The 54531-nt window shown below is 67.4% G+C and carries 61 protein-coding genes, 2 tRNA genes and 1 riboswitch (1 of these 64 only partly in view); of the genes, 26 read left to right on the top strand and 37 right to left on the bottom strand.

What is annotated here, in order from left to right; genetic code table 11:
- Together ASE89_RS04360 and ASE89_RS04355 are read right to left on the bottom strand one after the other, a co-directional pair.
- Window positions 1–917: the 5' end (the start) of a putative bifunctional diguanylate cyclase/phosphodiesterase gene (locus ASE89_RS04360; protein WP_056674391.1), read on the bottom strand. The gene continues 919 nt to the left of window position 1, outside the view; only the first 917 of its 1836 coding nucleotides appear in the window; its start codon is at window positions 915–917; its stop codon lies off the left edge, out of view.
- 88 nt (window positions 918–1005) lie between these two features.
- Complete coding sequence (locus tag ASE89_RS04355; protein ID WP_056674388.1) at window positions 1006–1932, bottom strand: ROK family protein; 927 nt, start codon at window positions 1930–1932, stop codon at window positions 1006–1008.
- A gap of 147 nt (window positions 1933–2079) precedes the next feature.
- Between ASE89_RS04355 and ASE89_RS04350 the strand changes: the two genes are divergently transcribed.
- Window positions 2080–3873 carry a putative bifunctional diguanylate cyclase/phosphodiesterase gene (locus tag ASE89_RS04350; protein ID WP_056674385.1) on the top strand — a complete coding sequence of 598 codons (1794 nt, stop codon included), beginning with the start codon at window positions 2080–2082 and terminating at the stop codon, window positions 3871–3873.
- Window positions 3874–3885: 12 nt separating this feature from the next.
- Here ASE89_RS04350 and glmS read toward each other — a convergent pair whose 3' ends face one another.
- Together glmS and glmU are read right to left on the bottom strand one after the other, a co-directional pair.
- Complete coding sequence (glmS, locus tag ASE89_RS04345) at window positions 3886–5709, bottom strand: glutamine--fructose-6-phosphate transaminase (isomerizing) (RefSeq protein WP_056674382.1); 1824 nt, start codon at window positions 5707–5709, stop codon at window positions 3886–3888.
- A gap of 95 nt (window positions 5710–5804) precedes the next feature.
- Window positions 5805–7175, bottom strand: a complete 1371-nt coding sequence (gene glmU, locus ASE89_RS04340) for a bifunctional UDP-N-acetylglucosamine diphosphorylase/glucosamine-1-phosphate N-acetyltransferase GlmU (RefSeq protein ID WP_056674378.1) — start codon at window positions 7173–7175, stop codon at window positions 5805–5807.
- 62 nt (window positions 7176–7237) lie between these two features.
- Between glmU and ASE89_RS04335 the strand changes: the two genes are divergently transcribed.
- Complete coding sequence (locus tag ASE89_RS04335) at window positions 7238–7957, top strand: HAD hydrolase-like protein (protein ID WP_056674375.1); 720 nt, start codon at window positions 7238–7240, stop codon at window positions 7955–7957.
- Entirely contained in the window at window positions 7954–8337 is a 384-nt protein-coding gene (locus ASE89_RS04330; protein ID WP_056674372.1) for a hypothetical protein, read from the top strand. The genes ASE89_RS04335 and ASE89_RS04330 overlap by 4 nt, the downstream gene beginning before the upstream one ends.
- A gap of 16 nt (window positions 8338–8353) precedes the next feature.
- Here the strand turns inward: ASE89_RS04330 and ASE89_RS04325 are convergent, their stop codons facing one another.
- The 4 genes from ASE89_RS04325 to ASE89_RS04310 form a co-directional block, all read right to left on the bottom strand.
- Entirely contained in the window at window positions 8354–9280 is a 927-nt protein-coding gene (locus ASE89_RS04325) for a nucleotidyltransferase domain-containing protein (RefSeq protein WP_236701652.1), read from the bottom strand.
- Between the two features lie 71 nt (window positions 9281–9351).
- Entirely contained in the window at window positions 9352–10212 is an 861-nt protein-coding gene (locus ASE89_RS04320; RefSeq protein WP_056674367.1) for an HprK-related kinase A, read from the bottom strand.
- On the bottom strand, window positions 10209–10496 hold the full coding sequence (locus tag ASE89_RS21110) for an HPr-rel-A system PqqD family peptide chaperone (RefSeq protein ID WP_056674364.1): 288 nt from the start codon (window positions 10494–10496) through the stop codon (window positions 10209–10211). The genes ASE89_RS04320 and ASE89_RS21110 overlap by 4 nt, the downstream gene beginning before the upstream one ends.
- A gap of 4 nt (window positions 10497–10500) precedes the next feature.
- Window positions 10501–10911 (bottom strand): hypothetical protein, encoded by a 411-nt coding sequence (locus tag ASE89_RS04310; protein ID WP_031441639.1) that lies wholly within the window; start codon window positions 10909–10911, stop codon window positions 10501–10503.
- A 142-nt stretch (window positions 10912–11053) separates the two neighbouring features.
- Here ASE89_RS04310 and ASE89_RS04305 point away from each other — a divergent pair, with 142 nt between their 5' ends.
- From ASE89_RS04305 to ASE89_RS04265, 9 genes are all read left to right on the top strand, one after another.
- Window positions 11054–12286, top strand: coding sequence for an ATP-binding protein (locus tag ASE89_RS04305; protein WP_056674361.1), 1233 nt, complete (start codon window positions 11054–11056; stop codon window positions 12284–12286).
- Window positions 12287–12347: 61 nt separating this feature from the next.
- Entirely contained in the window at window positions 12348–13415 is a 1068-nt protein-coding gene (locus ASE89_RS04300; RefSeq protein WP_236701613.1) for a substrate-binding domain-containing protein, read from the top strand.
- Between the two features lie 49 nt (window positions 13416–13464).
- Window positions 13465–14841: a phosphate ABC transporter permease subunit PstC gene (gene pstC, locus ASE89_RS04295; RefSeq protein WP_056674354.1), complete on the top strand. Its 1377-nt coding sequence runs from the start codon at window positions 13465–13467 to the stop codon at window positions 14839–14841.
- A gap of 88 nt (window positions 14842–14929) precedes the next feature.
- Window positions 14930–16144, top strand: a complete 1215-nt coding sequence (gene pstA, locus ASE89_RS04290; protein ID WP_192003113.1) for a phosphate ABC transporter permease PstA — start codon at window positions 14930–14932, stop codon at window positions 16142–16144.
- Entirely contained in the window at window positions 16144–16905 is a 762-nt protein-coding gene (gene pstB / locus ASE89_RS04285; RefSeq protein ID WP_031395855.1) for a phosphate ABC transporter ATP-binding protein PstB, read from the top strand. Before pstA ends, pstB begins: the two co-directional genes overlap by 1 nt.
- A gap of 14 nt (window positions 16906–16919) precedes the next feature.
- Complete coding sequence (gene phoU, locus ASE89_RS04280) at window positions 16920–17603, top strand: phosphate signaling complex protein PhoU (RefSeq protein ID WP_031395854.1); 684 nt, start codon at window positions 16920–16922, stop codon at window positions 17601–17603.
- A gap of 5 nt (window positions 17604–17608) precedes the next feature.
- A complete protein-coding gene (gene phoB, locus ASE89_RS04275; protein ID WP_031395853.1) occupies window positions 17609–18301 on the top strand; it encodes a phosphate regulon transcriptional regulator PhoB in 693 nt (230 codons plus the stop codon).
- 156 nt (window positions 18302–18457) lie between these two features.
- Window positions 18458–18835, top strand: coding sequence for a hypothetical protein (locus tag ASE89_RS04270; protein WP_056674348.1), 378 nt, complete (start codon window positions 18458–18460; stop codon window positions 18833–18835).
- A gap of 102 nt (window positions 18836–18937) precedes the next feature.
- Window positions 18938–19852 (top strand): SDR family NAD(P)-dependent oxidoreductase, encoded by a 915-nt coding sequence (locus ASE89_RS04265; protein WP_056674346.1) that lies wholly within the window; start codon window positions 18938–18940, stop codon window positions 19850–19852.
- A 17-nt stretch (window positions 19853–19869) separates the two neighbouring features.
- Here the strand turns inward: ASE89_RS04265 and ASE89_RS04260 are convergent, their stop codons facing one another.
- Both ASE89_RS04260 and epsC read right to left on the bottom strand, forming a co-directional pair.
- A complete protein-coding gene (locus ASE89_RS04260) occupies window positions 19870–20214 on the bottom strand; it encodes a DUF2794 domain-containing protein (protein ID WP_031395850.1) in 345 nt (114 codons plus the stop codon).
- A gap of 9 nt (window positions 20215–20223) precedes the next feature.
- Window positions 20224–20955 carry a serine O-acetyltransferase EpsC gene (epsC, locus tag ASE89_RS04255; protein WP_037527486.1) on the bottom strand — a complete coding sequence of 244 codons (732 nt, stop codon included), beginning with the start codon at window positions 20953–20955 and terminating at the stop codon, window positions 20224–20226.
- A gap of 151 nt (window positions 20956–21106) precedes the next feature.
- On the opposite strand from epsC, the gene ASE89_RS04250 reads away from it, so the two are divergent.
- From ASE89_RS04250 to ASE89_RS04240, 3 genes are all read left to right on the top strand, one after another.
- A complete protein-coding gene (locus ASE89_RS04250) occupies window positions 21107–22024 on the top strand; it encodes a LysR substrate-binding domain-containing protein (protein ID WP_031395848.1) in 918 nt (305 codons plus the stop codon).
- Window positions 22025–22110: 86 nt separating this feature from the next.
- Complete coding sequence (locus ASE89_RS04245) at window positions 22111–22758, top strand: fasciclin domain-containing protein (protein ID WP_031395847.1); 648 nt, start codon at window positions 22111–22113, stop codon at window positions 22756–22758.
- Between the two features lie 146 nt (window positions 22759–22904).
- Window positions 22905–23573: a fasciclin domain-containing protein gene (locus tag ASE89_RS04240; RefSeq protein WP_056674343.1), complete on the top strand. Its 669-nt coding sequence runs from the start codon at window positions 22905–22907 to the stop codon at window positions 23571–23573.
- A 6-nt stretch (window positions 23574–23579) separates the two neighbouring features.
- Here the strand turns inward: ASE89_RS04240 and ASE89_RS04235 are convergent, their stop codons facing one another.
- Genes ASE89_RS04235 through pgsA form a run of 3 tightly spaced genes read right to left on the bottom strand, consistent with a single transcriptional unit; the run spans window position 23580 to window position 24839 of the window.
- Window positions 23580–24029 (bottom strand): molybdenum cofactor biosynthesis protein MoaE, encoded by a 450-nt coding sequence (locus tag ASE89_RS04235; protein WP_056674341.1) that lies wholly within the window; start codon window positions 24027–24029, stop codon window positions 23580–23582.
- A complete protein-coding gene (gene moaD, locus ASE89_RS04230; RefSeq protein ID WP_056674338.1) occupies window positions 24026–24283 on the bottom strand; it encodes a molybdopterin converting factor subunit 1 in 258 nt (85 codons plus the stop codon). Before moaD ends, ASE89_RS04235 begins: the two co-directional genes overlap by 4 nt.
- Window positions 24284–24287: 4 nt before the next feature.
- Window positions 24288–24839 carry a CDP-diacylglycerol--glycerol-3-phosphate 3-phosphatidyltransferase gene (gene pgsA, locus ASE89_RS04225; RefSeq protein ID WP_031395843.1) on the bottom strand — a complete coding sequence of 184 codons (552 nt, stop codon included), beginning with the start codon at window positions 24837–24839 and terminating at the stop codon, window positions 24288–24290.
- A 223-nt stretch (window positions 24840–25062) separates the two neighbouring features.
- On the opposite strand from pgsA, the gene ASE89_RS04220 reads away from it, so the two are divergent.
- Window positions 25063–26394, top strand: coding sequence for an MFS transporter (locus ASE89_RS04220; protein WP_052148897.1), 1332 nt, complete (start codon window positions 25063–25065; stop codon window positions 26392–26394).
- Here ASE89_RS04220 and ASE89_RS20735 read toward each other — a convergent pair.
- Window positions 26384–26551: a hypothetical protein gene (locus ASE89_RS20735; RefSeq protein WP_168427553.1), complete on the bottom strand. Its 168-nt coding sequence runs from the start codon at window positions 26549–26551 to the stop codon at window positions 26384–26386. The two genes, ASE89_RS04220 and ASE89_RS20735, sit on opposite strands and share 11 nt — an antisense overlap.
- A 96-nt stretch (window positions 26552–26647) precedes the next feature.
- Here ASE89_RS20735 and ASE89_RS04215 point away from each other — a divergent pair, with 96 nt between their 5' ends.
- Together ASE89_RS04215 and ASE89_RS21505 are read left to right on the top strand one after the other, a co-directional pair.
- On the top strand, window positions 26648–27331 hold the full coding sequence (locus ASE89_RS04215) for a peptidylprolyl isomerase (protein ID WP_056674335.1): 684 nt from the start codon (window positions 26648–26650) through the stop codon (window positions 27329–27331).
- A gap of 139 nt (window positions 27332–27470) precedes the next feature.
- A complete protein-coding gene (locus tag ASE89_RS21505; RefSeq protein WP_056674332.1) occupies window positions 27471–28685 on the top strand; it encodes a methyl-accepting chemotaxis protein in 1215 nt (404 codons plus the stop codon).
- Between the two features lie 88 nt (window positions 28686–28773).
- Here ASE89_RS21505 and ASE89_RS04205 read toward each other — a convergent pair.
- Both ASE89_RS04205 and ASE89_RS04200 read right to left on the bottom strand, forming a co-directional pair.
- Window positions 28774–28849, bottom strand: a tRNA-Ala gene (locus ASE89_RS04205).
- 82 nt (window positions 28850–28931) lie between these two features.
- On the bottom strand, window positions 28932–29258 hold the full coding sequence (locus ASE89_RS04200; RefSeq protein WP_031395784.1) for a TIGR02300 family protein: 327 nt from the start codon (window positions 29256–29258) through the stop codon (window positions 28932–28934).
- A gap of 98 nt (window positions 29259–29356) precedes the next feature.
- On the opposite strand from ASE89_RS04200, the gene aroA reads away from it, so the two are divergent.
- Window positions 29357–30703, top strand: a complete 1347-nt coding sequence (aroA, locus tag ASE89_RS04195; RefSeq protein ID WP_056674330.1) for a 3-phosphoshikimate 1-carboxyvinyltransferase — start codon at window positions 29357–29359, stop codon at window positions 30701–30703.
- A gap of 1 nt (window position 30704) precedes the next feature.
- Window positions 30705–31340, top strand: coding sequence for a (d)CMP kinase (gene cmk, locus ASE89_RS04190; RefSeq protein ID WP_056674327.1), 636 nt, complete (start codon window positions 30705–30707; stop codon window positions 31338–31340).
- A gap of 242 nt (window positions 31341–31582) precedes the next feature.
- Here cmk and ASE89_RS04185 read toward each other — a convergent pair whose 3' ends face one another.
- Window positions 31583–31840 carry a SemiSWEET family transporter gene (locus ASE89_RS04185; protein WP_031441625.1) on the bottom strand — a complete coding sequence of 86 codons (258 nt, stop codon included), beginning with the start codon at window positions 31838–31840 and terminating at the stop codon, window positions 31583–31585.
- 275 nt (window positions 31841–32115) lie between these two features.
- Between ASE89_RS04185 and rpsA the strand changes: the two genes are divergently transcribed.
- The 5 genes from rpsA (at window position 32116) to ASE89_RS04160 (ending at window position 36280) form a co-directional block, all read left to right on the top strand.
- Window positions 32116–33834, top strand: a complete 1719-nt coding sequence (gene rpsA / locus ASE89_RS04180; protein WP_031393081.1) for a 30S ribosomal protein S1 — start codon at window positions 32116–32118, stop codon at window positions 33832–33834.
- 128 nt (window positions 33835–33962) lie between these two features.
- Window positions 33963–34244, top strand: a complete 282-nt coding sequence (locus ASE89_RS04175; protein ID WP_031393082.1) for an integration host factor subunit beta — start codon at window positions 33963–33965, stop codon at window positions 34242–34244.
- A 64-nt stretch (window positions 34245–34308) separates the two neighbouring features.
- Window positions 34309–34392 (top strand) — tRNA-Leu (locus ASE89_RS04170).
- Between the two features lie 95 nt (window positions 34393–34487).
- Entirely contained in the window at window positions 34488–35846 is a 1359-nt protein-coding gene (locus ASE89_RS04165; RefSeq protein WP_236701612.1) for an ABC transporter substrate-binding protein, read from the top strand.
- A 5-nt stretch (window positions 35847–35851) separates the two neighbouring features.
- Window positions 35852–36280, top strand: a complete 429-nt coding sequence (locus ASE89_RS04160; protein ID WP_056674326.1) for a DUF4112 domain-containing protein — start codon at window positions 35852–35854, stop codon at window positions 36278–36280.
- 7 nt (window positions 36281–36287) lie between these two features.
- Here the strand turns inward: ASE89_RS04160 and ASE89_RS04155 are convergent, their stop codons facing one another.
- The 11 genes from ASE89_RS04155 to ASE89_RS04105 all read right to left on the bottom strand — a co-directional run bounded on the left by ASE89_RS04155 (window position 36288) and on the right by ASE89_RS04105 (window position 44321).
- Window positions 36288–37007, bottom strand: a complete 720-nt coding sequence (locus ASE89_RS04155; protein ID WP_056675329.1) for a ribonuclease T2 family protein — start codon at window positions 37005–37007, stop codon at window positions 36288–36290.
- A 5-nt stretch (window positions 37008–37012) separates the two neighbouring features.
- Window positions 37013–37435 (bottom strand): hypothetical protein, encoded by a 423-nt coding sequence (locus ASE89_RS04150; RefSeq protein ID WP_156363268.1) that lies wholly within the window; start codon window positions 37433–37435, stop codon window positions 37013–37015.
- A gap of 66 nt (window positions 37436–37501) precedes the next feature.
- Window positions 37502–38347, bottom strand: coding sequence for a carboxylating nicotinate-nucleotide diphosphorylase (gene nadC / locus ASE89_RS04145; protein ID WP_056674322.1), 846 nt, complete (start codon window positions 38345–38347; stop codon window positions 37502–37504).
- Window positions 38344–39348, bottom strand: coding sequence for a quinolinate synthase NadA (nadA, locus tag ASE89_RS04140; RefSeq protein WP_056674320.1), 1005 nt, complete (start codon window positions 39346–39348; stop codon window positions 38344–38346). Before nadA ends, nadC begins: the two co-directional genes overlap by 4 nt.
- 14 nt (window positions 39349–39362) lie before the next feature.
- Window positions 39363–40103 carry a DUF4230 domain-containing protein gene (locus ASE89_RS04135; protein WP_056674317.1) on the bottom strand — a complete coding sequence of 247 codons (741 nt, stop codon included), beginning with the start codon at window positions 40101–40103 and terminating at the stop codon, window positions 39363–39365.
- On the bottom strand, window positions 40088–40939 hold the full coding sequence (locus ASE89_RS04130; protein ID WP_056675325.1) for an MBL fold metallo-hydrolase: 852 nt from the start codon (window positions 40937–40939) through the stop codon (window positions 40088–40090). Before ASE89_RS04130 ends, ASE89_RS04135 begins: the two co-directional genes overlap by 16 nt.
- 147 nt (window positions 40940–41086) lie before the next feature.
- Window positions 41087–42709, bottom strand: coding sequence for a M56 family metallopeptidase (locus tag ASE89_RS04125; RefSeq protein ID WP_056674314.1), 1623 nt, complete (start codon window positions 42707–42709; stop codon window positions 41087–41089).
- Window positions 42706–43074, bottom strand: coding sequence for a BlaI/MecI/CopY family transcriptional regulator (locus ASE89_RS04120; protein ID WP_056674311.1), 369 nt, complete (start codon window positions 43072–43074; stop codon window positions 42706–42708). The genes ASE89_RS04125 and ASE89_RS04120 overlap by 4 nt, the downstream gene beginning before the upstream one ends.
- Before the next feature lie 351 nt (window positions 43075–43425).
- Complete coding sequence (gene grxD, locus ASE89_RS04115) at window positions 43426–43752, bottom strand: Grx4 family monothiol glutaredoxin (RefSeq protein ID WP_031395260.1); 327 nt, start codon at window positions 43750–43752, stop codon at window positions 43426–43428.
- A gap of 10 nt (window positions 43753–43762) precedes the next feature.
- Complete coding sequence (locus tag ASE89_RS04110; protein ID WP_031395261.1) at window positions 43763–43993, bottom strand: BolA family protein; 231 nt, start codon at window positions 43991–43993, stop codon at window positions 43763–43765.
- Between the two features lie 4 nt (window positions 43994–43997).
- Window positions 43998–44321 carry a DUF1476 domain-containing protein gene (locus ASE89_RS04105; RefSeq protein WP_031395262.1) on the bottom strand — a complete coding sequence of 108 codons (324 nt, stop codon included), beginning with the start codon at window positions 44319–44321 and terminating at the stop codon, window positions 43998–44000.
- A gap of 150 nt (window positions 44322–44471) precedes the next feature.
- On the opposite strand from ASE89_RS04105, the gene ASE89_RS04100 reads away from it, so the two are divergent.
- Complete coding sequence (locus ASE89_RS04100) at window positions 44472–44669, top strand: hypothetical protein (protein ID WP_056674308.1); 198 nt, start codon at window positions 44472–44474, stop codon at window positions 44667–44669.
- Between the two features lie 24 nt (window positions 44670–44693).
- Here ASE89_RS04100 and ASE89_RS04095 read toward each other — a convergent pair whose 3' ends face one another.
- From ASE89_RS04095 to ASE89_RS04060, 9 genes are all read right to left on the bottom strand, one after another.
- Window positions 44694–45692, bottom strand: coding sequence for an NADPH:quinone oxidoreductase family protein (locus ASE89_RS04095; protein WP_192003052.1), 999 nt, complete (start codon window positions 45690–45692; stop codon window positions 44694–44696).
- On the bottom strand, window positions 45655–46284 hold the full coding sequence (gene leuD / locus ASE89_RS04090; RefSeq protein WP_056406022.1) for a 3-isopropylmalate dehydratase small subunit: 630 nt from the start codon (window positions 46282–46284) through the stop codon (window positions 45655–45657). Before leuD ends, ASE89_RS04095 begins: the two co-directional genes overlap by 38 nt.
- On the bottom strand, window positions 46281–46406 hold the full coding sequence (locus ASE89_RS21430; RefSeq protein WP_261362615.1) for a hypothetical protein: 126 nt from the start codon (window positions 46404–46406) through the stop codon (window positions 46281–46283). The genes leuD and ASE89_RS21430 overlap by 4 nt, the downstream gene beginning before the upstream one ends.
- Window positions 46403–47842, bottom strand: a complete 1440-nt coding sequence (gene leuC / locus ASE89_RS04085; protein ID WP_056674305.1) for a 3-isopropylmalate dehydratase large subunit — start codon at window positions 47840–47842, stop codon at window positions 46403–46405. The genes ASE89_RS21430 and leuC overlap by 4 nt, the downstream gene beginning before the upstream one ends.
- 126 nt (window positions 47843–47968) lie before the next feature.
- Window positions 47969–48901 carry an NAD(P)/FAD-dependent oxidoreductase gene (locus tag ASE89_RS04080; protein WP_056674304.1) on the bottom strand — a complete coding sequence of 311 codons (933 nt, stop codon included), beginning with the start codon at window positions 48899–48901 and terminating at the stop codon, window positions 47969–47971.
- 109 nt (window positions 48902–49010) lie between these two features.
- A complete protein-coding gene (locus ASE89_RS04075; RefSeq protein WP_056674299.1) occupies window positions 49011–51323 on the bottom strand; it encodes a glycoside hydrolase family 127 protein in 2313 nt (770 codons plus the stop codon).
- A 141-nt stretch (window positions 51324–51464) separates the two neighbouring features.
- Window positions 51465–51674 (bottom strand): hypothetical protein, encoded by a 210-nt coding sequence (locus ASE89_RS04070; protein WP_037527415.1) that lies wholly within the window; start codon window positions 51672–51674, stop codon window positions 51465–51467.
- A gap of 95 nt (window positions 51675–51769) precedes the next feature.
- Window positions 51770–52342, bottom strand: a complete 573-nt coding sequence (locus tag ASE89_RS04065; RefSeq protein ID WP_056675318.1) for an ankyrin repeat domain-containing protein — start codon at window positions 52340–52342, stop codon at window positions 51770–51772.
- 70 nt (window positions 52343–52412) lie between these two features.
- Window positions 52413–54113, bottom strand: coding sequence for a catalase (locus tag ASE89_RS04060; RefSeq protein WP_056674297.1), 1701 nt, complete (start codon window positions 54111–54113; stop codon window positions 52413–52415).
- A gap of 218 nt (window positions 54114–54331) precedes the next feature.
- Window positions 54332–54524, top strand: a riboswitch (cobalamin riboswitch).
- Window positions 54525–54531 lie beyond the last annotated feature (7 nt).

Genomic DNA, 54531 nt, shown 5'->3' with positions numbered 1-54531 from the left:
CTGCCCTGCCCGCCATGCGTCACGACCAGCCCGGCCGAGGCGCCGCCCTGGACGGAACTGCCAAAGACCTGGAGGCTGACCGAACAGGCCGCGATCATCCGTTCGCAGGCGAGCAGGGCGCTGGTCTCGTCCGCAGTGCTGAACAACACGCCGAATTCGTCGCCGCCGAGCCGCGCGACCAGCGCGCCGTCGGGCGAGGACCGGCCGAGGATCGCGCAGATCTCGCGGATCAGCGCGTCGCCGGCAAGATGCCCCAGCGTGTCGTTGACCAGCTTGAACCGGTCGAGATCGATCATCACCGTCGCGAACCACCCGTCCGCGCGGGTGCGTTCGGCAAGCGCGCGAAGGAACGCCAGCCGATTGGGCGCGTCCGTCAGCGAGTCGTGCGTCGCCAGATGGATCGCACGGCTTTCATTGGCCGCCAGCTCGGCAGCCCGGACCTCGAGCTGCGCCACCTGCCGGACGAGCGCTGCACGCACCGCGTTGCAGTCATGGTCGAACTGCCAGCGCTGCGTCAGTGCCAGCGCGGTCTGGCGCAGCTCGGCGCCGGCGAACGGCTTGGCGATATGGAAGACCTTGTCGACCGGCCCGGCCAGCTTGGCGATCCCGGCGAGCGAGGCACCGTCGAGCGCGGTGACGATCACGAAATTGATGTCGGGGTCCAGTTCACGGATCCGGCGCGCCGTCTCGCAGACGTCGAGCCCCGACGCCATCTGCAGATCGAGGAAGGCGACCGCGAACGGCGCGGTCTCGGCGATGGCGGATTCGACCGCGGCGATCGCGTCGATGCCGGTCCCGACGGAGGTTATCGAAAATGCGTCGGCCTGCGGGTCAGCCGCCGCCGGTTCCGTCCCGAGTATCGCACGGGCGTAGTCGTCATGAACTCCGGGTTCGTCGTCGACAATCAGAATACGCATCGGACACCGTTCCTCGCGATACCTGACCCCGCCCGTGTAAGCGGTTTTCCAGGCCCTATCGCGCGGCCCGGTGGGTAGGCATCTGTAATTAATATGACATGAAGGCCGAGCCGCTCGACCCTCCGACCGAGTCACCAAGCGCTTGGCCACCAAGGATAATCGCGCCGAGCGGGCCGGCATTGCCGCCGAGTGCCGGCGGTACGACGAACGTATCGACCAGCGTCGGCTCGGGCAATGCGATATACCCCCCGAGACTGCGCGTCAGCGCGGCACGGACCCGCGGAAACAGATGGCCGGCGCCCATCACGCCGCCACCGATGACGATCCTGCGCGGAATGCCGGTGAGCACGAGCGTGTGGCACAACTGGCCAAGCGCCTCCGCAACGCCCGTCCAGACCGGATGATCGGCGGGGGCCTCATCGGCGGGATGGCCGAGCCGCGCGGCGATCGCCGGGCCCGACACGAGCCCCTCGAGGCAGGCGCCGTGAAACGGGCAACTGCCGATCCAGTCGTCGCCCGGCATTCGGACCGGCCGGATATGCCCGAGTTCCGAATGCATCAGGCCGTCGACCGGTCGATGCCCCGCGATCAGCCCCGCGCCGACCCCGGTGCCGACGGTCACATAGGCGATGTCCGCCAGGCCCTGCGCCGCACCCCAGCGCGCCTCGGCCAGCGCCGCGCCGACGACGTCGGTATGGAAGCCGGTCGGCACCGCATAGCGACGCTGCAGGCGCCCGGCGACGTCGGTCCCCGCCCAACCGGGCTTGGGCGTCGAGGTGATATGGCCGTAATCCCCGCCGCGCCGATCGATCCCGACCGGGCCGAAGCTCGCAATTCCGATCGCGACGAATCCGCTCCAGCGGTCGAGCACGGCTTCGATCGCGGCGAGCGTCTCGTCGGGGCGAGTTGTCGGAATTCGTACGATTTCCTCGATCGCATCGGGCCCTCGCGCCAGGATACAGATGCACTTGGTCCCGCCAAGTTCGATCCCGGCCACCAATGGTATTTCGCTCATCCCTGTCCCCAAACCAATACTTTGGCTGCAGCAATTCGTCCGGCGGGACAGATCCGTCAAGTTGCTGTAATTTACTCCATGTTAACAACATAAGTCTATCGCGCAAGTGGACTCGTTGCGCATAATGCTGGCGACTGGAGCATAGAAATGCGGGCGTATGAAGAGGCGGCACGGCTTGATGCATTGCGCCAATTGCGCCTGCTCGACACCAGCGCCAGCGAAAGCTTCGATCGCATCACCCGGATGGCGGGCCAGATCTTTGGGTTGCCGATCGCCGCAATCTCGCTGACCGATACCGACCGGCAATGGTTCAAGTCGCGCGTCGGGATCACGCACGACCACATCGCGCGGGCCAAGGCCCCGTGCGCGGAGGTCGCCGAGACGACGCAGGGTCTGGTGATACCCGACCTCGCCGCCGACGGCTTCTATGCCAACAGCCCGCTCGCGCAGTCCGGCATCCGTTTCTATGCGGGTGCGCCGCTGATCACGCGGGAGGGCCATGGGCTCGGGTCGCTCTGCGTGCTGGGTGCCGAACCCCGAACCGCCTCTCCCGAGGAGCTTGCCGCGCTGACCGACCTTGCGGCGATGGTCATGGCACAGATCGACCTCCAGCATGCGGTCGGGCGGGTCGATCCGGTCAGCGCACTGCCCAACCGCTTCCGGTTTCTGGAGGATCTCGACGATCTCGCGCGTGACACGCCCGGCGAGCAGCGCTTCGTCGTGCTGCTCGACCTCGCGCGCGCCGACCAGCTGAATGCGCTGATCCGGGTGATGGGCGCCGGCTATATCGAAACGCTGGTCAAGGAATCAGCGCGTACCTTGCGCGAGCAACTGGGGTCTGCGCGCACGCTCTATCACGTTGCCGCGACCCAGTTTGCGTTCCTGTCGTTACCCGGCGCAACGATGCCCGGCTATCTCGACGTGGTGAGCGCCGGGCTCGCGGTCAGTGCCGCGGGCTCGATCGCGCGGTTCGTGACGACGATGGCGGCCGGGATCGTCCCCGTGACGCTGGGCGCGATCCGGTCGCAGGAAATCCTGCGCGCTGCCCACAGCGCCGCACAGGATGCGCAGGCCAAGGACAGCCTGATCAGCGTCTATGCGACGTCGAACGATTCCGAATACCGGCGCAATATCGTGTTGCTCAGCGCGTTCGGCACCGCGCTGGAGGACGGCGCGTCGCTCCGCCTGGTCTATCAGCCGCGGATCGACCTTGGATCACGTCGCTGCGTCGGGGCGGAAGCGTTGCTGCGCTGGAACGACCCGACGCTGGGCGACGTATCGCCCGCCGAGTTCATCCCGATCGTCGAGCGGACCACGCTCGCCAAGCCGACCACCGCATTCGTCCTCGACACCGCCCTGCGTCAGCTGGCGGCGTGGCAGGCGTGTGGCGTCTCGCTGCCTCTGTCGATCAACATCTCGGCGACCAATCTCGACGAGGACGGACTCGTCGCGGCAATCGCCGCGGCGCTCGACACGCACAATGTCGCGCCCGACATGCTTGAGGTCGAGGTGACCGAAAGCGCGATGATGGAGAATTCGGCGCAGTCGCTCGCCAGGCTCGAGGCGCTGGCGGCGACCGGAGTCCGCGTCGCGATCGACGATTTCGGGACCGGCCACAGCAGCCTGGCCTATCTCCAGACGCTGCCCGCGAGCGTGGTCAAGATCGACAAGTCGTTCGTCGACCCGCTCGACACCGACGACGCCCGCAGCCGGACGGTGATCGCGACGATGATCTCACTGTCGAAAAAGCTCGGCTTCCGCGTGGTGGCCGAGGGCGTGGAGTCCGTCGGCGCCGTCGACACGCTGACGCGGATGGCGTGCGACGAGGCACAGGGCTATGTCTTCGCCCGCCCGCTCGAAGCGCAGGACGTCCTGCCCTGGATCGCGCGGTTCAACGGCGACGACCAGATGCCGCCATTGCCCCACCGCGAGGCGGCCTGAGCCCCGGCGCCGTTATTCGACGGTGACCGACTTCGCCAGGTTGCGCGGCTGATCGACGTCGGTCCCCTTGAGCACCGCGACGTGATAGGCGAGCAGCTGGACCGGCACCGCATAGACCAGAGGCGCGATCAACGGGTGGACCTTGGGCATGGTGATCGTCGCCATGCAGCCCTCGCCCGCCGCCTGAATGCCGTCATAGTCGCTGATCAGCACGACCTTGCCGCCGCGCGCCATCACTTCCTGCATGTTGCTGACGGTCTTGTCGAACAACGGCCCCGAGGGCGCGATGACGATGACGGGGACATGCTCGTCGATCAGCGCGATCGGCCCGTGCTTCATCTCGCCCGCAGCATAGCCCTCCGCATGGATATAGCTGATTTCCTTCAGCTTCAGCGCCCCCTCGAGCGCGAGCGGGTAATCCGTCCCGCGCCCCAGATACAGCACGTCGCGCGCGCCCGCGACGGTGTGCGCCATCGCCTCGATCGCCTCGTCATACGCCAGCGCGCCGTTGAGCGCGGCTGGCGCCTCTGCGAGGTGACGGACGATCTCGCGCTCCTGCTCGCGGGTCAGCAGGCCCTTCGCGCGCGCCAGATTGGCTGCAAGCGCGGCAAGCACCGCAAGCTGGCAGGTGAACGCCTTGGTCGAGGCGACGCCGATCTCCGGGCCGGCATGCGTCGGCAGCAACAGATCCGCCTCGCGCGCCATGCTGCTGGTCGGCACGTTGACGACGACCGCGATCTTCTGCCCTTCGGCCTTGGCATGGCGCAGCGCGGCCAGCGTGTCCGCGGTCTCGCCCGACTGCGAGATGAACAGCGCGAGGCCACCCTCTTCCATCACCGGCGCGCGGTAGCGGAACTCGGACGCGACATCGAGGTCGACGGGGACGCGCGCAAACTGCTCGAACCAGTATTTGGCGACCATGCCCGCATAGAAGCTCGTCCCGCACGCGACGATCGTGACGCGCTTGATGGTCGACAGGTCGAATTCGGGGATCGGCAGCGAGACCTCGCCCTCCATCCGCTTCAGATACGAACGCAGCGTCTGCGCGACGACGATCGGCTGCTCGTAGATCTCCTTGAGCATGTAATGCTTGTGGTTGCCCTTCGAGATCACCTCGCCGGTGATCCCCGACAGCGTGATCGCGCGCTCGACGGGCGCGTTGTCACGGTCATAGACCTGCGCGCCGTCGCGCGTCAGCACGACCCAGTCGCCCTCGTCGAGATAGGCGATACGCTGAGTCAACGGCGCGAGCGCGAGCGCGTCCGACCCGAGGAACATCTCGCCATCGCCGTGGCCGACGACCAGCGGCGAGCCGAGCCGCGCGCCGATCAGCAGATCGGGATGCTGGCGAAACAGGATCGCTAACGCGAACGCGCCGTGCAGCCGCGGCAGGATTTCGCGCACCGCCGAGATCGGATCACTGCCGGCCTCGACCTTCTCGCTGATCAGATGCGCGACGACTTCGGTGTCGGTCTCGCTGGTGAAGGTCCGGCCACGCGCGATCAGTTCGTCGCGCAGCGGTTTGAAATTCTCGATGATGCCGTTGTGGACGACCGCGACCTCGCCGGTCGCGTGCGGATGCGCGTTGTTGGTGGTCGGTCCGCCATGCGTCGCCCAGCGCGTGTGCGCGATCCCGGTCTTGCCCGGCAGCGGATGCGCGGCGAGCTCGTTCGCCAGGTTGACCAGCTTGCCCGATGCGCGCCGGCGCTCGATCGCGCCGTCATGATCGGTCGCGATGCCGGCCGAATCATAGCCGCGATATTCGAGCCGCTTGAGACCGTCGAGCAACCGCTCGGCAACCGCGTCATTGCTCAGGATTCCCACGATGCCACACATGCTATCTATCCATTCGTCTTGTCGAGCGAGGCGTGCGACACGCTCCGCATGATCTGGTCAGGTCGGGAACCGCGTGCGATCGGCCGCGCGGGGTGTCACCGACGAGCGGCTTTGCGGGCCACCATCATTTCGCGGAACCGCGCCGCCCAGCCGGGCTTGTCGACCTGGGGCGGACGGACGAGCGCGAGTGCGTCGGCGTCGACGTCGCGCGTGAGCACCGACCCCGCCGCGACGATCGCGCCGCGGCCGACGGTCACGGGCGCGACCAGTGCTGAGTTCGAGCCGATGAACGCGTCCTCGCCGACGACGGTACGATATTTGAAATAGCCGTCGTAGTTGCAGGTGATCGTGCCCGCGCCGATGTTCGCGCGCGCGCCGATCTCGGCATCGCCGATATAGCTCAGATGATTGACCTTCGCGCCGACGCCAATCGTCGCCTTCTTTACTTCGACGAAATTGCCGACGCGTGATCCGGCACCGAGATCCGCACCGGGCCGCAGGCGCGCGAACGGGCCGACATCCGCCTTCTCGCCGATCTTCGCGCCCTCGACATGGCTGAAGGCATGGATGACGGCGCCATCCGCGACGCGAACGCCGGGGCCGAAGACGACGTTCGGCTCGATCGTCACGTCGCGTCCGAGCAGCGTGTCGTGCGCGAACCAGACCGTGTCGGGCGCGATCAGCGTCGCGCCGTCCGCCATTGCGGTGGCACGGCGCGTCGCCTGCCAGGCCGCCTCGACCGCGGCGAGTTCACCACGGCTGTTGACGCCCGCCACCTCGCCTTCGCCCGTCTCGATCACCGCCGAGGCCCGGCCGTCGGCGGCGGCGAGCATGACGATGTCGGGCAAATAATATTCGCCCGCCGCATTGTCGTTGCCGACGCGCGCGAGCAACGCGAACAGGTCGCGCGAATGGACCGCCATCAGCCCCGAATTGCACAATGTCTCGGCGCGTTCGGCGTCGGAGGCGTCCTTATATTCGACCATCCGGTCGATCCGCCCGGCGGCATCGGCGATGACGCGGCCATAGGCGCCGGGATCGGCGGGACGGAAGCCGAGCACGACCGCCGCGGGCGCATCGTCGCCGTGCAGCCGGTCGATCATCCGCTGCATCGTCGCGGCAGTGACGAGTGGCACGTCGCCATAGAGGATCAGCACATTGCCCTCGAACCCGGCCAGCGCGTCCCGCGCCTGCGCCACGGCATGGCCGGTGCCGAGCTGTTCGGCCTGAAGCGCCGTCGCGATCCCCAGCGGGGCGACCGCGCGCTCGACCTGCTCGCGCCCCGCACCCGTCACCACGACGGTGCGCGCCGGGTGCAGCGTCGCCGCGCTCGCGACCAGATGGTGCAGCATCGGCCGCCCCGCGATCGGGTGCAGCACCTTGTGCAGGTCGGACTTCATCCGGGTGCCCTTGCCGGCCGCCAGGATGATCACCGCGATGGACTGGTCGTGCTTATGCGTCGTCATGGAAGGACCGCTGCCACGAAAGCCTTGCCAATTCCATAGCCGCGCTGGCAGGCATCACGGCGATGACGCATTTTTCATTCGATATCGTCGGGTTCGACCTTGACGGCACCCTGCTCGACACAAGCGGCGACCTGACCGCGGCGGTCAATCATGCACTCGCGCTTGCGGACCGGCCGGCGCTGAGCGTCGAACAGGTCAAGCCGATGATCGGCGGCGGCGCGCGGCACATGCTGAAACAAGGGCTGACCGCGACCGGCGGCTATGACGAGGCGATGCTCGACCGGCTGCACGCCGCGCTGCTCGCCTATTACGAGGCGCATATCTGTGTGCTGACACGGCCCTATCCCGGGGTGATCGAGGCGCTCGACGCGCTGGCGGCGCGCGGCGTCACGATCGGGATCGTCACCAACAAGATCGAACGATTCGCGCGCACCGTGCTCGACGAACTCGGCCTGACCGACCGGTTCGCCTGCATCCTCGGCAGCGACACCATGGCGGAGGGCAAGCCGTCGCCGATGCCGATCCACGAAATGGTGCGCCAGTGCGCCGTGGTGGCGGACGCGAAGCGCGCCGGGGCGCAAGGTGACGCCCCCCGCGCGGCGTTCGTCGGCGATTCGATCTTCGATATCCAGGCGGGACAGGCGGCAGGGTTGCCGACGATCGCGTGCAGCTTCGGCTTTCTGATGCAGCCGGTCGACGAGCTTGGGGCAGAGGCGGTGATCGACGGATTCGATGCGCTGATCCCCGCGCTCGACGACCTCGCCCGGCGCACCGCGGCGTGAACGGCCGCGACCGCAACCTGACCGGGTTCTTCAAGATCGCGCTGGCGCTGGCGATCGTCTGCGCCGTGACGATGGCACTGCTCCCCAAGCCGCCGCATCTGCCGATCGACCAGTTCGGCGACAAGTTCCAGCACATGCTCGCCTTCGCGACGCTCGCCGCGCTGGCGTCGTTCGCCTATCCGGCGGCGCGCGGACGCAAGGTGCTCGAACGCCTGTCGTTCCTCGGCGCGATGGTCGAGGTGGCGCAGTCGATCCCGTCGCTGCACCGCGACTGCGACATTCGCGACTGGATCGCCGACACGATCGCGATCGCCGTCGTCGTCGCGATCATCGCGATGGTGCGGCGGACACGGCCGCCGCGGCTGCGCACGCTGCACTGATCCTCCGCGCGGGCGCTCAGGCCTTGCGCCACTTCGTCCACAGATGGCGCGCGAGCATCGCCGGCGGCATCCGCAGCGCGTGCGACCGGACGTAGAAGGCCAGCCGCGTGACCGGGCGGGTCGGCCGCCCCCAGCCGTCGCGCGCGGTCAGCCGCCGCACATAGAGGCGGTCGCTGCCCGCCAGCCGGCCCCCGGCGAACAGCCCATCGACGAGGCGCAGCGCGCGCGCGACGGGGAGGAGCAAGCCATGCCGCGCCGCCTCCTCTGCAAGCCCCTCGGTGCCGAACTCCTCGACCAGACAGCGAATGTCCCACAAATTGCGCAGGCCGCCCGCCAGGTCGCCGTCCGCGAATAGATGCGCCGCGGCATGGACGATCATGCCGTTGGGCGACAGCGTGCGCAGTCCGTTGCCGAGCGGCACGCTGTCCGCGATCAGCCGCGCGGGATCGGGCTTGACCCGCGCGGTAAGCGGCAGGATCGTGTGGTGGATGTCGATCATCCGGTCGCGCTCGCGGTGGATCAGCGGCGGCAGCTCGTGCATCCAGCGCCGGTAATAAGCGTCGTCATACGGGTCGGGCTTCACCCATTCCCACCCCGCGCCGAGCACCGCCGCCTCGACCCGGTCGAGCGCCGCCCGCGGCACGAGGATGTCGAGATCGCCGATCGACCGGCCCTGCCCTGCGAGCAGCCCCGCCGCGGCATAGGCCGTCCCCTTGAGGAGCACGAGCGGGCAGCCGAGCGGTGCGAGCGCGCGCCGCGCCATCTCCGCCTCCCACAGCGCCGCGCGGCGGCCCTGTTCCGCGGCGGCGTGTGCATCGCCGAGGATCGCCTCGACCGCGCGCGGCAGCGGCAGGCCGTCGAGACGCAGCGCCAGCGTCCCGATCAGCTGTTCGGCCCGGGCGATCGTCAGCAGGCTGGTCCAGCCTTCCGCGTCGAGCGCCATGACGCGTCCCGGATCGGCGAGCGCGCGGGCGAGCAGGCGTGCGTCCGCCGCCACGGTATGCGGGAGGTCTGTCACAGCGCCGCGCATAACGCCTCGACCTGCGCGACCCCGCTGGCGCCGTCGGGATAATCGATCGCAACCGCGGGGACATCCGCGATCAGGCGGGTCATCGCGGTGAACCCCGGCTCGCCGAGCGCGACATAATTGGTCGAGGCCTGCGTCATGCGCACGAACGCCTCGGCAGGCGGCACCGGCCGGACCGCCGCCGCATCGCCGTAGCGGGGAAACAGCAGCAAGGCGGGGGTCGCCGGCTGGTCCATCGCGGCGATCGCACGCGCATCAGGGACCATGTGGCGGATATCGCCCTTCGGAGTCGCCGCCATCAGCGGCCCCATCCGCGCGTCTGGCCAGGCGGCCTCGGCCGCCGGGATTGCCGCATTCTTCAGGCTGATCAACCGCGGAAAGGCGTGGAGCAGCCCTGTCGCGGGGTGGAGCAGCGCGAACTCGTCGCCCATGAACCGCCAGCCCCGCGCCGCAAGCAGCGTCGCCAGCGTCGATTTGCCCGCACCTGAGACCCCGGTCATCAGCACCGCCCGGCCATCGCGTTCGACCGCAGAGGCATGGAGCAACAGGTGGCGGCGTGCGCCGAGCGCCATCTGGAGGTTCATCGCCATTTCGGCGGCGAGCAGCCCGTGCCGCAGCGGAAGCGGCGCGGCCTCTGGCAGCATGTAATCGCCGCCGATCTCGACCGACGGGCGGAGCCACCGCCGCCAGGGTCGCCGCGCGAAGAGCCGGACGGTATAATCCGCCACCCCGTCCTGCGGCGCGGGATAGTCGCTATAGAGGCTGCGGAGCTGATCGATCGGCGCGCGCCAGTCCGATCCGATCCGGAACCCGATCGGACCGATCCGTAGCGCGAAGGCGTGTCTCACGACGCTGCGACAAGCCCGGCGGCGAGCAGCTCGTCGAGCCGCGCCGCCAGCGCCGAAGCTGTGGCGTCGGCGAGATCATAGTCCTCCGCCAGCCGGTCGAGCAGCGCGTCGAGCGACAGCCCGGCGTCGCCCAGGATCGCCAGGATCTGCGGCGCGGGTTCGGTCAGCAGGTGGGTCATGCCCGAGCGACGATGATAGACCGCGGTGAACGCGTCGAGCGGCGCGAGCACCAGCCCGCCCGGCGGGTCGGCGCGGTAGATCGGCCCCGGTGCGGCGTCGTCCACGGCCTCAGCCGCGCGGCATCTGCAACGAGGCGAAGCAGGTGAAGCCGCCCTGGCCGCGCTGCAACCGGCGGATATAGTTCACATAGGCGCGGCTGCGTTCGGAATCGGTGCCGGGCAGCTGGCCGCCGCTGTTGAGCACGCGCCGGACCTCCTCGCCCTTGAACGGCCGGCTGGCGCCCGCAAACGCGCCCTTGGTCCCCGATGGCACGATCTTGCCCTGCGCATCGATGAAGCTGCCCGCACGACCCGCATCGGGCACCGGAATGTCGCAATTGAGCACCGATCCCGCGGTCTGCGCCAGCGCTGGACGGATCGACACGACCGCAGCGGCACCGACCGCGCCGAGCGTCAGGACGCGGCGCCGCGACGGCGTCGTCTCGATCGGATCGGTGTCGGGGCGCGTGTCGTCGCTCATCGGGTCTCCGCTAGCATCATGCCCTTTCACAATCATGAACCTCGCGCAAGCAACCGGGCTTTGCAGGGGGCGATGGGGCCGGCGCTGTGCCGCTGCGGGACGGGCTGGCGCGCGGGGCAGCGAATGGCCTAGACACGCGCGCATGTTGACCGGATTTGGACTGCGCACCTTTTGGGCGATCATTGTGGCCGGCGGTGCCGCAATCGCGGTATTCGCGATCGGCACGTCGATCCAGGCGGGGCTGGTCGCGCTGGTCGGCGGGATCGCCGCCGCACTGGTCGCCGCCGGGACCGGGGACGAGCCGCCCGCCGCCGCCGATCCCGCGCCCGTCAATCCGGCGATCCTCGACGAGACGCTCGACCTGATCGTTGAGCCCGTGCTGCTGGTCCGCGACGGCCGCGTTGTGCTCGCCAATCGCGCCGCGCGTGCGCTGCTCGGCGAACACATCATCGGCGACGATGCGCGCGTGGCGATCCGCCACCCCGCCGCGGCCGAAGCGCTGTCGTCCCCCGCCGCGCTGGGCGAGACTCCGCCGATCGAGCTGGTCGGCCTTGGCACCCGCGACCAGCGCTGGGAAATGCGCGTCGGCGAATTGTCCGACGGCCAGCGCATCGTCCATCTGATTGACCAGACCGGCAATTATGCCGCCGAACGGATGCGCGTCGATTTCGTCGCCAATGCGAGCCACGAACTGCGCACGCCGCTCGCCTCGATCCTCGGCTTCATCGAGACGCTGAGCGAGGAAGCGGGCGAGGATCCGGCGATCCGCGCGCGCTTCCTCAAGGTGATGGACGACGAGGCCAAGCGGATGCTGCGGCTGATCGAGGATCTAATCTCGCTCAGCCGGATCGAGGCGGAGAAATACCGCGTCCCCGACACGCCGATCGACCTGGCGATTCTGGTCGGCGACGTGCGGGCCGAACTGGCCGACGGCGCGGGCAACCGCGGCCTTGATCTGTTCGCGACGATCGAGCCCGCCGTCCCCCCGGTGTCGGGCGACCGCGTCCAGCTGTCACAGATGCTGCACAATCTGGTCGGCAACGCGATGAAATATGGCCGTGCGGGGACGCCGGTGACGATCACCCTGGCGCGCGACGTGACCGGCATGGTCCGGCTGGCGGTGCGCGACGAGGGCGACGGCATCGCCGCGGTGCACATCCCGCGGCTGACCGAACGGTTCTACCGCGCCGATGCCGGGCGCAGCCGGTCGCTCGGCGGCACCGGACTGGGGCTGGCGATCGTCAAGCATATCGTCGAGCGGCATCGCGGGCGCCTCGATATCGCGAGCCAGGTCGGGGTCGGCACGACGGTCGCGGTGATCCTGCCGCCGGCCGGTGCCGGCCCCGCCAATTCGTCGCGTGTCATCAAACGGTAACGCGACTGTCACACAGGATCCGGTCTAGCCGCGCTATCGGGCAGGCATGACGGGAATTGACGTGCAGCGTTTCGGGGCGATTTCAGGACTGGCGGTCACGGCACTGGCGGGCGCAACGCTGGTCGGCGGATGCGTCGATCAGGCGAATGGCGGCGGCGCAGGCTCGCGCGATCAGATCACCGCGGTCGGATCGTCGACGGTCTACCCCTTCACGACGATGATCGCCGAACAGCTCGTCGCCAACGATCCCGATGCCAAGGCACCGGTGATCGAATCGACCGGCACCGGCGCGGGGATGAAGCTGTTCTGCGCCGGCATCGGCGCCGGCCATCCCGATATCGAGGATGCGTCGCGGCGGATGAAGGCGAGCGAGTATAAGGATTGCGCCGCCAACGGCGCCGGCCAAATCCTGGAAATCCAGGTCGGGATCGACGGCATCGCCTTTGCCGAGGCCAAGAACGGCCCGAAGATGCAGCTGACCCCGACCGACCTGTACAAGGCGCTCGCCGCCAGTCCCGGCGGCCGGCCCAACACCGCGCGCGTGTGGCGCGACGTGAACCCCGCGCTGCCGCCGGTGCCGATCCAAGTCTATGGCCCGCCCGCGACCAGCGGCACGCGCGACGCGCTCGCCGAGCTGATCCTGACCAAGGGCTGCGAGGCCAGCGACCCCAGCGCCAAGCCGCTCGCCAAGTCCGATCCCGATGCGCACAAGGCGCTCTGCACGCGCGTCCGCGAGGACGGGATGTATGTCGATGCGGGCGAGAACGACAATCTGATCGTCCAGAAGCTCCAGTCCAACCCCAATGCGATCGGCGTGTTCGGCTACAGCTATCTCGAAGAGAACAAGAACGACGTGAACGGCGTCGCGATTTCCGGCGTCGAGCCGACCTATGCAACGATCGCCGACAATCGCTATCCGGGGTCGCGCCCGCTCTACATCTATGTGAAGAAGGCGCATCTCAGCGCGATCCCGGGCCTGCGGACGTTCCTGAAGCTCTATGCCGCCAACTGGGGCGCGACCGGACCGCTGGTGAAGCGCGGCCTGATCGCCGCGCCACCCGCGGTCCAGGCCCGGTCGGCGGCGATCATCGCCAACGAGACGATCCTCGACCCGACGGTGCTGTCGTGATGCACTACTGGAACACGATCCCCGCCCCGAAACCGGCGGAGGCGGCCTGATGTCGGCACTCGCCCTCTTCTTCCTCGTTCTCGGGCTCGGCCTGATCGCATGGCTGAGCGCACGGATGCGCGCCGCGCGGTTCCGGGTCGGCAACACGGCGCGGTTCAGCTCGCTGCCCGCGCATCACGGCTGGTATGTCGCGCTGTGGACCGCGATCCCGCCGCTGCTGTTCTTGATCGGCTGGTCGATGGTCGCGCCCGCGCTCGTCACCGATACCGTGCTGGCCAGCCCAGCCGCGGTGCAGCTGCCCCCGCCCGGCTTCGACCGTGCCTCGATCCTGTCCGAGGCGCGCAGCCTGGCGGAGGGACGAAGCTTCGGCGCGTTCCACGAGCTCGCGCGCGTCCTGTCGCCGGTCTATGCCGCCGCGCAGTCGCGCTACGACTGGATCGCGACCGCGCTCGCGCTGTTGCTCACCTTTGCCGGCGGCGCGTTCGCGTTCCTGCGCGTGCGGCCGGGCTTCGGCGCGCGGACGCGGGTCGAGCGGATCATGATGATCCTGCTGCTCGGCGCGTCGCTGATCGCGATCCTGACCACGGTCGGCATCGTCGCCTCGCTGCTTTACGAATCCGCGCGCTTCTTCTCGGTCGTGCCGATCTCCGACTTCCTGTTCGGCACGCACTGGAGCCCGCAGGTCGTCGACGCGCGCGATCCGGGCGCGTCGCTCGGCGCGGTGCCGCTGTTCTGGGGGACGTTCTTCATTGGCGCGGTGATCGCGATGATCGTCGCGATCCCGTTCGGGCTGATGAGCGCGATCTATCTCACGCAATATGCCGCCCCGACCACGCGCAAGTGGATGAAGCCGATCCTAGAGGTGCTGGCGGGCGTGCCGACCGTCGTCTATGGCTATTTCGCCGCGCTGACGGTGGCGCCGGCGGTGCGCGATTTCGCGGTGTGGATCGGGATCAGCTGGGCCTCGTCGGAGAGCGCGCTCGCCGCCGGGCTCGTGATGGGGATCATGATCATCCCGTTCGTGTCGTCGATGGCCGATGATTCGATCGCCGCGGTCCCCTCGTCGATGCGCGACGGCAGTCTCGCGATGGGTGCGACCTCATCCGAGACGATCCGCCGCGTGCTGCTTCCCGCCGCACTGCCGGGCGTGGTCGGCGGCGTCCTCCTCGCGGTCAGCCGCGCGATCGGCGAGACGATGATCGTCGTGATGGCCGCCAGCGGTGTCGCGACGCTGACGCTCAACCCGTTTGCCAGCACGACGACGGTGACCAAGCAGATCGTTGATCTGCTGACCGGCGAGGCCGAATTCGACAGCGCCAAGACCCTCGCCGCCTTCGCGCTGGGGCTGACCCTGTTCGTCGTCACCCTGCTCCTCAACATCGTCGCGCTGACGGTCGTGAAACGGTACCGCGAAGCCTATGAATAGCGTCACCCCCTTCATCGGTACGCCAGACGCTACAGCCTCGGCGAAGCCCGCCACGGCGCGCGTGCCGACCGACTGGACCACCAAGGCGATGCAGAGCCGCATCCGCCGCCGCTATGCTGCCGAGCGCCGCTTCCGCCTCGCCGGGCTGGCCGCGGTCTGGCTCTCCGCGGGCTTCCTCGCCTTCCTGCTGTCCTCGATGCTGTGGCAGGGCGCGAGCGGGTTCGTCGAGACGCGCGTCGCGCTGCCGATCGATTTCGCCGCCGCCGCACTGCCGATCGAACCCGCGCGGCTGGCAAGCCGCGGCGCCGATCTTGCGCTCGCCAGCGCCGGTCTCGAGGGTGCGGTCGACAGCGCGGCGACGCGCGCGTTCGGCAAGGACGGCGAAGGCCTGTTGTCGGACGGCGCGTGGGTGACGGTACGCGATGCGCTCAAGGCGGATCCCGGTCTGCTTTCGCGCAAGACGGTGATCGCGGTGCCCGTCGCCAGCCCGGTCGACATGGCCGCCAAGGGTGACGGCCCGCCCGAGGCGGAGGCGGTCGTCGCCCGGCTCAAGGCGCGCGGCGTGCTGACGCGCGGGCTGAGCATGACGTTCCTCACCACCGCCGATTCGACCGACGCGACGCGCGTCGGCATCTGGGGGGCGTTCAAGGGCTCGCTGCTGACGATGATCGTCACGCTGCTGCTCGCCTTCCCGATCGGCGTGCTGTCCGCGCTCTATCTCGAGGAATATGCCCCGAAGAACCGCTGGACCGACCTGATCGAGGTGTCGATCAACAACCTTGCCGCGGTGCCCTCGATCATCTTCGGGCTGCTCGGGCTCGCGGTGTTCCTCGGCACCTTCGGCATGCCGCGATCGGCGCCGCTGGTCGGCGGGCTGACGCTCGCGCTGATGACGATGCCGGTGATCGTGATCGCCGGGCGCAACGCGATCAAGGCGGTGCCGCCCTCGATCCGCGACGCAGCGCTCGGGATCGGCGCGTCGCCGGTGCAGGTCGTGTTCCACCATGTCCTGCCGCTCGCGCTGCCCGGCATCCTGACCGGCACGATCATCGGCATGGCACGTGCGCTCGGCGAGACCGCGCCGCTGCTGATGATCGGCATGCGCGCGTTCATCGCCGCGCCGCCATCGGGACTGCGCGATCCCGCGACAGTACTGCCCGTCCAGATCTTCCTATGGTCCGACCAGGTCAGCCGCGGCTTCATCGAGAAGACCTCGGCCGCGATCATCGTCCTGCTCGTCTTCCTGCTCGCGATGAACGGCGTCGCGATCTACCTCCGCAACAAATTCGAGACCCGCTGGTGATGACCAACCACAAGATGACCGCGCGCGACGTCAGCGTCTATTACGGGCAGAAGCGCGCGATCGACAATGTGTCGATCGACGTCGACATGGACAATGTCACCGCGTTCATTGGCCCGTCGGGCTGCGGCAAGTCGACCTTCCTGCGCACGCTCAACCGCATGAACGACACCGTCGCCAGCGCGCGGGTCGAGGGGAAGATCGAGCTCGACGGGCACGACATCTATTCGCCCGACATGGACGTGGTCCAGCTGCGCGCCCGCGTCGGCATGGTGTTCCAGAAGCCGAACCCCTTCCCCAAGTCGATCTACGAGAACGTCGCCTACGGCCCGCGCATCCACGGGCTTGCCGGCGCCAAGAGCGACCTCGACCAGATCGTCGAGAAGTCGCTGCGCCGCGCCGGCCTCTGGGACGAGGTGAAGGATCGCCTGACCGACAGCGGTACCGCGTTGTCGGGTGGGCAGCAGCAGCGGCTGTGCATCGCGCGCGCGATCGCGGTCGATCCCGAGGTGATCCTGATGGACGAGCCGTGCAGCGCGCTCGACCCGATCGCGACTGCCAAGATCGAGGAGCTGATCCACGAGCTGCGCGGCCGGTACGCGATTGTGATCGTCACGCACAACATGCAGCAGGCGGCCCGCGTCAGCCAGCGCACCGCATTCTTCCACCTCGGCACGCTGGTCGAATATGGCGACACCTCCGCCATCTTCACCAACCCGCGCGAGGAACGCACCAAGGATTACATCACCGGCCGCTACGGCTGATGGGGACGGGACCGATGAACACGCATACCGTAAAGGTCTTCGACGACGAGATCGGCCGCCTGCGCGGCCTCATCTCGCAGATGGGTGGCCTCGCCGAGGACGCGATCGCCAATGCGATGAAGGCGCTCCAGCGCAACGACGTCGCGCTCGCACGCGAGGTCCGCGCGGCGGACAAGCAGATCGACGCAATCGAGGCGGAGGTCGAGCGGCTGGCGGTGCAGATCATCGCACTGCGCGCGCCAATGGCGATCGACCTGCGCGAGGTCGTCGCCGCGCTGAAGATCGCGGGCGTGGTCGAGCGGATCGGCGATTATGCCAAGAACATCGCCAAGCGCGTGCCGATGATCGAAAGCGAGCACCGGATCGATCCGATCTCGATCCTGCCCGCCATGGGCCGGATGGCGAGCGAGATGGTGCATGACGTGCTCGACGCCTTTGCCGCGCGTGATTTCGAGGCGGCGATGCTCGTCGTCGAAAGCGACGCCGCGCTCGACGATTTCTACGACAGCATCTTTCGCACGCTGGTGACCTACATGGTCGAAAATCCCAAAACGATCAGCCAGGTCGCGCACCTGCTGTTCGTCGCGAAGAATCTCGAACGGATCGGCGACCACGCGACCAACGTCGCCGAGATGGTCTATTTTGCCGCGACCGGCACCCAGATGGCCGACCGCGATCGCGGCGGCATACAGGAGTAATCGACATGGCCCGTGCAAGGATGCTGCTGGTCGAGGACGACGCGGCGCTCGCCGAACTGCTGGTCTGGCATTTCAAGCGCGAGGATTTCGAGATCGCGCACACCCCCGATGGCGAAGAGGCGCTGCTGCTCGCGCGTGAGAAGGTGCCCGATATCGTCCTGCTCGACTGGATGGTCGAAGGCCTGTCGGGGATCGAGGTGTGTCGCCGCCTGCGTCGCGCGCCCGAGACGCAGAACGTGCCGATCATCATGCTGACCGCGCGTGGGGAAGAGGAAGACCGTGTCCGCGGGCTCGAGACCGGTGCCGATGATTACGTCACCAAGCCCTTCTCGCCGCGCGAGCTGGTCGCGCGCGTCGGCGCGGTGCTGCGCCGCGTCCGCCCCGCGCTTGCCGGCGAAGCGCTGAGCTATGCCGACATCGAGATGGACACCGTCGGCCACAAGGTCCGCCGCTCGGGCGAGGTCGTCGCGCTCGGGCCGACCGAGTTCCGGCTGCTCAAGCATTTCCTCGAACATCCCGGCTGGGTGTTTTCGCGCGAACGGCTGCTCGATGCGGTGTGGGGGCATGATTCGGACATCGAATCACGCACCGTCGACGTACATATCCGGCGGCTGCGGAAAGCGATCAACACCGGCGAACGCCCCGACATCATCCGCACGGTGCGCTCGGCTGGCTATTCGCTTGATACTGGCGGGTGAATTTCGAAGTGCTGCAAGCGCTCGCCGACCGCTTCAATAGTGCAGCATTAAGACCAGCCGGTTGGAATCGGATGCGAAACGAAGGACCCAAGCGCGCTTTAGTGCGTTCAACCGTGGCGCTAACGAATTTGCGCTCCAAGTATTCAGGAGATTCGCATGAAGTCCATTCTTCTCGCCGCTGCAGCGTTGCTCGCCTCGCCCGTGCTCGCCCAGACCGCGCCGCAGACGATGCCGCCAGCAGACCCGGCCGCACAGACCGCGCCCGCTGATCCGGCAATGGCACCGCCAGCCGCCGATCCGGCAGCCCCCGCCGATCCGGCGATGGCACCGCCAGCAGCAGATCCGGCAGCCCCGGCCGATCCGGCAATGGCACCGCCGCCGCCTGCAGCACCGATGGCGCCGATGGCAGCACCCGGTGGTGCGAACATCGTCTTCGGTCAGCCGACGGTGACGCCGCCGACCCCGGCGCCTGCCGAGTATCCAACCTGCTCGCGCACCGTCAAGGATGGCTGCAAGAACCGCGGCGGTAAGTAAGCGATCCGCAGTGGTGCGGGCCGTGGCTAACGCCGCGGCTTGCGCCGACTGCTTTACGTTCTAGGAAAGGCGCTCCACGATAAGAGAGGGGCGCCTTTTTCCATGTCCGACAGCTTTGGATCCTTCGGTTTTGCTGGCCGCGTTGCGATCGTCACCGGCGCAGGCGGCGGGCTCGGCCGCGAATATGCGCTCGAGCTGGCCCGGCGCGGCGCGAAGGTTGTCGTCAATGATCTGGGCGCCTCGCGCGACGGTACGGGACAGTCTGACGCAGCGCTGAAGGTCGTCGAGGAGATCGAGGCCGCGGGCGGCGAGGCAATCGCCAATGGGGGTAGCGTCACCGACTATGACCAGATGGTCGAGATGGTGGCGCGTGCGTCCGAAAAATGGGGCGGCGTCCATATCCTCATCAACAATGCCGGCGTGCTGCGCGACAAGAGCTTCGCGAAGATGGCGCCCGCCGATTTCAACTTCGTCGTCGACGTCCATCTGAACGGCTCGGCCAACGCGACCAAGGCGGTCTGGGACGGGATGCGCGCGCAGAATTATGGCCGCATCCTGATGACCGCGTCGTCGACCGGGCTGTACGGCAATTTCGGCCAGGCCAATTACGGCGCCGCCAAGCTCGGCCTCGCCGGCCTGACCAAGACGCTCGCGATCGAAGGGGCGAAGAACAACATCCGCGTCAACACGATCGCGCCGACCGCAGGCACGCGGATGACGCAGGACATCTTTCCCGAAGAGGCGTTCAAGGCCTTCTCCCCCGACAAGGTCGCGCCGGGCGCGGTCTTCTTGGTGTCGGAGGATGCCCCGACCAACATGATCCTCGGCGCCGGCGCTGGCGTGTTCCAGGCCGCCTATGTCACGCTGACGCCGGGCGCGTTGCTGTCGGGCGAGGACCTGTCGGTCGAAGGGGTGGCGGCGCACTGGGCGGCGATTACCGACCGCAACGGCGAGATCGTCCCGCAATCGGGCGCGGACCAGGCGATGACTATATTAACGAAGCTCCAGCGCGGCTGACCGCCGCGCCGGCGGGTTCAGCTTTCGACAAGCTTCATCAGCCGTCTCTCGACCGGGGCCAGGATCGGGCCGAGGTCATGGCCCCGCTTGATCACCGCCCCGCCTTCGCCGACCAGGGCCCACATGCCCTGACGGTTGCGAAGCGCGGGGCGTTTTTCGATCCGGAATTCGGGGCGCTCGGCCGCGCGGCGGAAACAGGCGAACACCGCCGCCTCGCGGCCGAGATCGATCGCATAGTCCCGCCAATGTCCCGCCGCGACCATGCGTCCGTAGAGGTCGAGGATCCGCATCAGTTCGAGCCGATCGAAGCCGATCTGGGTGGGGGCGGTATTGCGGGTCGGAAAGGGCGTGACGTTGTTCATCAGGACGGATCAGGCCCGATCGCGCAGATCCTGTTCGACCGGGCCGCGACGGAGCCCGTCGCGATCGGTCGACAGGTCCTGATCGGCGAGCAGCGAGTCCAGACGCTTGCGCATCATCTCCAGCTCACAGCGCATGATCTCCATCTTCTGCGTCGCCGGGTCGAAAGCCTCGGTGCACGGCGTGCCATAGGGCACGAAGCGCGGGGCCTCCGGTGCGGCGCCGCCCTCTACCGTCGTCGCGCGCGCCGGGATGCCGACGACGGTCGTGCCCTCGGGGACGTCGCGCGTCACGACCGCATTCGCACCGACTCGCGAGCGGCGGCCGAGCGTGATCGGCCCGAGCACCTGCGCGCCCGATCCGATGATCGCACCGTCCGAGATAGTCGGGTGACGCTTGCCCGCAACGCCATTGTCGGGGCTCGTCCCGCCCAGCGTCACGCATTGGTAGATCGTCACGTCGTCGCCGATCAGCGAAGTCTCGCCGATCACGACAAAGCCGTGGTCGATGAAGAAGTTGCGACCGATCGTCGCGCCGGGATGGATGTCGATCGCGGTCAGGAAGCGCGACAGATGATTGACGCACCGCGCGAGGAAGAAATTCTGACCGCTATACAGCCGGTGTGCGATGCGGTGCATCCCCAGCGCCCAGACGCCGGGGTAGAGCATGATCTCCGCGCGAGAATGCGGCGCCGGGTCACGCGCCCGGATCGAGTCGAGATAAGCCCCTAGCCGGCTGAACATGCGTATTCCCCTTGGCGGTCCGCTCATTTAGGCGTTCACAGGGGCGATTTCCAGCGGGCGGGGGCAACGCCGCGGCGGACGCCCCGCGCTGACGGCCTCATTATCGACCCGGCATGGACAAAAGGGGGTGTACGATCGATATGGGCGATCAATGGCTGCAACCTATCTCCCCACGCTCAAGCAACTGCAATATCTCGTCGCGCTGAAGGACCATGGCCATTTCGGTCGTGCTGCCGAGGCCTGTTTCGTGACCCAGTCGACGCTGTCGGCAGGCCTGCGCGAGCTCGAGACGCTGATCGGCGTGGTACTCGTCGAGCGCACGCGCCGCGTCGTCCGCTTCACCCCGCTGGGGGATCGGATCGCGGACAAGGCGCGCCGCGTGCTGCGCGAGGCGGAGGAACTTGGCGATATGGCGCGCGCTGCCGGCCGGCCGCTGTCGGGCGACATGCGGATGAGCGTGATCCCGACGATCGCGCCGTTCATGCTCCCGCGCATCCTGCCGCGGCTGCGACGCGACTACCCGGACCTCAAGCTGTTCCTGCGCGAGGAGCCGAGCGGCGCGGCGTGCGAGGGGCTGCACAACGGCCGCACCGACTGTGTGCTGCTCGCCCTGCCCTATGCCTGCGGCGAAGTCGCGTTCGAGCCCCTGTTCGACGACCGGCTGTTCGTCGCCTTCCCGACCGAGGATGTGCCCGCGGACCGGACCTCGATCCCCGCCTCCGCCATTCCCGCCTCGGCGATCGACGAGACCCGGCTGTTGCTGCTCGAGGACGGGCATTGCCTGAAGGATCATGCGCTCGCCGCGTGCAACCGGCCGGAGATCCGTGCCGAGGCGACGATGATGGGCACGTCGCTGCACACGATCGTGCAGATGGTCGACAATGGCCTGGGCATCACGATGCTGCCTGAGATGGCGCTGAACGCCGGGATCCTCGAAAATACCGGGATCACCGCGCTGCCGCTCGATGCCGAGAACGCGTTTCGCCGGATCGCGCTGGTATGGCGCAAGGCCTCGCCGCGCGAGAAGGATTTCCAGTTGCTCGCCAAGGCGCTTGCCGAGGCCCGCTGACCGGCTGCGCTGGCCTGCACTGCAACAAATTCCGGGCTCAACCGTAGTTGCGGTTCGCAAGCGCCCGTTTGAGGAGATAGATTTCGATGTCGAACATGCGCCCCCTGTATATTGGGCTGGGCACCACGGGTCTTGTCGCGCTCGCGCTCGCCGCGTGCAGCAGCGGTAACAGCGACCTCGGCACGCCGACCGCGCCGCCCCCCGCCAACCCTGCACTGTCGACGCCCAACGGGCCGATCGCCGTCGCCAACCCGACCGTCGGCGGCGTGCCGATGATCGCGACGCGGACGATCGTCGACAATGCCTCCGCCGCACCCAATCTCGCAACGCTGGTCACCGCGCTGAAGGCTGCGGACCTGACCGCGACGCTGTCCGGGACCGGGCCGTTCACCGTTTTCGCACCGACCGACGCCGCGTTCGGCCGGCTCGCGCCCGGCATGGTCCAGACGTTGCTCAAGCCGGAGAACAAGGCGTCGCTGGCGAAAGTGCTGACCTATCACGTCGTGCCCGGCGACATCACCGCTGCCGACCTGAAGGCGCGTGTCGCGGCGGGTGGCGGCACTGCCGCACTGACGACGGTCGAAGGTGATGCAATCACGGTGACCCTCGTCGGAGATATCATTGCACTCACCGACGTCAACGGTAACAAAAGTTATATCGAGACCGCTGATGTGCGTCAGTCGAACGGCATTGTTCATGTCGTCAACGGGGTAATCGTACCCCGCTTGTCTTGAGTGAGGCGTGGTAGCTCGCCAACACTTCGTCGCGTCAACGGCGCATTTGGTCCTGTTGGCGCGACCGTAACTTGGCAAACCGCCGCGTGACTCCATACGTTCTATCGCAGAATTTATTTCACGATTGTTTCATCCAGGAGAAATCCATGATCACCAAGACCCCTCTCGTCCTTGCCGCAACGCTTTTCGCGGCTGCACCGGCGATCGCGCAGACTGCGCCGAGCGGCACGACGCCCGCACAGACCGCGCCAACGGGCACGGCGCCCGCACAGACCCCGATGCAGACCCCTGCACAGGCCGGTACCGCCGCGCCGATGACCGGCGCACCTGCGGCACCCGCCGCAGCACAGCCTGCCGCGACCGCGACGATCGCGGCGGCACTGCCGACGCTCCCAAATCGCGCGACGCTCGCCAAGCTGGTGACTGCGGCCGGCCTCGGCACGACGCTTGCGGGCCCCGGCCCCTTTACCGTTTTCGCACCGAGCGATGAGGCGTTCACGCGGCTTCCCGCCGGCGCACTCGACACGCTGATGAAGCCGGAGGCGAAGCCCACGCTGGCGACGATCCTGAAGTATCACGTCGTCGCAGGCGCCGTGACGTCGGATCAGCTGAAGGCGCAGATCACGTCGGGTGGCGGCAAGGCCGTCCTCACGACGCTGGCCGGCCAGCCGCTGACGGCATCGGTGGGTCCGAACGGCAATATCGAACTGACGGACGTTGCCGGCAGCAAGGCCTATGTCGACACGGCAGATGTTAAGGCGACCAACGGTGTCGTCCATCTCACCAATGGCATGAGCGTTCCCAAGATCGGCTAACGCCGTCTAGGAGGTCCAGCGCGCGGCGGCGTCCTTGTCGGCGTCGCGCGCTTCGACCCAGCTGGCCTGTGTGCCGCGGGTCTCGCGTTTCCAGAACGGCGCATCGGTCTTCAACCTATCGATAAGATAGGCACAGGCCTCGAGCGACGCAGCGCGGTGTGCGGACGCCGCCGCCACGAAGACGATCCGTTCGCCCGGATGCATCGGCCCGACCCGGTGGACGATCGTCACCGCACTTAGCCCCCAGCGCTCGACGGCACCCGTCGCCACCTTGGTGAGCGCAGCCTCGGTCGCACCGGGATAATGTTCCAGTTCAAGCGTCTCGACACCGTCATCCGCCCGCACGAGGCCGGTGAAGGTCGCCACCGCGCCCGCGCCGCGTTCGCCGGCGGTTTCGGCCCGCGTGATCTCTGTCAACAGGTCGATCGGCGCCGTCTGGACGATGATCCGGATCATCCGCCCGTCACCGGGGGGAAGAGTGCGATCTCGCGCGCGCCGGCGATCGGGGTATCGATCGGCACGAATGCCTGATCGAGGGCGGCGCGCAGGCGGGCGGGATCGGCAAAGGCGGCGGCATGGCCCGGGCTGGACAGCGCCAGCCAGTCGACCATTTCGGCGATCGTGGTCACCGATGCGGGCGGATCGACACGTTCCTCGCCCGTCCCGATCCGTTCGCGGACCCACGCAAAATACACCATCGTCACCGTCATGCGCTCAATCCATATGCTTCAGGCCGACGCGCAGATAATCCCAGCCCGTCACCAGCGTCAGGACCGCAGCCCCCCAGAGCGCGGCGAGCCCGACGCCATGCACCCACGGCATATCGGGCAGCGCGCCAGCGAGGATCAGTCCGCCCAGCGCGACCAGCTGCAACGTCGTCTTCCATTTCGCGAGCTGCGAGACGGGCACGGACACCTGCACCTGCGCCAGGAATTCGCGCAAGCCCGACACTGCGATCTCGCGGAGTAAGATGACGAGCGCGGCGATCACATGGACGCCCGCAATATCGCGCGTTCCGACCAGGATTAGGATGACCGCGGCAACCATGATCTTGTCCGCGATCGGATCGAGGAAGATCCCGAGGCGTGAGACCGCACCGTTCGACCGCGCGAGATAGCCGTCGAAATAATCGGTGATGCCCATCAGGCAGTAGAGCGCGAAGGCGATGCCGTAGCCGGCCGCCCAGCCGGGCCACCACAGAAAGCCGACGAGAAGGGGTACCGCGACAATGCGCGACAGCGTCAGAAGGTTGGGCAGGGTCCACACCCCGCCTTCCCTACTCCGGTCATGCCCTTGGCGAAACCGGGTTTTACCGATCGGTGCCGACTAATGTGCGGCCAGGCCGAACGCCGGGCCGCGTCGCGGGGCCTCGTCCGGATCCCGTACGCGGACACCCGGCCGACGCGGGCGGCGCTAAACCATTGGCCTACCGCCCCCGCTGGGCTAAGGCCGCGGCAGTCTTATTGCCACGATCAGGGCCTTTTCTCGCATGCGCAACGCACTCGGGTTGCTGAAGCAACGACGCTTCCTGCCCCTGTTCACGACACAGTTTCTGGGCGCCTTCAACGACAATCTGTTCAAGACGTCGATGGTGTTGTTCGCGACCTATGCGATCTTCAACGATCCGCGGATGGAGGCGAATTTCAACGCACTCGCCACCGGAATTGCGATCATCCCCTTCTTCCTACTCTCGGCACTCGCCGGGCAGCTTGCGGACAGCCATGACAAGGCGCGGATCATCCGGCTCGTGAAGAGCGCGGAGATCGGCATCATGGCGCTGGGCGCGGCGGGGCTGATGGTGGCGCGCAGCGGCCATTCGACGATCGGCCTCGGCCTGATGCTCGGGGCGGTGCTCTGCCTGGGGGTGCATTCGACGTTCTTCGGGCCGATCAAATACGCGATCCTGCCGCAGCATCTGCCGCCATGCGACGTGCTCGGCGGCACCGGGCTGGTCGAGGCCGGTACCTATCTGGCAATCCTGATGGGGACGATCACCGCCGGGTTCATGACCGATCATATCGAGCGCGCGGCGATCGCGGTGCTGGCTATCGCGGTGATCGGCTGGTTCGCGGGTCGCCAGGTGCCGCCGGCACCGCGCGAGGGCCCGCCGCTGGTGCTCAACTACAACCCGTTCACCGCGTCGTGGCGGCTGATCAGCGCGACGATGCATATCCCGCGGCTGTTCCTGGCGATCTGCGCGATCAGCTTCTTCTGGACGATCGGCGCGGTGCTGATCGTGATCTTCCCGCCCTTGGTCAAGAACGTGCTGACCGCGGACGAGCGGGTCGCGAGCTTCGTGATCGCGGTGTTCTCGATCGGCGTCGCGATCGGTTCGGTGGTGATCAACACGATGCTCAAAGGCCGGATCTCGGCGCGCTACGCACCCGCCTCGGTGATCGCGATGGGCGTATTCGTCCTTATCTTCTCGGTCCTGGTACGCACCTGGACGCCGGCGGCGCCCGGCCATTTCTACGACTGGGCCGGGTTCCTCGCACAGCCGCGCGCCTGGCCGGTGCTCGGCACGCTGATGATGATCGCGATCACCGGCGGCATGTTCGTGGTCCCGCTCTACGCGTTCCTCACCACGACCGTCGAAAAGGATCAGACCGCGCGGACGGTGGCCGCGAACAACGTCGTCAATTCGGGCGCGATGACGATCGGGTCGATCGCGGTCATCGGCATCACGATGGCGGGCGTCACACCCGAGGACCTGCTGTTCCTGGTCGCCGGCATGTGCCTGGTATCCGCCTGGATCGCCCAGAAACTGCACCGCGCCTGTGACGACGATGCAGAAACCTGCCTGCCCGTGATCAGAAAATGAAGCTGTAGAAACAGGTGAAGAAGGCCGCGAAGCTCAACACGAACAGCTTGACGTCCTGATCGTCGCGCCCGCCCGGCGCTGCGATCACGGGCGGGGGCAGCGTCCGTCGAAACGGGTGGCGCGCGGCTTCGTTGGTCAGGACTAGGCGTCGGGTCATGGCGACCGGTTAACGCGGTGTTTACCTTTTCGACCAGCGACAAAATCGTCCCGTTTTAACCCGTCCGCGAATGGGACAGAATTCAGGAGTTTCGACATGCTGCGATACGCCGTCCTCGCCACCCTGATGGCAAGCGCCCCGCTCGCCGCGCAGGGCATGCCACCGGTGCCAGCCCCTGCCACCGCGCCCGTCCCCGTGCCGCTCGATGCGTCGTCAGCAATGCCCGCTGCGACTCCGCGCCCCGCGACCATCGGCGTGACGCTGACCACCAGCCTCGGCCCGATCGTCCTCGAACTCGAGAAAGAGCGCGCGCCGATCACCACCGCAAATTTCCTGCGCTATGTCGACGCGCGCAAGCTCGACGGCACGACCTTCTATCGCGCGCTGCGGCTGGGGCCGGATACGGGACTGATCCAGGGCGGGATCGAGGGCGATCCCAAGCGGGCCTTCCCGCCGATCGCGCACGAGCCGACCAGCAAGACCGGCGTGCTCCACACCGACGGCACGATTTCGCTCGCACGGCTGGCGCCGGGGACCGGGCGCGCCGATGTCTTCATTACCGTTGGCGCCATCCCCTTCCTCGACGCGCATCCCGAGAAGCCGGGCGACAATACGGGCTTTGCCGCGTTCGGGCACGTCGTCCAGGGCATGGACATCGTCCGCGGCATCCTTGCCGCGCCTACCTCGCCGACCAAGGGCGAAGGCGTGATGAAGGGCCAGATGATCGCCGCGCCGATCCGCATCCTGACCGCCCGGCGGACCTCGCCCGCGACACGGTGACGCCCGTCGCAAAGGGCAACTGATCGGGGTTAAGTAACGGATTTAGAACCATTTGGGCTAGTCCGCGGTGATGCAGACGCGACATGCCGTAATCCCCCGCCCCTTGCCAGCGGTGGAAGCCGCGCCAGGCACCGGATCGATGCCCCCCGACGTCTTGCTGGCGATTGCGATGACCGCGGTCGCCGACGGCGTCGTGGTCTTCGACGCGGCGGAGCGGATCGCGCTGGTCAATCCGCGCGTGGCGGCGCTGTTCCGCTTCGACCCGGACCGCGTCATGATCGGCATGGACATGGCGAGCTTTCTCAGCGTCGTCGGCACCGCCGTCGGCTGGTCCGCGGCACGGATCGCGACGGTGGTCGACAATCATCGTCGCTGGCAGGCCCGGCAGGAAAGCGTCGATATCGATCATCATTTCGGCGACGGGACGATTCTGCATATCAACTTCGCCCCGCTGCCCGGGCACTGCGCGGTGATCACCTACCGCGACGTCACGGTCGAGCGACGGCTAACCGACGTCGTCGCGGCGCAAGCCGCGCAGGCGGAACGGTTCCGCGAGGAGATCGCGACCGTCGTCACCGAAGCCGATGCCGCGGCGGCGGAGAGCCAGGCGATGGGCCGCGCGGGCGAAGCCGAACTCGAACTGATCGTCCGCGATTTGGGCGACGTCGTCGTCGCCGCGCAGCAGTCCACCGCCGCAATGCAGGATGCCGCACAGACCTCGGCGATGATGGCGGGCATGATCGACACGGTCGTCGACCAGGTCCGCCACACCAGCAGCGCCGCCAGCGGTGCGATGGCGCATGCGCACGAGACGGTCGCCCTGTCGCAAGGGCTGTCGGACCGTGCCGGATCGATCGGCTCGATCCTCGACATCATCCGCGCGGTCGCCCGGCAGACCGGTCTGGTCGCGCTCAACGCCGCGATCGAGGCGGCGCGCAGCGGAGAGGCCGGGCGCGGCTTCGCGGTGGTCGCAGCCGAGGTGAAGACGCTTGCCACGCAGACGTCCGATGCGGTCGCGCGGATCGAGCCGCAGATCTCGGCGATGCAGATCGCGACGCGCGACGTCGTCGCGGCGAATCGTGCGATCGTGCACGACATCGCCGATATCCAGGCCCGCGCGGTCATCGTGACCGACACGGCACATAGTCAGAACGAGCGCATTCTCGCGATCACCGCCGCGATCGACGAAACCGCGCTCACCGCACGCGCGATGACAGAAAGCGTCGAGCATCTGGAAATCCGCAACCAGCGCTTCATCAGCCTGGCCCGGCGGATCGGCCAGCAGCTCGAGTCCGTCCACGCCCTGACCCATGGTCTCAGCGTCGCCACCGAGACCTTCCAGGCGACCTATTGAGCCTCGTGATGGGTTGGCAGCGGTAAGACCCGCTGCGGGGTATCCATCACAAATAAGGGGCCGCGACCGCGTCGCGTATCAACGAGAATGGTGGAGCCGAGGGGGATCGAACCCCTGACCTTTCGCATGCCATGCGAACGCTCTCCCAGCTGAGCTACGGCCCCATTCCCGTTGGGAGGCGGCTCACTAACCGGAGCCGCCCGGGTTGGCAAGCGGCGTAAACGCCGCCTGCCAAATTTCTTTATCTCAACGCTCGTGCTCGTCCTGCGGCGTCTCGACGCCGAGGTCGTCGTCGCCGCCCAGATCGACTTCGTCGTCCGCGGACGGCTCTTCGTCCTCGCCGGTGATCGAGGCGATATCTTCTTCCTCGTCACCCTCGAGATCCGCGTCGGGCTTCTTGGTGTCGGGCTTGGCGACCTCGAACGGCAGCGGCTGCTTCGACTTCAGGATCGGCTCGGGCTCCCACGCATACCCGCATTCGATGCAGGTGACGGGGTCGGCCTTTTCGAGGTCGTAGAAACGCGTCGCGCATTTCGGACACGAACGCTTCGTGCCCCATTCCGGCTTGATCATGCCGATAGAACCTTTCGAATGGATAGATTGTGGGGGATGCCCCCGCAAAGTGGGCGCGCCTTGCCATAGCGCAAGGCCACTGTCAAAAGCCCGGCCCCATGACACACCCCCTCCCCCAACCGCTGGACGTTGTCGCGCGCGGTCCGCTGACCGGTTCGATCGCGGTTCCCGGCGACAAGTCGATCAGCCACCGCGCGCTGATGTTCGCGAGCCTCGCGGTCGGTACCAGCCGGATCACCGGCCTGCTCGAGGGCGAGGACGTGCTTGCCACCGCGGCGGCTATGCGCGCGATGGGCGCGACGATCGAGCGGCAGGACGACGGCATCTGGGTCGTCAACGGCGTCGGTGTCGGCGGGCTGCTCCAGCCCGAGACCGCGCTCGAAATGGGCAATTCGGGCACCTCGACGCGTCTGCTGATGGGGCTGGTGTCGAGCCACCCGATTACCTGCACCTTCACCGGCGACGCCTCGTTGTCGGGCCGGCCAATGGGCCGCGTGATCGAGCCGCTGTCGCAGATGGGCGCGGACATCACCGCGTCGCCCGGCGGCAAGCTGCCGCTGATGGTGCGCGGAATCTGCCCCGCGGTGCCGATCAGCTACACGCTGCCGGTCGCGTCGGCGCAAGTGAAGTCGGCGATCCTGCTGGCGGGGCTCAACACCCCCGGCATCACCACGGTGATCGAGCCGGTCGCGACGCGCGATCACAGCGAGCGGATGCTGACCGGGTTCGGCGCCAAGCTGACCGTCGAGGAGACCGAGGCGGGCCGCGTGATCGCGATCACCGGCGAGGCGGAACTGACCCCGCAGGATATCGTCGTGCCGGGCGATCCGTCGTCCTCGGCCTTCTGGCTCGTCGCGGCGTCGATCGTGCCGGGGTCGGACATCGTCGTGCGGAATGTCGGGCTGAACCCGACGCGGATCGGCATCGTCACGGCGCTGCGCATGATGGGCGCGGACATCACCGAGCTCGATCCGCGGACCGTCGGCGGCGAGCCCGTCGCCGATCTGCGCGTCCGCCATGCCGCACTGACCGCGATCGAGGTGCCGGCCGATCTCGCGCCGAGCATGATCGACGAATATCCGGTGCTGTTCGTAGCCGCGGCGTTCGCGACCGGCACGACCGTCGCCAGGGGCGCGCACGAGCTGCGGGTGAAGGAATCGGACCGCATCACGACGATGCGGATCGCGCTCGAGGCGTGCGGCGTGGTGTGCGAGGAATTCGAAGACGGCATGGCGATCACCGGTTCGGGCGGGGCGGCGATTCGCGGGGGCGCTCGGGTCGCCTCGAAACTCGATCATCGCATCGCAATGAGCATGGTGGTGGCTGGACTTGGCGCCCGCGAGCCGATCACGATCGACGACATATCGCCGGTGGCGACGAGCTATCCCGTGTTCTTCCGGTCGCTCGACGAATTAACGGGTCGGGCGACCGGCCAGGGGAATTAAGATGATCATCGCAGTCGACGGTCCGGCGGCATCGGGCAAGGGCACGATCGCGCGCGCCCTGGCGAAGCATTACGGCCTCCCCTATCTCGATACCGGCCTGCTTTACCGTGCGGTCGCGCTGAACGTGGCGCGGATGGGGCTGGATCCCGAGCAGGAGGCCGATGCGGTCGCCGCATGCGACTTCGACGATGCGGTGATGTCGGACCCGGCGCTGCGCGACGACGATGTCGGAGCGATGGCCTCGATCGTGTCCGCACACCCGCTGGTCCGTGCAGCGCTGATGCAGCGACAGAAGCGGTTTGCCGCGCAGGCGGGTGGCGCAATTCTCGACGGGCGCGATATCGGCACGGTGATCGCGCCGGATGCGGATGCCAAGCTGTTTGTGAAGGCGACCCCCAATATCCGCGCGCAGCGGCGCCATGCCGAGCTGCAGGCGCGCGGCGGGACGGCGAGCAAGGACCGCGTGCTGGCGGACATTCGCGCGCGCGATGCCCGCGACACCGGCCGTTCGACCGCCCCGCTGGTGATGGCGGCGGACGCGGCGTTGCTCGATACGAGCTTCCTGTCGATCGAAGCGTCGGTGCAGCGCGCGGTGGCGCTGGTCGAGGCGCAGCGGGCGAAGAAGGCTGCGGGTTAGGCCCCTCGCTCACCAAGAGGGGAAAACCACCCCGGCGGAGGCCGGGGCCCAGTTGGAAAGGTCGCAGTAACGGAGCGCTGCCCTCGGTTAGCGACGTCCCCCAACTGGGCCCCGGCCTTCGCCGGGGTGGTGGCGGTTGGGGTCGGGGTTTTATGTACCAACAGTGTTTTCCCGCGAAGGCGGAGACCCAGACTGGACTCCCGCCTTCGCGGGAGAACAAGGGTGCGCGGAGACGAGGCCCCTTACAAAGCCGTCGCCAGCGTAATCGCGCCGAGCACCACCCCCGGGAAGTTCGCCACCGCGATCGGCCAGTCGCGCTTCGGCTTCAGCACGCCATACGCCACCCACAGCCCGCAATTGACCATCGTCGCGAACGGCTGGACCACCGAACCCTTCTGCCCGGCCAGGTTCAGCATGATCTGGTCGATATAGGACAGGTACATCACGATCGCCGTCGCCGTGGCGATCCAGCCCAGCACGAGAATGCCGCGTTCGCTCAAATCTTCGCTCCTGTTGTGAGCCGCCCCTAACGCTGCAGCGGCGAACTTGCTCCGAGACGGGGTTTCCGCTACACAGGAGCGTCCGGCGAGCGATGCTCGTGGAGGAAGGCGCGGAGACCTATGAGTCTCACGCGCCGTTTTCGCATTCAGCGTCTATGTCCTCTGCGCCTCGTGCCGTCCGGATGCCGCGCCGGCGTTCGGTCGTCGCGGCAACGAAGGCCAAGACCAGCGGATCCAACCGCTTGGCCGGAAACAGACTAGGATTACTGAATTCTATGGCAACCCAGGTAATGCCGTCGCGCGACGATTTCGCCGCGATGCTGAACGAGACGCTCGGCGACGCCGACAGCTTCGAGGGCCGCGTGGTGCATGGCACCGTGACCGGTATCGAGAACGACATGGCCGTCATCGACGTCGGTCTGAAGTCGGAAGGCCGCGTGCCGCTTCGCGAATTCGCAGCGCCGGGCCAAAAGGCTGACCTGAAGGTCGGTGACGAAGTCGAAGTCTATGTCGACCGCGTCGAGAACGTCCACGGCGAAGCGATGCTCAGCCGCGACCGTGCGCGCCGCGAAGCCGCATGGGACAAGCTGGAAACCGAATTCTCGAAGACGACCCGCGTCGAGGGCGTGATCTTCGGCCGCGTGAAGGGTGGCTTCACCGTCGACCTGAACGGCGCCGTCGCGTTCCTGCCGGGCTCGCAGGTCGATATCCGCCCCGTGCGCGACGTCACCCCGCTGATGGACATCCCCCAGCCCTTCCAGATCCTGAAGATGGACCGCAAGCGCGGCAACATCGTCGTGTCGCGTCGCGCCGTTCTCGAAGAGACGCGCGCAGAGCAGCGTTCGGGCCTGATCCTGAGCCTTGCCGAGGGCCAGATCATCGACGGCGTCGTCAAGAACATCACCGATTATGGTGCGTTCGTTGACCTCGGCGGCATCGATGGCCTGCTGCACGTCACCGATCTCAGCTACAAGCGCGTCGGCCACCCGAGCGAAGTCCTGAACATCGGCGACACCGTCAAGGTGCAGATCATCCGCATCAACAAGGACACCCAGCGCATCAGCCTCGGCATGAAGCAGCTGGAGAGCGATCCCTGGGATGGCGCGATGGTCAAGTATCCGGTCGGCGCAAAGCTCACCGGCCGCGTCACGAACATCACCGAATATGGTGCGTTCGTCGAGCTGGAAGCGGGCATCGAAGGCCTCGTTCACGTGTCGGAAATGTCCTGGACCAAGAAGAACGTCCATCCGGGCAAGATCGTGTCGACCTCGCAGGAAGTCGACGTCATGGTCCTCGAAGTCGATTCCGAGAAGCGCCGCATCTCGCTCGGCCTCAAGCAGGCTCAGGCCAATCCTTGGGAGGCCTTCGCTGCCGCGCATCCGATCGGCTCGACCGTTGAGGGCGAAGTCAAGAACGCGACCGAATTCGGTCTGTTCATCGGCCTCGACAACGATGTCGACGGCATGGTCCACATGTCCGACATCGCCTGGGGCGTTTCGGGCGAGGACGCGCTCAACCTGCATCGCAAGGGTGAGACCGTCGAGGCCGTCGTGCTCGACATCGACGCTGAGAAGGAGCGTATCTCGCTTGGCATGAAGCAGCTCGAGCGCGGCGGGCCTTCGGCCGGCGGCATCGCAGCAGCAGGCGACAAGCTGAACAAGAACGCGATCGTCACGGTCACCGTTCTCGAAGTCCGCGACGCGGGCCTCGAAGTTCAGCAGGGCGACGATGGCGCGACCGGCTTCATCAAGCGCACGGATCTGGGTCGCGATCGCGACGAGCAGCGTCCAGAGCGTTTCCAGGTCGGCCAGAAGTTCGACGCGATGGTGACGGGCTTCGATCGTTCGAAGAAGCCGACCTTCTCGATCAAGGCGATGCAGATCTCCGAAGAGAAGCAGGCCGTCGCTCAGTATGGTTCGTCGGATTCCGGCGCGACCCTCGGCAACATTCTGGGCGAGGCTCTCAAGGCCCGCACGGAAGCCGAAAAGAAGTAAGCGAATTGGGACCGGGATGCTCGATGCATTTCGGTCCCTTTTGCTTTTGGCTTGAAACTCATTTGGTGCTATCGCCCCAATTACTGACCTAAATCAGTATTATCACATATGGGCGGGGGCTCGTTACCATGATCAGATCTGAGCTTGTTCAAAAACTGACCGATGCGCATCCGGACCTGGAGCCGCGCGAGGTCGAATTGATCGTCTCGTGTTTCTTCGACGAGATCTCGAAGCGGCTGGCCGCCGACGGCCGAGTCGAACTGCGCGGCTTCGGCGCATTTTCCACGCGCGCGCGCGATGCGCGGACCGGGCGCAATCCCCGGACCGGCGAAGTCGTTGCCGTCGACGCCAAGCGCGTCCCCTATTTCAAGCCCGGCAAGGAAATGCGCTCGCGTCTTAACGTCGATTGAGCGGCGCCTGCGGGTCCAACATGGGTTGACCCTGCGCTCGACCTCGTCTTTCTGACTCCCGTGTGCGGACGTGGCGAAACCGGTAGACGCAGGAGACTTAAAATCTCCCTCCCCTGGAGTGCGGGTTCGAGTCCCGCCGTCCGCACCATCACGCTTGCCTGTGCCGCCGCGCTACTCTTCGCACCGGCGGCCTGCAACCGGCGCCGCGACTCGGGCGCGGTCGTCGTCAGCGCGATCGGCGGGGTGCCCGCTGCCGCGGATGCCCGCCGGGGCCCGATCGACCTCCCCTCGCGCCTGCTGATCGATTCGACGGCGCAGGGGTTGGTCCGGTTCGATGCCGCAGGCCAGATCGAGCCCGGCCTGGCCGAACGCTGGATCGTCATCGATGATGGCATGAGCTATATTTTCCGCCTGCGCGAAGCCACGTGGAGCGACGGTAGCCGCATCACCGCGGACCAGATCGTCGCGATGCTCAAACGCCAGATCGTGCCGGCATCGCGCAATCCGCTCGCCCCCTTTCTCAGCGCGGTCGACGAGATCGTCGTGATGACGCCGCAGGTGATCGAGGTCCGGCTGTCGCGGCCGCGTCCCGACCTGCTCAAGCTGTTCGCACAGCCCGAACTCGCGCTGCTGCGTCTGCGCCCGCCCGGCGGCAGCGGCCCATTCCGCATCGCCCAGCCCGGCGCCGCGCCGTTGCTGCGCCCGGTCTATGATCTCAACCGCGCCGACCCCGAAGACCAGCTCGAGATGCAGCCCGAACGTGACGTCCGCCTGATCGGCGAGCGCGCCGCGCGGGCGATCGCGCGGTTTGCGCATCGCGACTCGGACCTGGTCAGCGGCGGCAGCTTCGCCGACTGGCCACTTCTCGCGACGGCTGATATCGCCCCCGCCGCGATCCGGGTCGACCCCGCGGTCGGGTTGTTCGGGCTCGCGATCGTCTCGCGGACGGGCTTCCTTGCCGAGGCAGCGAACCGCGCGGCAATCTCGCAGGCGATCGATCGCAGCGCGCTGACCGCGGCGATCGCCCCGAATTGGGAGGCGGCGGACCGCATCCTCGCCGAACCGCTCGACTCCGCCGGGCTCCCGCAGGTGCCGTCATGGACGCTGCTGAACCAGGACGAGCGCCGCGCGGGTGCCCGGTTACGGGTCGCGACGTGGCGCGAGCAGGCGCAGAGCGGGCCGATCGCGATGCGGATCGCGCTGCCCGCCGGATCCGGCGCGACGATCCTCTACGCGCATGTCGCAGCCGCCCTGCTCCGGATCGGTATCCTGCCCGAGCGCGTCGCGATCGACGCCCCCGCCGATCTGCGGCTGATCGATCTGGTGGCGCCCTATGACAGCGCGCGCTGGTATCTGGCGAACGCCTGCATCGTCTGCAGCGCCCCCGCGCAGGCGGCACTCGACGCCGCGCGTGCGGCACCGACGCTTACCGAACGCAGCCAGCGGATTGCGGCGGCCGATGCCGCGCTGAACGAGGATGTGCCCTTCATTCCGCTCGCACGGCCGCTCCGCTGGTCGCTGGTCGCGACGCGGCTGCAACAATGGCAGCCGAACAGCCGCGCGTGGCACCCGTTGAACAGGCTTCGCCCCGACACCAAGTGAGTCGCATGACCAACAATGCCACCCGCTTCGATCCCGCCACGCTGGCCAGCAGCAGCTTCGCGATCGGTCAGGATCCGGCCTCGGTCCGCGCCCGGGTCGAGGCGCTGGAGCGGGTCCTCGAACGCGCGTTCATGGTTCCCGGGATCAACCGCCCGATCGGGCTCGACGCGATCGTCGGGCTCATTCCCGTCGTCGGCGACCTGATCGGTGCGCTGATGGGGAGCTGGCTCGTCTGGGAAGCGCGCAACCTCGGCATGTCGAAGTTCCAGCTCGCCCGGATGATGGGCAATGTCGGGTTCGACGCAGCGCTCGGGCTGGTGCCGTTCGTAGGCGACGCCGCGGATTTCATGTTCCGATCGAACACGCGCAACCTGCGGATCATCAAGCGTCACCTCGACAAGCACCACCCCTCGACCGTCACGCTGGCCGGCTGAGTGCCGGTCAGCCCTCGCCGCGCCAGATCCTGATGGGCGTGCCCTGCGTGACCCCGCCTGCGTGCGCGGGGCAGCGCTTGTAGCGGAAGGCGGTGTCGAGACAGATCCAGAGTTCGTCGAGCCAGCCCTGCTTGGTCGTCGTGACCCGCATCATCGCCGCGTCAAGGCTGGGATTGGCCTTCGCCATCGCCCTAGCGAACTGCCCGGCGGTCAGCGGGCTTCGCGACAGGGTGTCCATGTCGGGATAGCGCAGCTTGGCGTAGAGGCTGCTCGACTGGCGGAAATAGCGTGCGGGCTGATAGCCCGGCATGCAGGTCCCGTGCTTAGCCCATTCATGCTGGATCAGCTGCGCCGACGGCGTCGTGCAGAGCTGGCGCTTGATCACCGCCTGCGGGACGATCGCGGTCGCGTGACAATATTGCGGCCAGGTCTTGCCCGCGCCGTCGGGCCACAGGCCGTGGAGCGTAAAGCCGAACCGGTTGCCCGCCCCGCACTGAAACCGGGCGCTCGGCTGGTCGCCTTTCTCGCGGCAATATTGCGGGGCCCAGGTGACGGCGAGCGTATAGCTCGCGATCGGCAGGATTCGCGCGGGCTCCCGCGCGGACGGCAGGTCGGGGCGGACGCGGTCGATGCCGCCCATGGGCGCCGAACAGCTATAGGCCTGCGCCGCGGCGATACCCGGTGCCGACAGCCCGGCGACGATCATCATGCCCGCGAGTCGGTTCATCCGCGTCATGCCTCGATCTCCTCTTCGGCATCGTCGTCGATGCGGCGGTCCGCAACCTCGTCAAACCAGGCTCGCGCGCGGGGTCGGAACAGCAGGACGATCGGCAGGATCGTCAGCACGAGCTGCGCGATCGTCAGCATCCCGATCAGCCCCGTCGCGAGCACCCCCGTCGCGACCTGCAGCATCACCCCAGCGGCGCCGAGCACCGTCAGCGCGACGAGCAGCCACAGGGCAACCCGGCTGCCCCTGCGCGTCGTCAGGATCAGCAGCAGCAGCGACAGCCCGACGCCGAACGCCGTCACCCCTGCCGCCAGTGCGAAGCCGCCCTGCGCAACCGCGGCATCCCAGGTCAGCACGCTGACCGCGATCAGCAAGCCGATCGAGGCGAGATACAGCCATTCGGCCAATACAACGGATTTGGGACGCATCTTCACCCTGTTCACTTCGCGATCATGTCGTGGCGGCACGATACCGCGTCTCTACCCGCGCGCCAGTTAAAGCGTCGCGAAATCGAGCCCGATATCGGCGGCGGGCGCGGACTGGGTCAGCCGTCCGACCGAGACATAGGTGACCCCGCTCTCGGCGATCGCGCGGATCGTGTCGAGCGACACGCCGCCCGATGCTTCGGTCGGCACGCGGCCATCGACGAGCGCGACCGCACCGCGGAGAATCTCGGGCGGCATGTTGTCGAGCAGCAGGTGCGTCGCCCCCGCCGCCAGCGCGGGCTCGATCTGGTCGACACGGTCGACCTCGACGATGATCTGCGCGATGCCCGCATCCCTCGCCCGGCGCACCGCTTCGCCAACGTCGCCGGCGACCGCGACATGATTGTCCTTGATCATCGCCGCATCCCACAGCCCCATGCGGTGGTTCTGCGCACCGCCCATGCGGGTCGCGTATTTTTCGAGCACGCGCAGCCCAGGTATCGTCTTGCGCGTGTCGAGCAGGATGGCGCCGGTGCCCTGCATCCGATCAACATAGGCCCGCGTCATCGTCGCCACACCCGACAGGTGCTGGACGGTGTTCAGCGCAGACCGCTCGGCGGTCAGCATCGCACGCGCGCGGCCCTCGATCCGCATCAGCTCGGTACCCGCGGCGACCGCCTGACCGTCCTCAACGAGATGCTCGATCCGGACCTCGGGATCGAGCGCGCGGAAGAATGCATCGGCGAGGGCGAGACCGGCGACGGTGATCGCGTCGCGGCTGTCCATCACCCCGGCAAAGCGCGCCTCGGCGGGGATCACCGCCGCAGAGGTGATGTCGCCGATCGTCCCCAGATCCTCGGCCAGCGTCGCAGCGACGAACCTATCAATGTCGAAGCCCGCCAGCGCTGCGCTCACGAACGCAGCCCGCTCGTCTGCGCCGGGCCGAGATCGCCCATCCCGACCGTGCCCGAGGCCATCGCCAGCATCGCATCGAGGCTCTTCTTCGCCTGGAGCCGCAGCCCCTCCTCGATCTCGATCCGCGGCGACAGATCGCGCAGCGCAACGTACAGCTTCTCCATCGTGTTGAGCGCCATGTACGGGCAGATATTGCAGTTACAGTTACCGTCGGCGCCGGGCGCACCGATGAAGCGCTTGTTCGGCAACGCCTTTTCCATCTGGTGGATGATATGCGGCTCGGTCGCGACGATCAGCGTGTCGCCCGGCATCGCGATCGCATAGTCGAGGATGCCGCGCGTCGACCCGATATAATCCGCATGGTCGAGGATGATCGGCGGGCATTCGGGATGCGCGACGATCGGCGCGCCCGGATTGGCGGCCTTGAGCTTGAGCAGCTCGCTTTCGCTGAACGCCTCGTGGACGATGCAGACGCCCGGCCACAACAGCATCTCGCGCCCGGTCTTGCGGACCAGATAGCCGCCGAGATTGCGGTCGGGGCCGAAGATGATCTTCTGGTCGGCGGGCAGCTGCGACAGGATCTTCTCCGCCGACGACGACGTCACGATGATGTCGGACAGCGCCTTCACCTCGGTCGAGCAGTTGATGTACGTCAGCGCGATGTGATCGGGATGCTTGGCGCGAAACGCGGCGAACTGTTCGGGGGGGCAGCTGTCCTCGAGGCTGCAGCCGGCATCCATGTCGGGCAGCACGACGATCTTGTCGGGCGACAGGATCTTGGCGGTCTCCGCCATGAACCGCACGCCGCAGAAGGCGATGACATCCGCCTCGGTTGCCGCCGCCTTGCGCGACAGGTCGAGGCTGTCGCCGACGAAATCGGCAATGTCCTGCAATTCGGGCTTCTGGTAATAATGCGCGAGGATGATCGCGTTCTTCTCCTTGCGGAGCCGCTCGATCTCGCCGCGAATGTCGATACCCGCAAAATTCTGGTGGAGTTCCATTGTCGTATCCCGGTTTAGTTGCGGTTCCCTAGCACGTCCTGCAGCGAACGCGACGTATCCCATCGCTCGGTTGACGCCTGCGCCTCGTCGGCGAAGCGCACGTTGACGGTCGCATCCACCCCTGCGGCGCGCAGCGGCATCGCGAAGCTACGCTCGACCGCCCGCCGCGTCGCGTCGCGCGCCAGCCGGATCATCGCGGGCTCGCGCGCCTGGCGGACCAGTTCGATCTGGCCCGCGCGCCGGTTGGCGGTGTCGAGCCGCTTCTCCGCGTCGGTCAACGTCGCCAGTACGCCGCCCGAACCATATTCGCGCAGCGCGTTGAGGTCGATCTGTGGCCCCTCCACCTCGACCGGCGGCAATCGTACCGCGAGCGTCCGTGTCGCGGCATCCCAGGCGACGTCGCGCTGCGACAGCTTGCCGAGATCGACCTCATAGCGGACCATCCCCGGCATGATCAGCGTCTTCTCGGTGGTGAAACCCAGTTGCGACTGGCGCGACGTCACCACCGCGACGAACCTGGCGGCAAAGGTCGACAGCCGATTCTGTTCGCGCAGCCCCTCCAGGCTCGCGCTAGCGATCGTCGTCGGGTCGGGCGCCAGGCGGCTCTGCACGTACCGCTGCACGCCCCACAGCGCGATCAGTGCGGCCAGCGCGAGCAGCACCAGCACCCCCGCCGCCTTGGCCAGGAACGAGCCGACCCCGCCACGCCGCGCAGTGTCCGTGCTGCGGCTGTCCTCGTTCACGCCATCCGCCATGCACCATCCCCTTCCGTCTCGCCGACCAGCCCGCGACCGCGCAGATCATACAGATGCGCCAGCACCGATCCCTCCGCCCCCGGCACCAGCCGCGGATCGAGCCCGACATACATGCGCTCGACCAGCGCCGCGACACCCCGCGGCGCCTCGCGCAGCAGACGGAGGATCTGCCCCTCGCGCTGCTTGCGGTGGCCGAGCATCCCGCGCACCAGCCGCTGCGGCCGCTCGATCGCCTCGCCATGCCCTGGATAATAGACACGGTCGTCGCGTCCCAGCAGCCGCTCGAGGCTCGCCATATAGTCGGTCATGTCGCCATCGGGCGGCACGACGACGCTGGTCGACCAGCCCATGACGTGATCGCCCGAGAACAGCGCCCCGCTCTCGCGCAAGGCGAAGGCGAGATGGTTCGACGTGTGGCCCGGCGTCGCGATCGCCTCGAGCGTCCAGCCCGCCGCGCCGACCGTCTCACCGTCCGCCAGCACACGATCGGGTGCATAGAGCGCGTCGAACGAACTATTGGCCGCGACACTGGGCGCGAACGCGGCGGCGCCGACGATCGCAGCGCCGGTCGCGGCCTGCAACGGGCGCGTCGCCGGACTATGGTCGCGGTGATGATGCGTGACGACGATCGCGGCGACGGGACGGCCATCGATCACGCGGAGCAAGGCATCGAGATGCGCGGGATCGTCGGGCCCGGGATCGATCACCGCCAGCGCGGTCGTCCCGACGATATGCGTCTGTGTGCCGGTGAAGGTATAGGGCGACGCGTTCGGCGCGAGCACGCGGACGACGAGCGGCTCGAGCTGGATCGGGATGCCGGTCGGATGCTCAGCCATGCCCCCGAAATGGCGGCTGGCGGCGCGCATGGCAAGACCCGAACCCGAGACCCCGCCGCCCGACCCTGTGATACCACCCCGATCCCGTCATCAGGACGAAAGTCAGAGTCCAGGGCCGCAGGCACCGCCCCTACCCCAGAATGCAGCTCAATCCCGCTTGGCCATGTCGGCCTGGACCTCGGCCAGACCCTCGTCGATACCCGCAAGCGCCTCGCGGCGTTGCGCGGCGGTCATGTCGGCGTTCTTCTCGATCGACGCCCGCGCGATTTTCAGACTGGCGAGTGCGGAGGCGTAGGCGCTCGCCTCGATCTCACGGCTGTTGATTGCGGCGGTCGCGGCGTCGGCGGCGGCCTGTTCGATGCGATTGGTGCAGATGACCATCTTGCGCACGCCGCCTTCGGTCCGGTCAATCACATAGTGCTTGCCCGGCCCGTCCTTGCCATCGACGCAGGTGCGTTCGGTCACCTCGGGTACCATCCCCGACGCGACGATCGTGCTGCCCGGCTTCGCACGGATGACCCGCGTGCTGACGGTCTTGCCGTCGCGCGTGACGATCGTCGTGACCTGACGCGCGTCGGCGGGGCGTGCGGTAAGCGGCGCAGCGGGCGCGACAGGTGCGACCGGGGTCAAGACTGGCATGGATGGCAGAGGTGGCAGAGGTGGCAGGGGCGCCGCCGGGGCGACCGGCGCCACGCGTTCCTCGACACCGGCACGGATCGCCGTGGCGGCCTTGGTGCCCGAAGCGGTCAGTGCCAGCCCCGTCGCGACCAGCAGGCCGACCGAGGCCGCCCCCGTCGCGATCCGGCCGCGTGAAATCCGAGAAGTCGTCAACATGCGCAATCTCCCTTTCAGATCGGTGATGGTGTGGAGGTGACACGCGGCCGAGACCGCGCCGCCATGCGCCGCCTTGACGATCGCGCAGGCATAGATGTGGCGGTCGACCGCGGACCGGCCGGCGAGCACGCGTGCGTCGTTGGCAAGCTCTTGGTCCGCGCGGAACCGACGAAACGCATGCCAGGCGACCGGGTTGAACCAGTGAAGCGCAAGCACGACCAGCGCCACCCAGTTGGCGAACAGGTCGCCACGCTGGTGATGGCCAATCTCGTGTGCCAGCGCCAATTCGCACTCGTCCGCGTCATAGCGATCCGCGAAATCACGCGGAAACGCGACGTAGCGGCGGACGAGACCGAAGGCGAGCGGACCCGGCGCCGCCGCGGTGGCGATCACGCGCACCCCGTCGCGGTCGTCGAGCCGGTCCGCGCTGTCGAGCATCCGCCGGCAGAACCGTCGATGCTGAAGCAGATGCCAGACGAGCAGCGCAAGCGCCCCGACCGCCCATGCGGCCCCCAGCGCGCTGCCGAGCCCGCCCCCGAACACTCCCGCAACAACAGCGCCGAACGACGGTTCCACCACATCCGGTGTCGCCGCAGCCATCATTGCCCCCGTCGTCGCGGCCGTTGCAGCGGGCGCGATCATGTAGACGCTGATCGTCTCGCCAGCGCGCGTAATGGGCGTCGCCGCCGCGTGCCACGTCTCGGGCATCGACGGCAGCACGAGCCGCAACACGGGCAGCGCCCAGAGCGCATAGGCGACCTGCGCCCCGAAGGTGCGGCGCACCGGCGCGCGGACCAGCAGCACGACGAGCATCAGCAGCGTCGATGCGATCAGCGCGTCGCTCGCCCAGCCCGCGAGCGCGGCCGTATCGATCGACTGGAGGGCGGCGGCGGGGCCGTCTCCGATCCCCCCGGAAAGGATTGGCCCCGCGCTCATGCCTTGAGATCCTTCAGCAACGCCTCGATCTCGGCAATGTCCTCAGCGGTCAGTTCGTCGCGTTCGGCGAGATGCGCGACCAGCGGCGTCAGCCTGCCGCCGAACAGCCGGTCCATCAGCCGCCGCGATTCGCCCGCGACATAATCACCGCGCGCGACGGTCGGACGATAGAGGTAACGCCGGCCATCCTCCTCATGCGTGATCGCCGATTTCGCGATCAGCCGCCCGAGCAGGGTCTTGACCGTGTTGGCACTCCAGCCGCGCGCCGGGTCGACACGTTCGGCAACATCCTGCGCGCTCAGCGGGGATTCGTCCCACAGCACCTCCATGACGCTGTGCTCGGCATCACTGATCCGTTCGGCCACGACTCACTCCTTACTGACTACGCTTGTAATCAGCTCGTTTACGGTCGTAGTCAATGTCAGTTTCTTACGGTCTCGCGATCGACGCCGATGACCGTCTATGTCGGGTTTCTTTACGATCAGCGGTTGGCGCTGCGGCCGATTAACCACCGAGACCGGCGAAAGTCTGCAAGTCGGGCGAACTGGCACATAGCCTGCACCGTCCCATGCGTTACCGAGCGTTCAGCGCTTATGCAGGGTGGACGGGTCGCTGTCATTCAGGTCTCGCACCGGTCCACCCTCACCCGGTACCCTTCAAGCCCTGACCGAGCGGCGGCCAGATACCCCCGCGCGATCCAGAGCCTCGTCAAATACTCAGCCTGCCGCCTTCTGCGCGTCCAGGACCTGCTTCAGTTCGCCACTCTCGTACATCTCCATCATGATGTCCGATCCGCCGAGGAATTCGCCGTCGACATAGAGCTGCGGGATCGTCGGCCAGTCCGAATAGGCCTTGATGCCCTGGCGGATGCCCTGGTCCTGCAGCACGTCGACGCTTTCGAACTCGACCTCGAGATGGTTGAGGATCGCGATCGCGCGGCTCGAAAACCCGCATTGCGGGAACAGCGGGCTGCCCTTCATGAAGAGTACCACGGGGTTGGCCTTCACCAGCGCATCGATGCGCGCGTGCGTGTCGTCAGTCATGTCGTCGTCCTTATGCAATCACGGTGGTAAGTTGCAGCGCATGGAGGACGCCGCCCATGCGGCCCCCCAGCGCGTCGTAAACGCTCTTGTGCTGCTTCACCCGGCTCAGCCCCGCAAAACTCGCGCTCGTCACGCGCGCGGCATAATGATCGCCGTCCCCGGCCAGGTCGGTGATCTCGACCTCGGCATCGGGAATGGCATCGCGAATCATCGTGCGGATATCGTCGGCGGTCATCGGCATTGGATTACTGGGCCTCCATCAATTGGCGACGCGCCTCGATCATCTGCGTCGCCAGCGCACGGCGCACCGTCGCCTCGTCATGGTCGAGACCCGCGGCAGTCATGTCGCCGACCAGCTTGCGGACGACATCGTCGTCGCCCCCGCCTTCGAGATCGGCGTGAACCAAGGCCGTCGCATAGGCGTCACCCTCCTCGCGGGTCAGCCGCATCTCGGCCGCGGCCCATTGCCCCAGCAGCCGATTGCGCCGCGCCGTGACACGGAATGCGAGTTCATCGTCGCGGGCAAATTTTGCCTCGAATGATCGCTCGCGATCGTCAAAAGTCGTCATGGCGCACGTGTTCCCTCCGGCGTGTCGAGCGTAGCAGATAGGAAGCGGTCCGCGGCTCCGCAATAATTTGGTGCGGCTCTGGAACAATGCCGGCACATCCATCATCTATAAGACAGTCACGTGACACAGGGCACGGGCATGGAGAGTAGAATGACTGGCCGCCATCCAAGGAGCGTCTCGCCGCCGTCCGACACCGCCGTATCGCGGCACCCCGCAGCGCCGCCGATCGGTGCCGGTGGTCATGGTCGCGGTCGCTTCCCTTCGATCGCGCATGGCATGGCGCTCGGCGCGGCCGCATCCGCGATCCTGTGGATGGCGATCGTCATGACGATCTCGCGCTTGCTTTGAACCGGCACGGCGCGAGAGACATCATCAGCCCAGTTCGACGACCAGCTTCCCGATCGCGGCGCGCGCGGCCATCTTCGCGATCGCCTTGCCACCGTCCTCCAGCGCGAACCGCTCGGTCACCCGCGGCGCGATCTTGCCGTCGCGCCACAGCCCGAACAGCGTTTCGATATGCGCCTGGTTGGCCTTCGGGTCACGGGCAGCGAACGCACCCCAGAACACACCGCACACGTCGCAGCTCTTGAGCAAAGTCAGGTTGAGCGGCAGCCGCGGGATACCGGCGGGGAAGCCAACCACCAGATACCGCCCCTCCCAGGCGATCGAGCGCAGCGCGGGCTCGGCATAGTCCCCGCCGACCGGATCGTAGATCACGTCGGCACCCGCCTTGCCGACGGCTGCCTTGAACTGCTCGGCCAGCGCCTTGGACTGGTCCTTGTCGAACGGCGCGCGTGCATAGACGATCGTCTCGTCGGCACCCGCCGCACGCGCGGCGGCCGCCTTCTCCTCGCACGAGACAGCAGCGACGACCCGCGCACCGAACGCCTTGCCAAGCTCGATCGCCGCCAGCCCGACGCCGCCCGCCGCGCCCAGCACGAGCAACGTCTGCCCCGCTTTCAGATGCCCGCGGTCGAGCAAGGCATGGATCGTCGTGCCATAGGTGAGGATCAGCGAAGCGCCCTCGGCAAAGTCGCGCCCCTCGGGCAGGCGATAGAGCTTGGCCGGGTCGGCGACGACCTTTTCGGACAGTCCGCCATGGCCGAGCATCGCGATCGCCCGGTCGCCGACCGCCCAGCCCTCGACCCCATCACCGACCTCGGCGACGATCCCCGCGATTTCGCCGCCGGGCGCAAAGGGGCGTTCGGGCTTGAACTGATATTTGTCCTCGATGATCAGCACGTCGGGAAAGTTGATCGCGCAGGCCTTGACGGCGATCACGACCTGCCCCGGCGCGGCGACCGGATCGGGCAGCTCCGACAAGATCAGAGTTTCAGGTCCGCCCGACGCCTTCGACAGCAATGCCCGCATAACCGCTTTCCCTCTCCAGAAAGGGGCGATGTTCAGCCACCGCCTCCTCGAATTTCGAAATCGCGGTATCTCTTGCCAGTGTCAGCCCGACCTCGTCCAGCCCTTCGATCAGACATTGCCGGCGAAACGCATCGAGATCGAAGACGAAGCGGTCCTGGAACGGGGTGGTGACGGTCATCGATTCGAGGTCGATCGTCACGCTGTCGGTCCGCGCCACCTCGATCAGCCGGTCGATGGCATCCTGCGGCAGGACGACGGCGATGATGCCGTTCTTGAACGCGTTACCCGAGAAGATGTCCGAGAAGCTCGGCGCGATCACCGCGGCGATGCCCATGTCGGCGAGCGCCCAGGCGGCATGCTCGCGGCTCGACCCGCAGCCGAAATTGTCGCCCGCGATCAGGATCGGCGCGCCGGCATAGCGCGGATCGTCGAACACATTGTCCGGCTGCGCGCGGACCGTCTCGAACGCGCCGCGCCCGAGCCCCGTCCGCGTGATCGTCTTCAGCCAATGCGCGGGGATGATCACATCGGTATCGACGTTCTTCGCCCCCCAGGGATAGGCGCGCCCCGAAACCGTCGAGACGGGCTTCATCGCGGGCCGGTCTCGGCGGGGGCGACACGTCCGGTGCCCGGCAGCGTCCGCGCCGCCGCCATATAGGCTGCAACGCCACTCATCACCGCGCCGGCCATCAACAGCATCATCACACGCTTCATAACTCATGTCCCATCAGGTCGCGCACGTCGCTCAGCCGGCCCGTGACCGCGGCCGCGGCCGCCATCGCGGGCGAGACGAGATGCGTGCGCGCACCCGGCCCCTGCCGCCCGACGAAATTGCGGTTGCTCGTCGAGGCGCAACGCTCGCCCGGCGGCACCTTGTCCGGATTCATCGCCAGGCACATCGAGCAGCCAGGCTCGCGCCATTCGAAGCCTGCGCCGGTGAAGATCCGATCGAGCCCCTCGGCCTCAGCCTGACGCTTCACAAGGCCGGATCCGGGGACCACCAGCGCGCGGACACCATCGGCGACCCGTCGGCCGTTCGCGATCGCCGCGGCCGCGCGCAGATCCTCGATCCGGCTGTTCGTGCAGCTGCCGATGAAGACATGCTGGATCGCGACGTCCTGCATCGCGGTACCCGGCGTCAGCCCCATATAGTCGAGCGACTTGCGCGCCGCCGCCTGCTTGGCGGGGTCGGCAAAGCTCATCGGGTCGGGGACATGCCCGGTGATCGGCACGACGTCCTCGGGGCTGGTGCCCCAGGTCAGGCCCGGTGCGATATCGCTCGCCTGCAGCACGACCGTCTTGTCATAGGTCGCCGCCGCATCACTCGGCAGCGTCCGCCACCAGGCCAGCGCGCGCTCCCACGCCTCGCCACTCGGCGCCATCGGCCGGCCCTTGATATAGGCGAAGGTCGTCTCGTCCGGCGCAACGAGGCCGGCCCGGGCCCCCGCCTCGATCGACATGTTGGCGACGGTCAGCCGCCCCTCGATCGACATCGCGCGGATAACGTCGCCGGTATATTCGATCACATGACCGGTCCCGCCTGCAGCACCGAGCCGCCCGACGATCGCGAGGATCACGTCCTTGGGGCTGACGCCGAAGCCCAGCGTGCCGTCGACGCGGACCTCCATCGTCTTCGACTGGCTCAGCAACAAAGTCTGCGTGGCGAGAACATGCTCGACCTCGCTGGTGCCGATCCCGAAGGCGAGCGCGCCGAGCGCACCATGCGCCGAGGTGTGGCTGTCGCCGCATACCAGCGTCGAGCCGGGCAGCGTGAAGCCGAGTTCCGGCCCGACGACATGGACGATCCCCTGCTGCACCGCGGTCGCGTCGATATAGTCGATCCCGAACTCGGTCGTGTTGCGACGCAACGCGTCGAGCTGCTGCGCGCTTTCGGGATCGGCGATCGGCAGCGGCACGCCCGCGGCGTCGACGCGGGCGGTCGTCGGCAGATTGTGGTCGGGCACCGCCAGCGTCAGATCGGGGCGCCGCACCCGCCGTCCGGCGACGCGCAGGCCTTCGAACGCCTGTGGGCTGGTCACCTCGTGAACGAGGTGGCGATCGATATAGATCAAGCAGGTGCCATCGTCGCGCCGTTCGACGACGTGCGATGCCCAGATCTTTTCGTAGAGGGTCTGCAGACGGGTGGCCATGCGGCCCCGTTAACCGATAATGCCTGCCGCGCAAAGGTTCGCGGCAATTTTCATGCGCCGGACCATGGCCCGATCGCGTCGATGCGTGGTCCGCATGACGACCGGGCGTGGCGCCGGGATCCGCCGTTAGGCGTCCGCCAGCATCCGCTCGGCAAGGCGTCGGCCGGATAGCCAGCCGCTCTCGATCCGCGGCGCCAGCAGCCAGTCGCCCGCCGCCCCGATCCGTTCGCCCGCATTCCACAGACAGCCGGACTCACCTGCCGCGGCGCGCGCATAGCGCCAGCGATGCCCGACACGGACGATCGGCGCGGGCAGCGCGTCGGCACACTGCGCGGCGAGCGCCGCCTGTAGCTGGTCGACCACAGTCTCCGCCGCGTCTTCCAGATGATCGCGAGACCAGTCTGGCGTCGCCTGGACGACCCACGCCTCCGGACCATCGCGTCCGGGTTTGGCGCTGTTGCATGCGGCCCAGCCGATGATGCCGCGATCCTTCAGCACATCGTCGGCAATCGCGAGCGGCGTCTCGAACGCGAACATCGCCGTCCAGCACGGTGCCGACCGGCTGTCCGCTGCGACGCGCGCCATCGCCGCGTCATGCGGCTCGAGCAACACCGCCGCCTGTTCCGCAGGGATCGCGACGACGACGCTGTCGAACAGCGCCGCGTCGCCCGGATCGACCTGCCATCCCGCCGTCGTCCTGCGCAGCCCGGTGACCTGAGTTTTCCAGCGCACGTCCGCCTGCGCGGCGAGATGCCCGACGATCGCGTTCATCCCCGGCGTCCCGACCCAGGCATCGGGCCCCGCCGCGGGCCAGCGCGCGACGACGCCCGCCGCCGCCCAGCCCTGCATCGCCGCCACGAAATCCGGGTCGCGCATCGTCAGATATTGCGCACCATGGTCGAACGCGATCGTGCCGCCGGGCGTCTCGACCCGCCGCGTCGCCATCCGACCACCCGCCCCGCGTCCCTTGTCGAACAGCGTCACCGTATATCCGGCCTGCTGGAAGCGCAGCGCACAGCTCAGGCCGGTGATTCCTGCACCAATGATCGCAACCTTCATGATGTCTCCGATCGACGATCCGCGGGATGGCCCGATACCGCTCGCGGACCTAACCGACCAGCCGGAAATCCCCCGACCTTACCGTCCAAACCTATTTCCGTCGTACCGGTCAGATCGTCTCGGATCGCATCGTCCGCACCGTATAGACCTCGACCCCCTGCCAGGTATCAGAGTCGAAGCGGACGCGGATTTGCGATTTGCCGCGCGTGGTTTCGGGCGGCAGCGTATAGGTCCGGACGTTGCGGGCGGCGGTGGCGTCACCCGTGAGCTGCTCGCGCGCCAACGGCGTACCGTCGACCGAGATCCGAAAATCCTTGTTGCGCTGCCCGCCGCCATATTCGACCTGCAGCGTCAGCGGCCCCGGCGCGACCGCCAGGTCGAATTCGAAATATCCGACGTTCACGTTGCGGCTACGGTCGGCGACATGCGAAACCGCCGCCGAGTTGCCGCTGTCGGCGAACGCGTGATCGACCTCGGGCTGCTGCTCGCCCAGCCGGATCACATCGACCGTCCGCGCGGCCAGTTCCGCCCGCTCCTGCGACGCACGCGCCCAGGCGAGCTGCGCAGTCGGCCACTCGGCGGTGCCGAACCGGCGGAAATAGACGGCGGTGCGGTTGTCATGCTGCGCGAAAAACGGTCGCAGCGTCAGGTCGCGCGGCTTGCCCTGCCCGCCCAGTCGATACCGGTGCAACCCGCCCGCCGCCGCCAGCACCGGTTCCGCCCGGTCGGTGACGAGCGCGGGGTCCGGCCCGTCCGACCGACGGTCCCCCGCGCCCATATCGGCCGCCAGGACCAGCGGGCCGCTGAGGAACGCGATCAGCCTGGGATCGTCGGGCATCGCTTGGACGCGCACCGGCATGGGCAGCGACAAGGCGATCTGGTCGCCCGCCTTCAGCCCGGTCAGCAGCAGATACGCGCCGTCGCGCACGCCAGCCGTTCTGCCGTTCACCTGCAACAGCGGCGCGGCGCACCAGCCGGGCACGCGGAGCGCCAACGTCCGCGGCGCCGTCCTGACCGCGATCCGCACCGTGTCGCCGAGCGGGAATTGCGTATCGATGTCGAGTTTCGCCTCGGGGGCATCCAGCGTGGAGGCATAATAGAGGTTGATCGCAACCGCATCGCCGCGCTTCCAGTAGATGCTCTCGCCATGCTTCGAATGGCTTTCCATGCCCGACCCGACACAGCACCAGAAATCCTCGGTCGGGCTCGAATGCACGCGCCCCATGCCCGGCGCCAGCGCAGTGAAATAGGTGAACATCCCCGTGTCGGGGTGCTGCTGACTCATGATATGGTTGAGATGCGCGCGCTCGTAAAAGTCGAAATAGCGCGCATCGCCGGTCCAGCCATAGAGATGCCGGGTCAGGCGCAGCATGTTGTAGCTGTTGCACGCCTCGCACGTCTGCTGGTCGAGCCGCTGGGCAAGCTTGCGCGGCTCGCCGAAATGCTCGTGGTCCGAATTGCCGCCGATGACATAGCTGTGGTCGCGCGTCACGATCGTCCAGAACGACCGGGCGACCCTGGCATGATCGGTATTGCCGGTCAGCTCATGCAACCGCGCCTCCCCCACGATCTTCGGGATCTGGGTGTTGGCGTGATGCCCCGCGAGGTCGTCGCGCGCGTCCCTGAGCGGGTCGACAATCGCGTGATGCCGCAGCCGTTCGGCGAGCGTCAGCCAGCGGCGATTGCCGGTTCGCGTGTGCAGCTCGGCATAGGATTCGGTCAGCCCGCCATGCTCGGTCCGCAGGATATCCTGGACCTGGACGTCGTTCAGTCCTTCCAGGATCGTGCCGAGATAGGTCCCGAGCCCGATCGCCACGGCCAGACCCTCTGCAAGTCCGGCATGCCGGTGCGCGTCGAGCACGCCCGCCATGACCTTGTGATAGGTGTACAGCGGCACCCATCCTTCGTTCAGGCTGAACCCGGTCGACCGGATCTCCCGCTTGCGCAGTTCCTCGTACACGACCTTGCCATCGACGGTCTTGCCGTCGCGCTCGACGGTCGTCCCGCCGGCATAGCCATCCCCCTGCTTCAACTGGATCGCCTTGAGCTCGGCGACGATATAGGCCGCGCGGTCATGGAATTGCTGATCCCCCGTCTGCGCATAGACCAGCGACAGCGCACTGAGATAATGACCGAGCGAATGCCCGGCGATCCCGCGTGACTCCCATCCGCCATAGACTTCGCCCTTGGTCGGCAACCCTGCCCCGGCATGGAAATTGTGCAGCAGACGGTTCGCATCGAGCGACAGCAGATAGCGCTGGTTCGCCTGCACCGATGTCAGGAAGATCGACGGCCGCAACCGCACCTGCGACAGCGGAAAGGGGGTCGCCGCCGAGGGTGCACCCGCCGCCGCTAAGGCGAATGGCGGCACCATTCCCAGCGCAATCCCTGCGCCTAGCGCACCGCGACGCGTCCAACCCATGTCACTCTCCCAGCCACGTCTTTAGACACAGGCTATCGGCTTCACTTGTCGGAGTAAATCCCGGGACTGATATGAGCTGACGGTGTGATCGTGATCATCAGTGCGCCGTGATCCAGACCCGGCCGAACCTCTATGAGCATCTCAGTCGCGCGGCGCGCGAGCGATCACCGCCTGCGCGGCCCGGAGGCGGGCCTTCCAGATCTTCACCGACGGATGCCCGGCCGCGAGGCCGGCGAGCCGCCCCTCGATCTGGACGGCCTCGTGCTTGGCTGCGTCGAGCTCGGCGGCTGTCGGCGCAGGCTGGATATTGGCGCGCGCGTGTGCGCCGGTGCGTCCCTTGCTCTTGGTCATGGCCAAAGCGATGGCCCCGGATGCCGCGCCGCGTCAATGCGGAACGGTAGCGACACGGCCCGCTGTGGCGCGCGCAACACCCGAGCAAGGTCGCGTCAGCGCTTGACGCGTTCCGCCATCGCGGCGTTGCCCTGCCCGGCCGCGACCGAACCTGCCGATCGTCCCGCCGCATCCTGGATCGTCCGGTCCGCACCCGCCGCCAGCAACAGCTCGACCTGTGCCCGGCGATTGAAGAGCGATGCCATCATCAGCGCGGTCTGCCCGGCATGATTGCGCGCGTTCACGTCGCACCCTGCCTTCAGCAGCCGCGCCGCGATCGCATCCTCGCCCTTGAACGCGACACCCATCTGCGCGCTGTTGCCCTGGTCGCGATCCGGACGGCAGGCGTCGGCGCCCTTGCCGATCAGCGCGTCGACCGTGGCAAGCTGTCCGTTATACGCCGCCAGGATCACGGGCGTGAAACCGCGCTCGTCATAGGCATTGATGTCGGCGCCGGCCTTGAGCAGCGGATCGATCATGTCCGTGCGGCCGAGCCGCGCCGCCTCGAACAGCAGCTGCTGGCGACGCTCGGGTGATGGCAAGGCCGCGACCGCAGGAGGCGTCTGTCGCTCGGTCGCAGCGGCCTGTGGGCCAGCCGCGGCGAGTATTGCGGCAAGATAAGTCAGCATCGTCGGTCTCGATTCCTTGAAGTCTGCCACGGCAGGAGGCGCGCGCCATGCCGCGCCTCCTGCCCCGGGATCAGCGGGCGCCCTGGCCCGGGTTGGCGGCGCGATAGTCCGCCACCGCGCGCGACACGTCGGCGATCGGCACGTTCACCGCGGTTGCCAGCCGCGTGCCGAAGTCCTTGTCCGCCTGGTAGAAATAGCTGACCATGATCGTCTTGGTCCGTGCCGACGTCACGACATTGAGATCACCCGCCAAGTTGGTGACCAGATCCGCCTTGTCCTGCGGCTTCAGCGCCCGGTAGAATTCGCCCGCCTGCGCGAAGTTGTTGGTCTTGGCGACTGGCTTCGCATCGACGGTCGCGTCGATGCCATAGGGCGCGGCACGGAAGCGGGCATCGGTCGACTTTGCCGCGGTCGCCGCCGGGAAATAATTCACGTCGGACGCGCGGTTGGCGTGGTCGAGCTGGCCGTCCTGGTAATTGTTGACGACGCTCGCGAGCGGACGATTGACCGGCAACTGCATCGCATTGGCGCCGATGCGATAGCGCTGCGTGTCCGAATAGGAGAACAGCCGACCCTGCAGCATCCGGTCCGGCGACGCCTCGATCCCCGGCACGAGGTTGGCAGGCGCGAACGCCGACTGCTCGGTATAGTCGAAGAAGTTGGTCGGCACCTTGTTGAGCGTCATCTCGCCGATCTTGCGGAACGGCACGCCCAGCCATTCCTTGGTGTCGTCGAACGGATTATAGTCGAGCTTGGCGAACGCCGACGCCGACATCGTCTGCACCATCAGGTCCCAGACGGGGAAGTTGCCCTTGCCGATCTCGCCATAGAGATCGTCGGTCAGGTAGTTCCAGGTCGCGGTCGCCACCTGCGCGCCGTTCAGGTTGCGCACGCCCTGGCGGCTGATCCAGCGGAACTTGGCGAACACCGTTTCGCCCTTGGCATTCACGAGCTTGAAGGCATGGACGCCGTTGCCGTCCATCGTCCGGTAGGATGCCGGCGTACCGAGGTTCGAATAGACATGCGCGAGCATGTTGGTCGCCTCGGGCGTGGCCGAGAAGAAGTCGAAGAAGCGATTGGGGTCCTGCTTGTTCGTCACTGGCGAGGGCTTGAGCGCGTGGATCATGTCCGGGAACTGGATCGCGTCACGGATGAAGAAGATCGGCAGGTTGTTGCCGACCAGATCCCAATTGCCCTGATCGGTATAGAATTTGGTCGCAAAGCCGCGCGGATCCCGCATGCCCTCTGGGCTGCCCGAGGGGTGGATCACGGTCGAGAAGCGGACGAACACCGGCGTCTGCTTGCCGGGCATGAACAAGGATGCGTTGGTGATGCTCGAAATGTCCGCGGTCGCGGTGAACACGCCGTGGGCACCGGTTCCGCGGGCATGGACGACGCGCTCGGGCACGCGCTCACGGTCGAAGCGTGCGAGCTTCTCGATCAGCGTCGTGTCCTCGAGCAGGACGGGGCCAAGATCGCCCGCCGCCTTCGAGTGGCGGTTCTCGCCGATCGGCGCACCATTGTCGCGGGTCATCTGCGGCGCGGCGACACTGGCTGAATCACCCTTGGCTTCAACGGTGCCGGCAACCCCGGCCTGCGCCAGCGCGGGCTTGCCGGCGCTGGACGGGGCCGCCGCGGTCGTCATGCGGGTTTCCGCCTGCGTCTCGGCCGGTGCCACCGTCTGCGCGGCGACTGGCTGAATCATGGCACCGGCCGATGTCGCAGCCAGCAGCATCGCCGTCACGGCCTGACGGCTCTTCACGTTCTTCATCTCGATCCCTTAATCCTGCATGCCATCAGCGTGGCATTTCCGCACAGAGCGTGCGGCACCGCCGCCTCCTGATCGAGGACTCGCATCGCGCCAAACGGAGCTTCTGGATCACAGCAATCGAGCAGGACGATCGAGCGGCCATCGCGCCGCTCGCCGGACGATTGCCGAACGATCCTGACCGGGATAGACCGGCACCGCTGACCTGTTCGATCCGAGCAGGACGGCATGATCGCGTCGGTGCCCCGAAAGGGGCTTAATAGGGAACGCGGTGAGGGTGGTTTGCCACCTGAAGCCGAGGCTGTCCCTGCAACTGTAAGCGGCGAGCGCGATGCATTTCGCTTCTTCCTGCAAAGGAAGGAGCAGCCACTGGGCCAGACGTTTCGTCATGAGGGCCTGGGAAGGCCGTGCATCGTGTGAT

Source organism: Sphingomonas sp. Leaf30 (assembly GCF_001422525.1).
Lineage (GTDB): Bacteria > Pseudomonadota > Alphaproteobacteria > Sphingomonadales > Sphingomonadaceae > Sphingomonas > Sphingomonas aerolata.
This window is presented reverse-complemented; position numbering and strand designations above follow the sequence as displayed.

Bases quoted from the DNA above. Each gene is read 5' to 3' on its own strand.
- ASE89_RS04355 (WP_056674388.1), bottom strand. From the start codon at position 1,932: ATGAGCGAAATACCATTGGTGGCCGGGATCGAACTTGGCGGGACCAAG.
- ASE89_RS04350 (WP_056674385.1), top strand. From the start codon at position 2,080: ATGCGGGCGTATGAAGAGGCGGCACGGCTTGATGCATTGCGCCAATTG.
- glmS (WP_056674382.1), bottom strand. From the start codon at position 5,709: ATGTGTGGCATCGTGGGAATCCTGAGCAATGACGCGGTTGCCGAGCGG.
- glmU (WP_056674378.1), bottom strand. From the start codon at position 7,175: ATGACGACGCATAAGCACGACCAGTCCATCGCGGTGATCATCCTGGCG.
- ASE89_RS04335 (WP_056674375.1), top strand. From the start codon at position 7,238: ATGACGCATTTTTCATTCGATATCGTCGGGTTCGACCTTGACGGCACC.
- ASE89_RS04325 (WP_236701652.1), bottom strand. From the start codon at position 9,280: ATGGCGCTCGACGCGGAAGGCTGGACCAGCCTGCTGACGATCGCCCGG.
- ASE89_RS04310 (WP_031441639.1), bottom strand. From the start codon at position 10,911: ATGAGCGACGACACGCGCCCCGACACCGATCCGATCGAGACGACGCCG.
- ASE89_RS04305 (WP_056674361.1), top strand. From the start codon at position 11,054: ATGTTGACCGGATTTGGACTGCGCACCTTTTGGGCGATCATTGTGGCC.
- pstC (WP_056674354.1), top strand. From the start codon at position 13,465: ATGTCGGCACTCGCCCTCTTCTTCCTCGTTCTCGGGCTCGGCCTGATC.
- pstA (WP_192003113.1), top strand. From the start codon at position 14,930: ATGCAGAGCCGCATCCGCCGCCGCTATGCTGCCGAGCGCCGCTTCCGC.
- pstB (WP_031395855.1), top strand. From the start codon at position 16,144: ATGACCAACCACAAGATGACCGCGCGCGACGTCAGCGTCTATTACGGG.
- phoU (WP_031395854.1), top strand. From the start codon at position 16,920: ATGAACACGCATACCGTAAAGGTCTTCGACGACGAGATCGGCCGCCTG.
- phoB (WP_031395853.1), top strand. From the start codon at position 17,609: ATGGCCCGTGCAAGGATGCTGCTGGTCGAGGACGACGCGGCGCTCGCC.
- ASE89_RS04270 (WP_056674348.1), top strand. From the start codon at position 18,458: ATGAAGTCCATTCTTCTCGCCGCTGCAGCGTTGCTCGCCTCGCCCGTG.
- ASE89_RS04265 (WP_056674346.1), top strand. From the start codon at position 18,938: ATGTCCGACAGCTTTGGATCCTTCGGTTTTGCTGGCCGCGTTGCGATC.
- ASE89_RS04260 (WP_031395850.1), bottom strand. From the start codon at position 20,214: ATGAACAACGTCACGCCCTTTCCGACCCGCAATACCGCCCCCACCCAG.
- epsC (WP_037527486.1), bottom strand. From the start codon at position 20,955: ATGTTCAGCCGGCTAGGGGCTTATCTCGACTCGATCCGGGCGCGTGAC.
- ASE89_RS04250 (WP_031395848.1), top strand. From the start codon at position 21,107: ATGGCTGCAACCTATCTCCCCACGCTCAAGCAACTGCAATATCTCGTC.
- ASE89_RS04245 (WP_031395847.1), top strand. From the start codon at position 22,111: ATGTCGAACATGCGCCCCCTGTATATTGGGCTGGGCACCACGGGTCTT.
- ASE89_RS04240 (WP_056674343.1), top strand. From the start codon at position 22,905: ATGATCACCAAGACCCCTCTCGTCCTTGCCGCAACGCTTTTCGCGGCT.
- ASE89_RS04235 (WP_056674341.1), bottom strand. From the start codon at position 24,029: ATGATCCGGATCATCGTCCAGACGGCGCCGATCGACCTGTTGACAGAG.
- moaD (WP_056674338.1), bottom strand. From the start codon at position 24,283: ATGACGGTGACGATGGTGTATTTTGCGTGGGTCCGCGAACGGATCGGG.
- ASE89_RS04220 (WP_052148897.1), top strand. From the start codon at position 25,063: ATGCGCAACGCACTCGGGTTGCTGAAGCAACGACGCTTCCTGCCCCTG.
- ASE89_RS20735 (WP_168427553.1), bottom strand. From the start codon at position 26,551: ATGACCCGACGCCTAGTCCTGACCAACGAAGCCGCGCGCCACCCGTTT.
- ASE89_RS04215 (WP_056674335.1), top strand. From the start codon at position 26,648: ATGCTGCGATACGCCGTCCTCGCCACCCTGATGGCAAGCGCCCCGCTC.
- ASE89_RS21505 (WP_056674332.1), top strand. From the start codon at position 27,471: ATGCCCCCCGACGTCTTGCTGGCGATTGCGATGACCGCGGTCGCCGAC.
- ASE89_RS04200 (WP_031395784.1), bottom strand. From the start codon at position 29,258: ATGATCAAGCCGGAATGGGGCACGAAGCGTTCGTGTCCGAAATGCGCG.
- aroA (WP_056674330.1), top strand. From the start codon at position 29,357: ATGACACACCCCCTCCCCCAACCGCTGGACGTTGTCGCGCGCGGTCCG.
- cmk (WP_056674327.1), top strand. From the start codon at position 30,705: ATGATCATCGCAGTCGACGGTCCGGCGGCATCGGGCAAGGGCACGATC.
- rpsA (WP_031393081.1), top strand. From the start codon at position 32,116: ATGGCAACCCAGGTAATGCCGTCGCGCGACGATTTCGCCGCGATGCTG.
- ASE89_RS04175 (WP_031393082.1), top strand. From the start codon at position 33,963: ATGATCAGATCTGAGCTTGTTCAAAAACTGACCGATGCGCATCCGGAC.
- ASE89_RS04160 (WP_056674326.1), top strand. From the start codon at position 35,852: ATGACCAACAATGCCACCCGCTTCGATCCCGCCACGCTGGCCAGCAGC.
- ASE89_RS04155 (WP_056675329.1), bottom strand. From the start codon at position 37,007: ATGAACCGACTCGCGGGCATGATGATCGTCGCCGGGCTGTCGGCACCG.
- ASE89_RS04150 (WP_156363268.1), bottom strand. From the start codon at position 37,435: ATGCGTCCCAAATCCGTTGTATTGGCCGAATGGCTGTATCTCGCCTCG.
- nadA (WP_056674320.1), bottom strand. From the start codon at position 39,348: ATGGAACTCCACCAGAATTTTGCGGGTATCGACATTCGCGGCGAGATC.
- ASE89_RS04135 (WP_056674317.1), bottom strand. From the start codon at position 40,103: ATGGCGGATGGCGTGAACGAGGACAGCCGCAGCACGGACACTGCGCGG.
- ASE89_RS04130 (WP_056675325.1), bottom strand. From the start codon at position 40,939: ATGGCTGAGCATCCGACCGGCATCCCGATCCAGCTCGAGCCGCTCGTC.
- ASE89_RS04125 (WP_056674314.1), bottom strand. From the start codon at position 42,709: ATGAGCGCGGGGCCAATCCTTTCCGGGGGGATCGGAGACGGCCCCGCC.
- grxD (WP_031395260.1), bottom strand. From the start codon at position 43,752: ATGACTGACGACACGCACGCGCGCATCGATGCGCTGGTGAAGGCCAAC.
- ASE89_RS04110 (WP_031395261.1), bottom strand. From the start codon at position 43,993: ATGCCGATGACCGCCGACGATATCCGCACGATGATTCGCGATGCCATT.
- ASE89_RS04105 (WP_031395262.1), bottom strand. From the start codon at position 44,321: ATGACGACTTTTGACGATCGCGAGCGATCATTCGAGGCAAAATTTGCC.
- ASE89_RS04100 (WP_056674308.1), top strand. From the start codon at position 44,472: ATGACTGGCCGCCATCCAAGGAGCGTCTCGCCGCCGTCCGACACCGCC.
- ASE89_RS04095 (WP_192003052.1), bottom strand. From the start codon at position 45,692: ATGCGGGCATTGCTGTCGAAGGCGTCGGGCGGACCTGAAACTCTGATC.
- leuD (WP_056406022.1), bottom strand. From the start codon at position 46,284: ATGAAGCCCGTCTCGACGGTTTCGGGGCGCGCCTATCCCTGGGGGGCG.
- ASE89_RS21430 (WP_261362615.1), bottom strand. From the start codon at position 46,406: ATGAAGCGTGTGATGATGCTGTTGATGGCCGGCGCGGTGATGAGTGGC.
- leuC (WP_056674305.1), bottom strand. From the start codon at position 47,842: ATGGCCACCCGTCTGCAGACCCTCTACGAAAAGATCTGGGCATCGCAC.
- ASE89_RS04080 (WP_056674304.1), bottom strand. From the start codon at position 48,901: ATGAAGGTTGCGATCATTGGTGCAGGAATCACCGGCCTGAGCTGTGCG.
- ASE89_RS04075 (WP_056674299.1), bottom strand. From the start codon at position 51,323: ATGGGTTGGACGCGTCGCGGTGCGCTAGGCGCAGGGATTGCGCTGGGA.
- ASE89_RS04070 (WP_037527415.1), bottom strand. From the start codon at position 51,674: ATGACCAAGAGCAAGGGACGCACCGGCGCACACGCGCGCGCCAATATC.
- ASE89_RS04065 (WP_056675318.1), bottom strand. From the start codon at position 52,342: ATGCTGACTTATCTTGCCGCAATACTCGCCGCGGCTGGCCCACAGGCC.
- ASE89_RS04060 (WP_056674297.1), bottom strand. From the start codon at position 54,113: ATGAAGAACGTGAAGAGCCGTCAGGCCGTGACGGCGATGCTGCTGGCT.